We start from the raw sequence: 57,301 nt of genomic DNA on the forward strand, positions 1-57,301 counted from the left end.
GCCAGCCTAGTTTAGCTGGCTTTTTTTATGTCTAAAATTTTCCTTAATTTTTATATTTAAATTTTTTATCTGCTATTTTGAACTTAATTTAAAGTTGGGCGTCTACTATTATGCTTGTTGGTTAATTGCAGTTAACTCAAGCATCATGTTGATTACCCTGATTGGTTACTAAATTTAGTAATGATTGAGCCAGCCCATTTTGAGCTGGCTTTTTTTATGTCTAAAGTAAATGTTTTGAATAGTTTTTTTGTTTACACGGTCTACTGTTATACCTGCTGATAAACAGCAGTAGATTATTTTTCCCTTTGATTACTTAATTATGTAATGTTGAGCCAGCTTACCTCTAGCTGGCTTTTTTATCTAAGTTAAAGCTTTAGTTACTTCCCCTACCCCGCATCAATGTTATTGGTTATGATGGCATGTCTCTAAATTTTATAAGTTTATTTTATGTTTACCCAATTACTCACTCATATTGACTGGTTAAGTCTGGGCGCTGGCGTTACCGCAGGCGCATTGCTTTATAGTCTTGTAGCTGCGCAGCTTCGTAAAAAATTAAATCAACAGATTAGCGAGCAGGAACAGCAACTTTCATTACTACAAAATCAGTTTGATAATAAACAGCAGCAATACAATACCTTACTAGAAGATCACGAACTGCTAGAGCATACTCATCAGGAGCAACGCGACGAAGCACAGCACTTTAAAACCCGCTTTAGCGAGCAAGAAAAACAAAGCGTTCAATACAACTATTTTTGGCGTAAAGCCGAAGGCGAATTAACTGCTCTGCGTGAGCAATTTAATCAGCGCGATGTTGAATATAATAATATGCGTACTACGCTTGAACAAAAACAGCAAAACTTTACCGAGCAGCTCGCGCAAATAGAGCAAAGTAAAAATGTGCTTAAAAAAGAGTTTGAAAATCTCGCTAATAAAATCTTAGAAGAAAAATCGCAAAGCTTTAAAACTCTAAATCAAGAAAGCATTGAGCAACTATTAAAACCAGTACAAGGGGAGCTAAAAGGCTTTAGAGATAAAATGGAATCTATTCACGTTGAAGATTTAAAGCAACGTGCTGCCCTTAAAACTGAGCTACTGCATTTACAAGCGAAAAGCCAAGCTATTACCGAGCAAGCCGATAAGCTCAGTAATGCACTGCAAGGGCAAAAAAAGACGCAAGGTAATTGGGGCGAACTAATGCTCGAAAACGTACTCGACAGCGCAGGCCTGCGTGCAGGTACTGACTACAAACGCGAAGTATCGTTTAACACCGAAGACGGTCGACTGCGCCCCGACGTAGTGGTGTATTTACCACAGGGCCGCCACTTAGTGATTGATGCTAAAACATCGCTAAATGCTTATACCCGTTACGTTAACGCCGAAAATGAGCTAGAGGCTAGCCAAGCAATTAAAGAGCATGTAAATGCCGTTACATCGCGTATTAACGAGCTTGCCAGTAAATCGTACGCTCGACTCCCTGGTATAAATTCGCCTGAAGTAGTTATTATGTTTGTCCCTATTGAGTCTGCCTTTGTAGAGGCGCTTAAATACCAAAGCGATATTTACCAACAAGCTATCGAAAAAAACATTTTAGTTGCTACACCAACTACTCTGCTTACAAGCCTTAATATTGTTAAACAGCTGTGGCGCTTTGAAGAGCAAACCAAATACTCTAAAGAGCTGGCGAATCGTGCAGAGCGCTTTTACAACAAGCTCAATGGCTTTTTAACGAGTATGGAAGGTGTTGGCAAACAACTAGACCGCGCAAAAGAAAGTTACGATAAAGCCTTTTCACAGCTTTACCGTGGTAAAGGCAACTTAATTAAACAAGCTTCAGAATTTAAAGAGCTAGGTGTATCGGTTCAAAAAGAGCTACCAAACGAAAGCGTAGAAAAAGCCCAATTAGAGCTGGATTAAGTTCGATTTATCTCTACTGTTTTATACATTAAAAGGAAGGTTAATGGTTTTTCCCTTACTCAGTTCACAAAGGTTAGCGTTAACCCCTATAAATTATGAGGATAGAGACGCTATTTTTGCTCTTTTTTCAGACCAACAAGTTACTAAATACTATGATCTGGCGCCCTTAACCCAAACCTCCCAAGCTGATAAGTTAATTGATTTATTCAATTATAGATATAAAAATGGTGAAGGGATCCGCTGGGCTATCCGTTTAAAAAATACTGATGAGTTAATAGGTACTTGTGGTTTTAATAGTTGGTCAGTACCAATGAAGCACGCATTTATTGGTTACGACCTTAGTAGCCAGTATTGGGGTAAAGGCTATGCTTTTGAGGCTATTAGTATAATTATAAAAGCTGCCTTTGATGGGTTGCTAAGTTGCGGGGCTTTAAATCGAATTCAAGCCGACACTGTACCAGGAAACAACGCATCAGAAGCACTTTTACTAAAGCTTGGCTTTTGTGAGGAAGGCACAAGGCGACAAAGTGGTTTTTGGAAAGGGCAATTTCACGACCTAAAATGCTTTGGACTATTAAGCGCGGAGTTCAATTGATGAAAACTGATGTTGTAATTTATAACTTATTGAACGAAATCAGCGTTCAATTTCCTGAAGTTAAAGCGTTAATGAGCATCTATGATGAAGATGAAACCACGTTTAAAATGGAGGCATTTTCTAAAGCCACAACACACGCTTTTGCTCTTGGCTATGTGGAGCAAGCCCAGCGTTATTTAAGTTTTATGGCTGAAAAGCTAATAAACGCTGATGCAAAAGTAATTGAATACATAGACGTATATTACGTAGAGACACTATTTTGGTGCGCAAGTTCTCATACTATTGCGGTTGGTTGGCCTCTAGTGCCTGGCAACTTACAAAAGCTTTATATCAATTTTCATGGTACAGCGCCGCAAAACGAATACAACTAAAGCTCACATGAACTAGCTTACGCCTTTAATACTCCACCTCATTCAATAACTCATTTATTTTTTCATCGCCAATACACTCTCCATTAGACCAGCTTGCATTAAGCAGTGTAATTAAATTACCAATACGCTCTGACTTACGCTGTAGCTGCTTTATTAGTGCATTAGCTTCATGTTGTTTTTCACCAAGGCGCGCAATAATGGCGTTGTGATCTAGCTCCTCATTAGGCTTACGCAGGGAGGGGATTTCTTCAAGCGAAAACCCTAAACTTTGTGCAAACTTAATCATTTTAAGCTGCTCTACACTAGCCTTATCGTATTGCCTATACCCGTTGTTATTTCGCGTACCGTGTGGCAGCAGCCCTATACTTTCGTAATACCGTATGGTGCTTGCTGCAATACCCGAGTGCTTAGCTAGTTCACCTATTTTCATTATTGCCTCTACTATAAAAAGCGGGTTGACCTTAAAGCTGACTTTAAGGTTATAGTGCCTGTAATGTCAATTTATGGTTTATATGTATGTTTGAGTTTGAACAATCTGCTGTATTTACGCCCTTTACCCTACCAAGCGGTTTAACGCTTAAAAACCGAGTAGTAAAAGCCGCTATGGAAGAGAACCTCGCAGAGGCTAACCAAACGCCATCGCAAGTGCTTAAAAATGTATACAGTGAATGGGCAAAAGGCGGCTGCGGGTTAATTATTACAGGCAATGTTATGGTTGACCACCTTGCAATGACAGGGCCAGGCGGCCTTGCCCTTGAGCAGAAAACCGATATAGCGCCTTTTGCAGAACTTGCACGCTTGGCGCAGCAGAACGATTGTAAAATTGTTATGCAAATTAATCACCCTGGTCGCCAAGTGTTTAAAAATATGGGCGGAAAAGCCTTTAGTGCCTCAGACATTGCGCTTGATGTGGGTAAACACTCACATTTATTTGCTCAGCCAAAGGCAATGACACAAAGTGACATTAACGATGTAGTTACGCGTTTTACACAAACAGCCTTACAGGCTGAAAAAGCAGGCTTTAATGGCGTACAAATACATGCTGCACATGGCTATTTATTAGCACAGTTTTTATCTCCTCTTACTAATAAACGAGATGATAAATGGGGCGGTAGCCTTGAAAACCGCGCCCGCTTATTACTTGAAATTACCAAAAGCGTTAAAGCACATTGTAGCGAGAGTTTTTCGGTATCCATAAAACTTAACTCAGCTGATTTTCAGCGCGGTGGCTTTGAACCAAGTGACGCGCAAGCGGTTGTTAATATGCTAAGCGCATTAAAGGTTGATTTTGTAGAGCTTTCGGGCGGAAGTTACGAAGCACCGGCTATGCAAGGACAAACAGGCGATGAGCGTACACTTGCACGTGAGGCGTACTTTTTAGAGTTTGCCAAAGCAATTAGCGAGCAATCAAACATACCCATTATGACCACCGGTGGCATTAGCCGATTAGATGTGGCAAATAAAGTAATTAGCTCAGGCGTAGCGCTCGTTGGTATGGCCACGGCATTGGCTTATCAGCCTAATTTAGTTAATTGCTGGCAAACACAGCCAGCGCAAAACCTGCTTATGCCGCGTGTTACGTTTAAAGACAAAACCCTTGCTGGGCTTGCCACTATGGCGCTGGTAAAAAGGCAAATTCGCCGAGTTGGCCAAGGCAAACATGTTAAAGCAAATGCCTCCGCTATTTTTACTTTGATAAGCGATCAAATACGCACAGCTAAGCTTACAAAGCGCTACCGTAAGCGCTACCGTAAGCGCTTTACTAAAGAGCTAAATTAAGCTTTTAGTTTTGCTTGTTTATTTTTTACCGTTTGTTTAGCTATGTATACATTGTAATAAATGTAACCACTTACATATTGTGTTTGTTGGAATTAAAAGGTGCACCAAGGTGGAAGTATACTTTTTTATCAAGCCATTAAAGTGCACCATTTTGTACATGTTTAATTACTGTACTAACAAGCGAAACAATCATTCAGTAATGTTAAATAAAATGCTTGTTCAGTGCCTGTTAATTTAACCCATCCTGTTGATAATGTTGAGCTTTATTGTAACTGCTTTTGTTGTTTTTGCTTGAGTTTTATACTAGCGTATAGAGTAGATATTTAACGTTACTCAAGGAGAAAGGTTACATGGTATCTCGCAGAAGCTTTATAAAAGCAGGAGCCGCTTTAAGTTTGGGTTCTATTTTTAGTGCATCAGCATTGGCTGAGCAGCTAAAAGTAAAAATGTCTCAAGGGCAGCTTATGCCAACTAAGGGCCCAATTGATAAAAGCGCAGCCCTTCCAACTAACGATGTTACGAACGCTAAACATTATCGCCCTGAAGCACGAATGGGGCTAGGTGGTTTAGCGGCTGGTAACGGCTTTAATACTATATCTAGCGATACAGAAATCTTAACAATGCTAAATGCTGCGTGGGATGCAGGCATACGGCATTACGATACTTCTCCGTTTTATGGTTTAAGCCTAAGTGAAAGGCGCTTTGGGGACTTATTACGTAATAAAAAACGCGAAGACTTTGTTTTATCCTCCAAGGTGGGGCGCTTGCTTACTCCCTCTGCTGAGCCTTTAGAAAATAGCTGGCACTGGGCCGACCATTCACCGTTTCATTATAAGTATGATTATTCAGCCTCGGGTACGCGCCGTTCAATAGAAGATACGCTACAAAGAATTGGCGTGGCGTCGCTTGATATTGTTTATATTCACGATTTATCGCCTCAAAATAGCGATATGGGTGATGATTGGCTTAAATACTTTGATCAAGCCGCTAAAGGTGCCATACCTGAGCTCACTAAAATGCGCGACGAGGGTATAATTAAAGGTTGGGGTTTTGGGGTTAATACGCCCCACGCTGTTTATAAAGCGCTTGATATGTCAGATCCCGATATTTGTTTATTAGCGCTGCAATATTCTATTTTAGATCACAAAGAAGCACTTAATAAAACATTCCCAATGCTTGATAAACGTGGGATCTCTGCGGTTATTGGTGCGCCGCTTAATGGCGGTTTTTTAACGGGGCGTAATCGCTTTAATTACTCACCTAAAATACCAGCGCCTATGCAGCAAAAGTATAATGCAATTAGTGAAGTTGCTACTAAGCATGGCATCGACATTAAAACAGCTGCGCTACAATTTGCAGAAGCACCGTCTACTGTGGCCTCAATTGTTCCTGGGGCACGAACGGCTGAGCAAATTAACGCAAATGTAGCATCAATGAAGGTCGCTATTCCTGATGCGTTTTGGAGTGAGTTAAAAGCTAAAAACTTGATTGAACAAAACGCGCCAGTGTAAGTTGCTATTTAGGTGTGCTACTTAAATGCGCCAGTGTAAGCACACCTATTTATAATTAATATTTAATTAAGCCACACTTGAGAGCGTTGATTGATGGGCGTTTGCATATGCCCAGTTAACGCACTCTTGCGCTAAAATAGCGATGGTGTCTAAACAGGTATCTGGCGAGTGTTTAGCTTGTTCATTTAACACAAGTGGTATTTCGGTGCAGCCAAACAGCACGCAATCTGCACCTTGGGCAAGCATTGACTCGTAAGCCTTGCTTAATAAGTTGCGCCCTTTATTTAAATCCCCTGCTTTTACAGCGGTTATACCATCCATAATAGCCATTTGCTGCTGTGTGTTTGGCTCAATAAAATCAATATTGTGCTGCTCAAATGTGTTTTGATAAATACCCATATTTAGTGTGGCTGTAGTGGCTAAAATACCCACTCTTTGCTTATTGGTTGCTTTAACTTGTTTAATAACGCTTTTTACAATACTAATGGTGTGTACATCGGCATTTTGAGTTAATGCGTCGTACCAGTAATGCGCGGTATTACACGGTACAACAATACAGCTTACACCTAAGCTTGTTAGCTCTTTAAAGCCTTTTTTTAGCTCAAACAATGGGTTTTCGTCTTCAATACCCATTAAAAATTTTGTTCGGTCAGGAATTTGCGGGATATTCCTTATAAACATAGGTATGTGCTCTTGATCATTTTTAGCAGGTGATAGCGCAATTACCTGATTCATAAATGAGGCAGTAGCCAAAGGCCCCATTCCTCCTAACACTCCAAGAGTTCTGAGCATGATTGCATTCCGGTTATTGAGTTTATAGGCTTAATTTATAGTGTTTTATTTAGTTTGAATAATGCTATTATTTTACCACCCATGCATAAATTGCATAACTAAGTGGTCGCTATGAATATTGAAAGTAAATGGTTAGAAGATTTTTTAACGCTCTCGCACACAAAAAGCTTTTCGCAAGCGGCAAAGCTTAGGCATATTACGCAACCTGCATTTAGTCGGCGAATAAAAGCCCTTGAAGACGCCCTGGGCGCAGCCCTAATCGACCGAGAAAACTTGCCTATTACTCTTACCCCAAGCGGTAAAATATTTCATATAACGGCGCGTAATTTAGTTAACCAAATGAATACCTCGGTTAGCATGCTTGAGGAGTTGTCGGTGCAGCAAAATTATTCTGTAAAGGTTGCCGCCGCACATTCTTTAGCGAGTTTTTTAACCTTACAACTCGCTAACTTTCAAACACAAGATGAGCGCGACATTGTACTTAATTTAGAGGCTATAGACGTAGACAAAGCCACCGAAGCGCTAGAGCAAGGTGAATGCGACTTACTTATTGCCTTTGATAACGAACGCCTTAAACTGCCGCCGTTTAGTCATCAAAAAATAGGTAATGCTAAGTTATTACCTGTTAGCGCCTGTGACGAGCAAGGCAAAGCCTTATATAACCTAGAAAGCGCAGCGCCTATACCGCATTTAGCCTACAGCCTCGACTCCTACATGGGTCGGCAGTTAGAGCCTATCATATCGGGCGCTAAGCTTAAAAAGGTGTTTGTTTCATCCATGACTGAGCTTTTAAAAGTGCACGCTGTTGCAGGGAATGGTATTGCCTGGCTGCCCGACTACGTTATATCAAACGAGCTTAAAAATAATACCCTAGTAGTTGTAGGGAGTGAGCACCACTGCGTGCCAATAACTTACTATGCGTATAGATATCATGCGGCTTTGCACCCCGGTGGCGAAAGTGTGTGGAATAAATTAACTGAGCTCAATATAAGCTAACTGTAAACCCCCGTTACAGTTAAATAGGTGTTACTAATTTAAAACGATAACAGCTATGTGCAATGGGATTTTAAGTATTTACCTATATTATTATGGAATTTTATTCCCATAATAATTGGGTGTTTTGTCTCTTTTTTAATAGTCTTGATAAAGCCAAAATAGCGTCATCAACACAGAGTATTAACTAGCTAACGAGGCAACTCCCATGAAAGCAATCGGATATCAAAAAAGTTTACCTATCGAAAACGAATTATCATTACAAGACATTGAACTTGAAACGCCAGCAGCACACGGCCACGATATTTTAGTAGAAGTTAAAGCGGTATCGGTTAATCCGGTTGATTTTAAAATTCGCCAAGCAATGCCAGCAGCAGATGGCGAATATAAAGTAATTGGTTGGGATGCAACTGGGGTAGTTAAATCAGTTGGCGAAAACGTTTCGTTATTTAAGCCAGGCGACAAAGTATGGTACGCGGGCGACATTACGCGCTCAGGCAGTAACGCGCAATTTCAATTAGTTGACGAGCGTATTGTTGGCCATATGCCAAGTTCGCTTTCGTATGGCGAAGCCGCAGCATTGCCGCTTACCAGCATTACTGCGTGGGAATTATTGTTTGACCGTTTAAACGTAGCTAAAAATGATGGTTCTAAAAGCATTTTAGTTATTGGAGCCGCCGGTGGTGTGGGTTCAATTATGGTGCAGCTGTTAAAGCAGCGTACTAAATTAAATATTATTGCAAGCGCCTCTCGCCCCGAAACTATATCGTGGTTAGAAGATTTAGGTGCCGATACTATTGTTAATCACCGTAACCCGTTAAGTGAAGAGTTTGCAGCTAAAAACTTAAGCGAAGTAGATTACGTAGTAAGCTTAAACAATACAGAGCAGCACTTACCTGAAATTGAAAAAGTAGTGAAGCCACAAGGTCAATTTGCACTAATTGATGACCCTGAAACGCTTAACATTGTGCCATTTAAAAATAAAAGCGTGTCGGTACATTGGGAGCTTATGTTTACTCGCTCGTTATTTAAAACCGACGACATGCAAGAGCAACACGTTATTTTAAACAACGTAGCCACTATGATTGACCTAGGGCAGATTAAAACCACGGTAGGTGAGCACTTAGGTAAAATTAACGCTGCCAATTTACGCAAAGCGCATCAGCACCTTGAAACCCAAACAGCTAAAGGCAAAGTGGTTTTAGAAGGTTTTTAAGCTATCTCGTGTATAACGTTTTTTTGAGTATACCCAAGCCCCTTACGGGGCTTTTTTGTACCTGTTATTTATAAAGCTGTTTGTAATTAGGAATATGTTTTACCCAAAATGCAGGGCTGCCAATATACTCTTGTACAGTTTTTATAAATTCGCTCACCAGTGGCGTTTGTTTACGGTGAGGATACAGCGCATAAATACCGGTGCCCGATGCGCTGAGCTTATAATTAGCTAATAGCGGCACTAGCCCCATTTCGTCTATGGGTTTTTCTAGGTTAAATAAATCAAGCATCACATACCCTAAACCCGCTTTTGTGGCATCAAGCATGGCGCGTACATCGCTTACTTTATAATTGCCCTTCATTTTGTGGGTTTTGTATTCATCACCATGAGGCTGAGTGCTTAATTTAATTTGATCTAGGCTTACATCGCCATTGCCATAAACTATTGCAGGTAAAGCTAAAAGTTCCTCAGGCGTGTTTGGCATACCATGGCGTGCAATAAAGTCATTAGAGGCAACCAGTGCAAAGTGCATATCAGATATTTTTTTAGCCATTAAGTTTGAGTCGTCAAGTTTGCCAATTCTAAACGCTAAATCGTAATGGTCGCTAATAATATCGTTGCGCTTATCATCAAGCATTAGAGTAATTTTTACCTCTGGGTACTTTTGCATAAATATATTAATAACAGGCTGAATATACTGTTGCCCAAAAAACATGCCCGAGGTAATGCGTAAAATGCCTTTAGGTTTGGCTTGGTACGAGTCGGCAATATTGTGAATATCACTAAGGGTATCTATAAGAATGTGCGCTTGTTGGAGTATTTCATCCCCTGCTGAGGTAAGCGAAAACGAGCGCGTAGAGCGATTAAGTAATTGCACACCTAAGCTGCTTTCAAGCTTTTTAATTTGCTTAGAAAGTGATGAGTTATCCATATCGTTTAATGCGGCGGCTTTAGCAAATGAGCCTTGTTGCACTACATCTACAAATAACGCTAATTGATTGGTTATCGACATGTCATTCTCCTAAATCCCAATATGGCACATCGCCATAATAGCCACTCGTAAAATCAACAAATGCACGCACTTTACTAGGTAAAAACTGCCTGTTTGCGTACACCATGTAGAGCCCCATAGGCTCGGGCTCATAGTTTTGCAAAATACGCACAACTTTACCCAGTGCTAGTGCCTCACCAGCTATAAAGGTAGGTTGCATAGCAATGCCGCCGCCTGCAATGGCTGTATTTAGCAATAAATCGCCGTTGTTAGCTACTAAATTACTTTCAAGTTTAAACTCGCTTTTAAGCTCATTAACCCCTGTAAGCCTTTTAGTTGGCTCAGCGTTGGCGTAGCGTAAATAGTTATGCTGCTGAAGTTCTTGCAGTGTTGTGGGTGTACCGTGCTGCTTTAAATACGCAGGCGAAGCAAATACAGCTAAGCGTATAGGCGCTATTTTTTTAGCAATAAGGGATGAGTTTTTTAACACCCCAATACGCAACGCTATATCAATGCCTTGTTCTACAATATCTACAAATTGGTCAGTGAGTTTTAAATCTAACTTTAAATTTGGATACTGCTTTTGAAACTCAACCAGCAGTGGTGCTAAATGCTTAACCCCAAACGACATAGGCGCACTAATACTCAGCACACCCGATACGTTTTCGCTTAAGTTATTAAGCGAGTTTTCTATATCGTCTATATCGCCAAGTACTTGTAGGCAGCGAGTAAAATAGTGATCCCCTGCTTCTGTGGTGCTTACTTTTCGTGTGGTGCGGTGCAATAAACGGGTAGACAGCCCCTCTTCAAGTGCTGATACATATTTACTCACCAATTGCGGCGATATATCGAGTTTATCGGCGGCTTTAGAAAATGAACCCTCTTGCACTACGCTCACAAAAGTTTTCATGGTGGTTAGCTTGTCCATAATTAACAATACGTTGTTTGTAATTTATAAATAAATAGCACATTTATCACCAAATTAAAAAGCAATAAAATGGCTATATCAAAATAGACTAATTAGGAAATAGCATGGCTCAGCCCGCTTTATTTATTTCACATGGCTCGCCAATAATGGCAATTAAGCAGTCGGCTACCTCTGATTTTTTAACATCGCTTGGTAAAACGCTTAAAACACCGAGCGCTATTATTATTTTTTCGGCCCATTTTGATGTTGCTAACAATGACACAAGCCACAACATAGTAATTACTGCAGGCAAAGCGCCCAAAACCATTCACGATTTTTACAATTTCCCTGCCCATATGTATAACATTAAATATCCCGCACCGGGCGAGCCTTCATTTGCTAACGATATTGCAGCGCGCTTTAAAGACAAAGGTATTGAGGTCGAGCTTAATGCAACCCAAGGTTGGGATCATGGCGTATGGATACCTCTGCGCTTAATGTACCCACAGGCTAATATTCCTATTGTACAAGTGTCTATAAATACTCAATTAGGCGCAAAAGCCATGTATGAATATGGGCAGTTACTTGCCCCACTTCGCGACGATAATATATTGATTATTGGCTCTGGTGGCATTAGCCACAACCTACGAGAAGTGTTTAAAACCCCTGCTACACCTAACCGTGTTCAAATGGTAAAAGCGTTTACCCAATGGGTTGAATATAAGCTTTTAGCGCAAGACACGCCCGCACTTTTAAATTACTTAGCCGATGCACCCCATGTGTTATTTAACCACCCTACCCAAGAGCACTTTTTACCATTATTTGCCGCAATGGGTGCAGGCGGCACGCAGGTTGAAAAGCTCTTTAGTGATACCGAAATGGATATTTTAGCGCTCGATGCGTATAAGTTTTATTAATTTTAATCAGTACAGTGCAAGCACTTAGTAGTTTATTTAATCAAAGTGTAATGGGGGTTTACAAAGCGCATGTTGGGTTAAGAGCTGCAAAGCCCAACATAAATTTATAAAATAGGCTTTAACGCAGTTTTTTAATGTAATTAGATGTGGCGTTATATTTATGTGCGTCACCATAAATAATTGGTGACGGATAGTATTCTGCGTCTAACTGTATGTTTGAGGCTACATCACCACCATAATAATCAGCAATAAAAGCAAGACACATATCCATACCTGCGGAAACACCAGCACAAGACCAAATATTACCATCTTTAACAAAGCGCTCTTCAATAACAGTCACAGTGCTATCTTTTTTAAGATGATCTAAAAAAGCCCAGTGGGTGGTTGTCTTTTTATGCTTAAATAGCCCTGCTTTTTGCATTAAATACATACCAGTACATACAGATAAAATACTGTGGCAGTTTTCAGCTGTTTTTTTAAGATAATTAACAACGTCAGGGTCGTCCATTGCTATACGCGCACCACTGCCGCCGGGTACAATCAACACATCAGGCTGTAATGAGTCAGTAAAGTGATAATCGGCACTAAAACGCATGCCGTGCTCACCTGAGGGAGTCATAGAATTTAGCGATATTAATTTGGGTTTTTCACATAACCCCTTTTCTGCCAGCAGGCCTATTAGTTCCCAAGAACCAACTAAATCCAGCTCTTTAACTTTGTCATAAATTAAAAAATATATTTTCATACTATGTTCCTTAGTCCTTTAATTTTTTTAGCTTTTAAATAATTTGCCTAACAGGGCTTTCACATAACTGAGCAAGCTTTTTTATTTAAGCTATAGAGCCAGAATTTTATGCGTTTATTAAATCATTACTTGGGTCAATTTTATTTTTTGGGCACATTTCTCTTCCTGTTGGGTCTGTGCCTAAAACACTCTCATAAAGGCCACTTAATTCTTTAATCGGCCGGCCTTCATCATCGGTTATAAATAACCCCCAATTTACATATTCGTTATCTTCAACAACTTCGGGGTCATCCATTAGGTAAGTCATACTAAATATCATTTCTGCACCAATACATCGGGCGAACTCTGTAATCGCATTTTTGCTGACGCCTGCATCTATCATTTCTTTGATGGAGTGCATCATTCCGCTGTATGGGCCATTATCAGTTGGATCATAATTTTTTAAGATGTGCTGAATCCATTCATCGTTGTCTGGAACGACATTACTCCACGCACCCTTTAAAAATAAAAACCTAGCCAGCTGAGGGATACCTTCTTCTATTTCGCTCTCTGCCCACTGTTCAGGGTTAGAAGCTTTAAACTTTCGAAAGATTTCGGTTAACTCTTGTTTGTTCATTACGGGTACTCTAATTAGTTGTTAGATGTGGCTTTAAACAATCTACTTTCACTTAATTTGTGATTCCACATAGCTTTAAAAAGTCATGTCGTTGTAGGTACAAGTGATCAATTAATTTTTACCACTGTTTTAGGAACTTTGTATCTAGCCTCTGGTTTATTTGGCTATAAAATAGGGGAGCTAGATGAGTCGTAATTACCTTCGATAGTCGTCACCTGAGTATTTGTAGAGTAATTTACTTTTATAACCAGTTCCTGTGAGAAGGTCTTTTAGAAAGTTATCCAAATATATATTGTCAGATTCTGTACATGATTCTGGGTTTGTCTTTGAAAAAAATAGAGTCCACGCGCAATCTTTTTGCTCAGCAAACCTATAAATACTTCTGAGATCTTTATTAGGCAATATATCAAAATACCACTTGGGAGACTCTTTTATAAATTGCCCATACGTGTACTCGAGTTTCGGATCGCTCGATGGATCATCAATATTTTTGATCCCACCTTTATCCTTCCATTTGTATAATTTTCTGTAGCCCTTTTCAGCTAAATACGCATTAACGTTTTTAACTATATCTTTTTCATCACTACGGTCGCATATTAAACCATACTCAACAGCATCCATTTGAGACTCCATGTGTTTTAAATATTGGCATTTGTATTTATACAAAAGCTAGTTGCTCGAACTTATTGAAGGTCAGCATTTTCGTAACTATCTTATAGTCATAATTTTGGAGTACCAAGCGTTTGTTAAACTTTAAATCCCTAATTAATGCTTGTTGATTTTTACAATAACTCTAATAGTTTTATTATGACTTTATTCCACCGCTAAATTTACAACAATTGCGAACTTTAATTTAAAGGTATTAGTTTTTAGCTCTTAGATTGAGTTAGACCTGCCTTAATTTGTGTCCTCTTACCCAAAATTAATTATGGGTGGCTACTAAAATAATCATCCATATAGATAAAATCCTTTCAATTATTATTATTTTAATGCTCTAACTTTTAAAACAGACAAGCTTTGTTAATTTGAGCAAGTGTTCAAAGTAAGTTAAGCTCAAAGCGACTAATCTACAAGTAATTTAAATTTATTGGGAGTAAACATGGCAACCACACTTGCATTTGACGTATACGGCACGCTTATAAACACTCACGGCGTACTGTCCTTACTTGAAGATATGATTGGCGATAACGCGCAAAACTTTTCAAATACATGGCGCGAAAAACAATTGGAATATTCGTTTAGGCGCGGATTAATGCAAAACTATATTCCGTTTTCGTTATGTACTAAACATGCTCTCGATTACGCGTGTTTATCGCATAAAACGCAGCTTAGTGACGATCAAAAGCAGCAATTGCTTGAGCAATATAAAATTTTACCGGCCTTTGATGATGTTAAAAAAGGACTTGAGCAACTTAAAGCACAAAACTACCGATTGTTTGCGTTTTCTAATGGCGCTGCTGATGCGGTTAATAAATTGCTCGAAACCGCTGGCATTAGTGAGCTTTTTGAAGGTGTTGTAAGCGCCGACGATATGAAAACATTTAAGCCAAATCCAGGTGTTTACAGCCATTTTTTACGCGAGACCAATTCAACGGGCGCAAACACGTGGCTTATTTCGAGTAACCCGTTTGATATAACCGGCGCTATTTCGCATGGTATGCGTGGTGCGTGGATAAAACGCTCAGAAGATTCTATTTTTGATCCGTGGGAAATTCAGCCTAATACGGTTGCCACTGATTTAGTAGATTTGAAAAATAAGCTCGAAGAGATCAATTAAGCTGCATTTTTACTTTTATACCCCTCTTTACCGCTTAAGTTGTAAAGAGGGTTTAGCCCTTATTTTGTTAGTCCGCCTAAAATACCCAAGCTTTAAATTAACCTTTCCCCAATTTTCAAACTAACAAATCTTTACTAATTAGAGTGCACTTTAAATATTTGCATAGCTCGTTTTATATACTCTGTTAGTTTTAAATGTAATTCCTTATAACTAATTACTTTCCCCTGAGTACGATAATAACCTTATATTTAGTCCTTAATCATTATTGATAATGCAAATTGTTACCATTAAGATCCTTGAACCCAAATAAGTACCAAGGACCGAAATATGTCACAATTACAAACCGCACAGCTCAGCTCTGTTCAAAACCAAACTTTATTTGAGCAAAATGGCCTACCGCCGCAATTTAATCTCGACCAGTTTATTAACTATCAAATAGCTTCGCTGCAGGGGCTTTCGGCTGTACAACAAGCTATGGCTAAAGCGCAAAAGCCGTTTTCTGGCGTGGCGGTTAATACGCTTGCCGCTACTGTAAATGATGTAGATTTAGCTAAACCTCTCGCTGATTTCTCGGCGGTATTAAACGAGCTTAAAAGTGTGTATTTAGATCACGCTGTGTATTTTCATCACCCGCGTTATATGGCGCATTTAAATTGCCCCGTCACGTACCCTGCAGTTGTAGCAGAGCACATCATTGGCGCAATCAATACCTCGGTAGATACTTGGGATCAAAGCGCTGGCGCGACCCTTATTGAACAAAAATTAATAGATTGGAGCTGTGAAAAAGCAAAGCTGCCAAGCACTGCCGATGGCGTTTTTACAAGTGGTGGTACGCAATCGAACTTAATGGCGATGCTTGTTGCACGCGAAGTAGCTGTAAGCCGTTATGCAGCAAATCATGAAGTAAAGCTGCAAGGCTTGCCTGATGTAGCCTCTCGTTTTCGTATTTATTGCTCTGAGGTGGCGCATTTTAGTATTCAAAAGGCAGCAGCATTATTGGGCTTAGGTTATAACGCGGTAGTACCTGTGGCTACAAACAATAAAATGCAAATGGATATGGATGCGCTTAACCACGCAATTGCGGATTCTAAAGTCAAGGGCGATTTACCTATCGCCGTGGTTGTTACCGCCGGTACAACCGATTTTGGCTCAATTGACCCAATTGAAGACATAGCAAAACTTGCTAAAAAAGAGCAGCTTTGGTGCCATGTTGATGGCGCATACGGCGGCGGTTTACTGGTAAGCGAGCACCATCGCAGTGCCTTAAACGGTATAGAACAAGTAGATTCAATTACCATTGATTATCATAAATCGTTTATGCAACCGGTTAGCTGCAGTGCGTTTTTATTAAGTGACAAACGCCACTTTAGCCATATTACCCTTTACGCCGACTACCTTAACCCATTAGCTGAGGCCGGCAATGGCACGCCAAATTTAGTTGATAAAAGCTTACAAACCACACGCCGTTTTGATGCCCTAAAGCTTTGGTTAACACTGCGCACCATGGGCGAAGCACCACTTGGGCGAGCGTTTGATAAAGTAATTGGCCTTGCTCGTCAAACCCATATTGTGCTCAACGACCACCCTGATTTTGACGTTATAAATTACCCAGAGCTTAGCGCACTGGTATTTCGCTTTGCGCCAGAGGAGCTAAAACATAACCCCGATTTACTCGACACCCTAAATCTGCACGTACGCCAAACATTTTTAAATACTGGTGAAGCCATGATTGCGCGCACCAAAATTAACGGCCGTCACTACCTTAAATTTACGCTACTTAATGCCCAGTGCCAATTGAGCGATGTGCGAGCTGTTCTTGAACAAATTAGCACTATTGCGTGGCAAACGTATAAGGAGCAAAAATAATGAGTAATCAACCTTATGACTTTATAGCCATTGGCCTTGGCCCGTTTAATTTATCGTTAGCATGTTTAAGTGAGCCACTGGAGGGCGTGAAAAGCTTATTTTTAGAGCAGCGTAGCCAATTTGATTGGCACCCCGGAATGATGCTAGAAGGTGTTACTTTGCAAACGCCGTTTATGTCTGACTTAGTGACCCTTGCAGATCCTACCAGCAAGTACAGTTTTTTAAATTATGCCAAGCTTAATAATCGCTTATACCCTTTTTATATTCGCGAGAGCTTTTTTTTACTGCGTAAAGAATACAACCTCTATTGCCAGTGGGTGTGCTCGCAGCTTAGCAACGTAAGTTTTGAGCAAAGTGTAACTAAGGTTGAGTTTTGCCCGCAAACTCAGTGCTATACCGTTACCTGTAAAACCCCAAATGGGGAGCAGCACTATGTTACGCGCCACTTAGTGCTTGGCACTGGCCCTGCCCCATATATTCCTGATTGCGCAGTGCAAAGTAATTCAAATAACGTACTGCACAGTAGCGATTTTTGCCACCGCCTTGATGAGCTAAAAGCTGCTAAACGCGTTACGGTTGTGGGAGCAGGACAAAGTGCGGCTGAAATTTATCACACCTTATTACAACAAGCCGTGCCAAACGGTTTGCAACTAGATTGGATTGCGCGATCGCCGCGTTATTTTCCGCTGGAATACACTAAACTTACGCTGGAGATGACCTCTCCTGAGTATGTTGATTACTTTTATAATTTAAAAACTGAGCAACGCGATTGGCTTAATCAAAATCAAAAAAACTTATTTAAAGGCATTAATGGCGATTTAATTAATGACATTTTTGACACCCTTTACGCGCAAAGCCTAGATGGGCCCATTTCTACCACATTTAAAACTAACAGCAAGCTTACTAATACACGTAAAAGTGCTGGTCGCTTAGTAACTGAGTTTTATCATCAAGAGCTAAATGAAGCCTTTGAAATAAAAACCGATTACTTAATTTGTGCCACGGGCTTTAAATACAAGCGCCCTGCTTTTTTAAACCCCATTGCACAGCAACTCCCAGAAGATGAACAAGGCCGCTATTTAGTTAGCCGCGAGTATGCGGTAGATAGCGAACAAAAACGTATATTTGTACAAAATGCAGAGCAGCACACCCATGGTTTTGTAACCCCCGATTTAGGCATGGCGTGTTATCGCAACAGTATAATTTTGCGCGAAATACTCGGTTATGCGCCGTATCAGGTTGAGCAAAAAATTGCTTTTCAGTGTTTTGATTTAAGCGATGTAGAAACCCAATCACAGCAAAAGAGTAACGCCGCATGAATTTACGTTTAGCGCTTATTTTGCTTACGGTTATTTCGGTAGTGTGCGACACCTTATTACTGCCGTTTTATCCGCAGTTTTTTGCCAGCGAATTTTCTGTAAGTAACCCCACTCTTATTGGGGTGTTTGTAGCTAACTGTTGTATTACCGTTATGCTCGCGCTGCCACTGTGGGCAAAGGTTGCCAAAAAATACCACGAGCTGGCTCTTTGGCTTGTAACGCAAGTGATTGCCGCCTGCTTTGGTTTGCTTTGTTATTTTGCAACTAACGTGTGGGAATTTTGGTTTTATTATCAGCTTATGTTGGTGCTTAAAGCCAGTTACCTGCTTATTTACCCGTTTGCACTGCGTTTAGAGCAGCAAAGTAAGCATCTTTCTATTATTGGCTTGTTTTCGGTACTTATGCACTTTGGTGCTATTGGCGGCGCATTAGTGGGCGGGTACTTTTTTAGTATAAATGCACCGCGTTATGCATTGTTATTAAGTGCTGCGGGCGATGTAATACAAGTGCTGCTGTGTGCCTATTTAATGGTGAGCTTAAAGTTAGGTATTTATCAGCAAGCGATTGAAAGCGAAAAACCACGTACTCGTACACCGTATTTTATTTGGAAATTTTGTTTTATAAGCGTGGTGGTTTATTTTAGTGCGTTTTTAATTAGGCCGTTTTTTACGACCCATTGGCAAGGAATGAGCGCGCAAAGTAGTGCATTCCAAAGTGCGCTTGTGTACGCCATTCCTGCTTTTTCAGCGCTACTTATGCTGCTGTTTAACCACTTTCGGCAGCACTTACCTCTCCCTACGCTTAGTCGCACCAGCACATTATTGTGTGCACTTATTTTTGGCGCTATTGGGCTTTATTTACAGGCGCAAGAGTCGGTGTGGTTAGTTGTCAGCTCTCGCGTTTTATACGGTATAGCGCTGTTTCAGGTCATGGTTTTATTAGAAGTGATGCTATTTGCTAAAAGCGAGCCTGCTCACTACGGCAGTGATTTTGCCAAAGTGCATGTTGCGCAAAATATTGGCGTTATTTTAGCGTCGTTATTAGTGGGTATGAGCGTGGAATATTTTAATACCACCGTGCCTTTTTACTTTGCTGCCATTGGCTTTGCAAGCCTTGGCGCTATTTTGATGTGGCGCGTTAAATTTGTTGGCCAAGCTGCACACACAGCCACTTAATAATTAAAAAGATTTAGGAGTTTTTATGTATTTTTCATCTTTTGTAACCACGTTACAGAACACCGGTAATGTGACTATGCGGTTACTACAACAAAGCGATATGCCCATAATTTGCCAGTGGCTTACACTACCTTACGCCCATTTTTGGGGTATGAGTAAACACACACCCGATCAAATGTGCAGCGCCTACCAAGATATAATTAACAACCCGCATCATCATGCTTATGTTATTGAGCAAAATAATGAGCTGCTTGCCTTAATTGAGCTTTACAGCCCAAAGCACGACAAACTACTCGCAGCCGCCTATGAGGTAATGCCAAACGATACCGGCATGCATATTTTACTCGCCCCAAATACACAGCCTAAACGCTATTTTAGTTTTGAAATAATGCAGTGCGTATTGCACAGTATTTTTACTCATAATGCCGATGCACGCGTAGTAGTAGAGCCCGATATTGCCAATAGTAAAATTCATACCTTAAATAAGCGTTTAGGCTTTGTGCATACTAAGCAAATAACCCTTGCTGATAAAAACGCCTACCTTGGGTTTTGTAATAAAGCTGCGTTTGAAACGCACGTTAATTTACATCACAAAGCGCAAACGCCAATAAACACCAACTATATAAAGTTTGACCACTGGCAGTGGGCTAACAGGCACTTACAAAGTAAAGCCATTAGCGAGCTGGTACACGAGCGCTTATTGGTTGCAGAGCAAACCCCACAAGGTTTTAAAGTAAATATTGAAGGGGGTTATTTTATATTTAATGGCCGTGCTATGGCGCTTAATCATATAGATATAGACGAGCCAAGCTTATGCTTTTATAACCTTAATAATGAGCAAGCAGAGCTTGATGTACTGCACTTTTTTAGCGTGCAAGGCCCTGCGCTGGGTTTAACTGGCGAGCGTTTAGCCACTTACCTTGAAGAGCTTAACGCCACACTTGCGAGTGCCTGTTATAAACGCGAAAACAACACCCTTAGCGCAGCCGAACTAGCGCAATTAGGGCTACAACAAATAGAGGCCGCAATGAGCGAAGGCCACCCTGCGTTTGTGGCTAATAATGGCCGTATTGGTTTTAGCAAAACCGACTTTTTACACTATGCGCCAGAGGTGGGTAAACCGTTTAAAGTATTGTGGTTAGCGGCGCATAAAACAGTATGTGATTTTGCTTATAGTGAATACTTTAGTGATTACCCAAGCCATATAAGTGGTGAGCTTGATTTAACCACCCGTGATGCGTTTACCAAAGCGCTAAAAGCGCAAAACCTAAACCCTGATGATTACCTATTAATACCAGCGCACCCGTGGCAATACCAACATAAATTAAGTGTGGTGTTTGCCAACGAGTTTGCCAATAACCGTTTAGTGTATTTAGGTGAAGGCGACGATTTATATCAAGCGCAGCAATCTATTCGTACGTTATATAACTGCTCACACCCGCATAAGCCGTATTTAAAAGTGGCGCTGTCTATTTTAAATATGGGTTTTATGCGCGGGCTTTCGCGCGCTTATATGGCGGTAACCCCGGCTATAAATGATTGGGTATTTAATAAAGTAAACTACGACCCCACGCTTAGCGCGTGCAATTTTACTGCACTAAGAGAGTACGCTACCTTAGGGTATGCGCATCATACCTTTGAGCAAAGCGCGTTGGGCGATACACCGTACCGTAAAATGTTTGCCTGTTTATGGCGCGAAAACCCAAACCATAACTTACAAAATAATGAGCAACTCACCACCATGGCCGCATTGCTGCACCTAGATAACAACGGTAAAAGTATGGCAGGTGCATTAATAGATCAAAGCGGTTTAAGCACACATGCTTGGCTGCAACACTATTTTAACGCCTATCTTATCCCGTTAGTGCATTGTTTTTATGCCCATAAATTAGTGTTTATGCCCCACGGCGAAAACCTCATTTTAAAGCTTAAAAATTCAGTGCCTGTGGGCGCTTACATGAAAGACATAGGCGAAGAAGTAGCGCTGCTTAACAGCACTGAACCTCTACCTGATGAGGTTTCGCGTATTCATATTGCTATGCCTAAAGAGCTTGAATTACTAAGTATATTTACCGATGTATTTGACTGCTTTTTTAGATACCTAGTTGCTATTTTAGTAAGAGAAGAGCGCATTACCGAGCACGATTTTTGGCAAGGTGTTGCGCAAAGTGTAAACGCGTATCAACAAGCCAACCCTGCCTTAAATGCGCGTTTTAAAGAGTATGACTTTTTTAGTGATGAATTTGCACACTCTTGCTTAAACCGTTTACAGCTTGGTAATAATAAACAAATGGTTGATTTAACCGACCCAGCAGGCAGTTTACAGTTTGCCGGAAGTTTAAATAACCCGGTATCGGCAAAGCTGTATGGCTAAGCCAGTAACCCTTGCGCACTTTTTATTTTGCCCAGATGAGCCAGCTACTGCGGCTCACCCAAGCTTAAATTTAGTGCGCAAATTAGCGATTCATTGCAAGGCGCATTACCCACATGCGCCTACGCAATTTATTAGCCGGCATTTATATTTGCAGCTTTGTTGGCAAACTATTTATGCCTATTGTTATTGGCATACTTCTAAACACAACGCGCATAACCCCATGCACTTACAATTAAAAATTAGCAGTGCTTACAGTCGGGGGTTTAACCTCACAGGCGCGCCTATATTAAGCAAAACTGAGCAAAATAATGCACTCATTGAGTTTATAAGTTGTGTAGGTAAGTGGATAAATAGTGAGTACGCGCTTAGTAAAAAAGAGCAAGGGCGCTTATTACTCGACACCCTAAATAGCGCATTTGAGCGCGCTCATAGCTTAAATTTAGCAAGTGCTGAGCACATTACACATTGCCATCAACAGCTACATAACTTAATCAGTAATCACTTTAATTTAAACACCCCATTTAAATTAACGGCCGAGCGCTTAACGTGCTGTCGTTATTATTTAGCAGGTTATAACAAATGCCAAACCTGCCCTAAAAAGGATATTAAAACCAATGAACACACGTCTTAAAACGATAGACCTTGCCCGAGGTGCGAGCGTTTTTATTATGATTTTGGTACACACCCTATGGATGTACTCGAGCACAACGCTTCAAAGTGAAAGCCTATTTGGTGCTGTTATTCATATACTTGGCAAAGGCACCGCCTCGTTTTTAGTGGCAATGGGGCTGTCTATGGCGCTTTCGCGCAGGCAAACCCCAATGTTATTAATTAAGCGTGGTATACAGCTTTTACTCCTTGCGTATTTAATGAATGCGGCAAAATTTTGGCTACCCATTGAGGTATTTAATACCATGCCCGAGGCGTTTATAAATGCCTATGGCTGGCAAAGCCCGCTCAGTGCTGGGCAGTTACAATTTATGGTGCTAACGGGTGATATTTTACAACTTGCAGGGGTGAGTTTAGTACTGTTTGGTGCGCTTAATATTGCCCGCTGGAAAACCACATGGATTGCATGTTTAGCTGTGGCTATTGCACTTGTAAGCCAGTTTGTTAGGGGGCAGCAGTTTGCGCTTTCGCCTTACATTAGCGATTTGTTTTTTGCTAATAACTACCAAGTTTATTTTCCGGTATTTCCGTGGGTAAGCGCTATATTAACCGGCTACGTGCTTGGGCGTGTATATATAAATAGCCAACATAATGCAGCGTATTTATTTAATGTGTGTGCAAAGTTAGGGGGTGTATTATTAGTAATTGGTTCAGTGTGGTTATTTATTGATTTTAAAGGCCAGTTTGGCAACTTTTTTCACTTAAATGGAGGCGGTATTATTTATTTAATTGGCTTAAATTTATGTGCATTAGCCTTAATAGAATATGCCATTGCAAATAAATTTAATGGCCCTATTACCCGCGCTCTTTTATATGCGAGCAAACATGTAACGGCCCTTTACATTATTCAATGGGTGCTAATTTGCTGGTTTATGGGCGTATTTGGTTATCATACTCAGTCGCTTTGGCCAACGTTGTGCTTAATGGTACTTATGAGTTTATTAACTTTTGCAGTGCACAAAGTGTATTTGCAAGCTAAGCAAACCATACTCGCTATTAAGCAAAAGCCTAAGCGCACAGCATAAATTGTAAAGGGGCTTTACGGGCGCAGTTACACGCGCCCTAGCCTGCTTTTATTGCTTCAATTACTGTATTCATGCGCTTTGCCATTGGCCTGTTACGATGATGGCACACATAAATATTTTCGCTAATCGGATTAGCTAAATGATGTGTTTTAATAAGCGCAGGTTTATTAAATGCGCTAACAGCATGCGCAGGTAAAACCGTAAAACCGAGCCCTAAACTTACCGGCTCCAGTATTAAACTTATTTGGTTAGAAAACCCCGTGCGCTTAATTTGATCAACATGTTCAAACTCACTGTAGTTTTCGCTTAGTAATAGCTGCGCGTGGTGTTTTGCATCGGGATGGCCAATAAAGCCAAGCTCACATAAAACCTCCCACGTGGGTTTTTTAATATGTGCGGGGGTTACTAATAATAAAGCTTCTTGGCCAATTTTATGGCTGGTAACTTCGCTAAGCGTGGGGGCTTGGGTTAAAAAGCCTATGTCGGCACTGTGGTTTGCCACCGCTTGCTCTACACTGGTATTAGGTGCAAAGCGATAATCAATATTAAGCTCGGTATGCTCAGCCTGTAATGCTAATAATTGGCTATAAAATTGTAGCCCACAACTACCAGGCGATTGTATTTTTACTAGGCCGCTGTAAGGCGAGTCATCTTTTAATTGTTGTTCTAAAAATTGCCATTCTTTTAATAACAAGCTGCCTTGCTGATACAAGTTTTGCCCATGGACGGTAAGGGTAAATTGTTTGCCGTGACGCTCTAATAGCGCACATTTTACTTGCTGCTCTAGCTTTTTAATATGCTGACTTACCCCTGATTGGGTCATAAATAAGCGCTCGGCGGTTTGGGTAAAATGATTTACCTCAACCAACGTACAAAACGTGTTTAACCATGTCGGGTTTATCATTACAAAACGTACTCAAAATGATGATTAATGATAATTTTACTTAATAAGTACATGTTCGTAAACTAACTCCATCAACTTAGATAAGTCACACGTTAAAGAGGAAGCATTATGAGTCATACATATCCACGTAGTTTTTCGCACATTGGTATTTCAGTACCAGATGTTGAAAAAGCCGTAGAGTTTTACACTAAGGTGATGGGTTGGTACACCATAATGGAGCCTACCGTGATCACTGAAGATAACAGCCCCATTGGCGAAATGTGTACCGATGTATTTGGTCCAAATTGGGAAAAATTTAAAATAGCGCACCTTTCAACAGGCGACCGTATTGGTGTAGAAATTTTTGAATTTAAAGACCAAGAAAACCCTAAAGACAACTTTGAATACTGGAAAACCGGTATCTTTCATTTCTGTGTACAAGACCCAGATGTTGAGGGCTTAGCGGATCGTATTGTTGCTGCAGGTGGCAAAAAACGTATGCCAGAGCCTCGTTACTACTACCCTGGCGAAAAGCCATACCGCATGATCTACATGGAAGACCCGTTTGGTAACATCCTTGAGATTTACAGCCACAGCTACGAGCTTATATACAGCGCAGGCGCTTACTAAACTTAGCTCGTTTAAAAAAGTTTGACTATAAACAGAGGCCGCAGTATTTATTACTGCGGCCATATTGTTTATTACACGATTAAATTTTTAAAGGTGCTAATTTTTAGAGCCAAGCGAACTGTGCAGGGCATTTTTATAGGCCTCATACGCGGGTATAGCTGAGGTAATAATAGCGGCAACAGTAATAACGGCGATTACTTTTAAAGTCTCTACATTAAGCATGTTTGCATTTAAAAATAAGCCATAAGTAGCGCCTAGCCAATCACCTAAAAGCCATAAAGTTAAACTTAGTAAAGCAGTTGCAGCTGCGCTTGCTAGTATTACTAAAATTAAAGCCTCTACCAGTACTAAGCTAAAAATAATGCTTGGCCCTGCGCCTAATACACGTAGCACGGCAATTTCGTTTTTACGTTGTGCCATAGAGGCAAGTAACATGGTTGATAAGCCAAATAACGAGGATACCAACACCAAAATACCAATAATGCGTAGCAGGTTTTCAACGGTTGCCATCATTTGCCAAAGCTCGGTCATGGCCACACCAGGTAAAACGGCCATTAACCTATCGGCTTTATAGTTGTTTATATCGCGCTGTAATTTAAAGGTAGAAAACTTAGACTTTAAACCCAGCATTACTGCGGTAATGCTCTCGGGTGTGGTGTTTACCGAGTCTACATTATTAAGTAATTTAGCTTGTTTTGCCGGTGATAAATGTATGGCCTCAATGGCGTTTAAGCTTACATGTATGGTTTTATCAACAGGCGTACCCGTGGGGCTAAGTATACCTTTTATAATAAAGGGAGTGTTGTCGTGATGGGTAAAGCTTGTGTTACCAATACCATGGGCAATGACTACGCTTTGGCCAATTTTATAATTAAGTTTTTTGGCTACATCGGCCCCTATTACCGCTTCAAATAACGTGTTAAATGGATGGCCGCTACTAAAGGTAAGTGGTTGCTTAATGCCGTATTTAAAGTGTTCAAAGTAGCTATTATTAGTGCCCATTACTCTAAAACCACGGTGCGAGTCGCCAAGCGAAATAGGGATTGCCCATTTTACTAATGAGCTGCTCTGTAGGGTTTCATAGCTTTTATAATTAATATTACTGGTGGGGCTACCCATTCTAAATACCGAGTAAAGCAGCAGATTTAACTGCCCACTAGGTGCGCCTACTATCATATCTACATCTGAAATGGTTCTGTTAAAGCTTTCTTTGGCTTGCTGGCGAATATGCTCAACACTTAACAGCACGCTTATACTTATAAGTAATGATAAAAACGTAAGTATGACCGATTTACGCCTACTGGCTAAGCTGCTCCACGCTAACGATACTAGCATTTGTTACTCTCCTCTTTTAAAAGCGAAGTTACATTTACACTGCGCTCAAAAAATTGTTGTAAGTGCATATCGTGGCTTACAAATACAAGCGTTATGCTGTGCTGCTTACATAAATCAATTAGCAGGGTCATAAATGCATCGCGCGATGCGGCGTCTAATGCCGAGGTGGGTTCGTCAACTAATAGCAGTTTAGGTTTATTTATTAAAGCGCGGGCAATGGCCACACGCTGCTGCTGGCCAACACTTAATGTATTTGCTGCTTTTTGCAAAGTGGTCGTCGGTAATTTAAGCGCTAAAAGCAGAGCGCTCGCCTCTTGCTCTATTTGCGTATTGCCTGTTTTTGCAAAGTAGCTAGCTAGTTGAATGTTTTTTAACACACTTAAGTACGGTATTAAATTAAATTGCTGAAACACCACGCCAATGTTCTGGGCTCTAAATTTATCGCGCTTTTTTGACGAAAGCGTCGAAAATGCCTGCTCAAGCAAGGTTACATTGCCACTTTGCGGTGTGAGCACCCCTGCTAATAAATTAAGCAATGTGGTTTTACCTGAGCCAGATTCGCCGTGTAAAAACACCTGTTCCCCCTGCTTTACTTGCCAAGTAGGAATGTAAAATGAGGTTTTATCGGCTTTGTGGTACTTATAGCAAAGTTGGTTAATATGTATGGCTAAGGGAGTAGAGGCCGAAGAAATTGTATTAGGCACGATGAGACTCCTATGGTTTGATAAGTGTTGATATGTTATAACGTTTTTAGTTGAGCAATAAGCTAATTGAGATAAAAATATGTCAAAAAATGTAACTAACATGGTTGCTTGGTTTGTTATAGCCGTGGCTAGTTTAGTATTTACTTGTGAGTCAGCGGCTCAAAGTACAAGTTACGAAGAAATAGAGTGGATTCAGTTGATGCCTAAAGATGATTTAGACGCGCTGCTTAATCCGCCTGAATACTTAGAAGAGATCGTAGATGGCTCAGGCCAAGACACATTAAATAGCCTAGACGCTAAACCGTTTGATAACGAGCAAGATAAACGGTATCAGCAAGCTTTAAGCTCAGTACGAGTGATTGAAAGTTACAACAATAAAAAGCTGCGTATACCTGGCTTTATAGTGCCGCTTGAATCAGAAGAAGGTAAACGTATTAGCGAATTTTTTATTGTGCCTTATTTTGGCGCGTGCCTGCATATGCCACCGCCGCCACCTAACCAAATAATTTACGTTAAGTTTGATCAAGGTGTTGATCTTAAAAGCCTGTATGACGCATTTTGGTTTGAAGGCACACTGACGATAAACACCGTTGAAAACGAACTTGGCACATCGGCTTACCAGCTTAAGTTAGACAATGTATTACCGTACGAGGATTAAAGTGAAAGATATAAATATAAAACGTGGATTGTGCGGTTTAGCTTTTTTGAGTTCTTTAGGCGCTGGTGCGTGTGAGTTTCATGCGGGCGTGGGTTTAAATCAGTTTCATCCTTTTGCTCGGCAACACTTTCAGCCTCCTATTTTACAAAATTTCTCGTTTGAACACGCCAAACAAGCACAGGTAAAAGTGGGTACCCCTAGCACGGCAAGCTTTAGTTACTTAGTGCCTAAACGTTACAGCGCGGTAAGTGTAAAATTTATTGCACCTAAAAATATAAAATTAACTGGGGCTGCTTCTGTACAACTTGCCAGTACCCGGGGTATTCATCGTTTAAAATATGTGGCAAATAAGGCAGGCAATAGTGAAATTGTTATTCAAATTAACGGTATTTTAAATGCAAAGCCCTTCACGCTTGAACAAAAAATAAGCGTGGCGGCCAGTTGATATAACTTACATTTAGGTTAAATACAAAAAGGGCTAACGTAACGCTAGGGCGTGTTGAACTTTGTTGATTGAAATTTGTTCAATCTAGGGACGATTAAATCACGGCGCGAGGTTCGTAACCTAGTGGGCTAAGTAAAAACCGAGCAACAAAGAGTTGATCGTCCCTAGAAAGAACCCAAAGGGCAGCGCATGTTTGGTATTTATGCGGCGTTATCGCCTATTCGTGGGGAATAACCACACTACATAGGCTCTGCCTTGCCTAAAAACCAAACATACTGCTGCAAATTCACCCACGAAAGATCAACACGCCCTAGCCCTTTTTTATACCTAAATTAAAAGTGCATTGCTGCAATTTATGTGTTTTTACCACAACACTTTTTATATTTACGCCCGTTACCACATACACACGGATCGTTTCGCCCTACCTTTGGCGCGTCACGTGTTACAGGGCTTTGCGGTGGTGGGCAGCAGCTTGTGTTAGTGCAGCTTGAGCCTGCTGGGGCTGGTGATTTATCGGTCATATTACTCTTCCTTTTTAAATAACCTGAACTCTGGATAATAAATCTATCTCGAGCAGCTATTTTCAGCGCTAGCTGCGTTGAATTTACTTGCAATAGGCCAGCTATTGACGCGTAAATTCGCCTTGTTTTCACTAAAAATCTCTGGCTAGAGAGAATAAATTTAAATATCAACCTAATTTAAACGTTAGTAAATCTCTTAACCAGAGCTCAGGTTAAATAGTATTTACCACGAACCATACATAGGGTTTGGTAGTAAAAATAATGATTTACCAAGCTTGGGTTGTAGCGTTTTTATATTGGCGGTTTCTTGTGTTACGCCGCTAAAGTCTTCTATGTTATCCCCCACCTGAAACTTAATAACCTGTGGCTGCTGCCAGTTATTATTTTGCCCATTTGATGAAAAACAATCGGCTTTGCCTTGTGTTATTTGCTGGCGGCGCAAGTCTTTATCGTTAATAAATTCGTTGCTATTAACGGCGTTTTTGTCAGCCTCTGAACGGCCCATTAAACAGGTGTTTTCAACTGCTATAGGTAACCCCACTGCTTTTAAATTATTCCACGTGTGCAAATCGTTTTGCTTATTACGGTTAGTAACAAGCGCTATTTTTCCACCGTGTTTATACACTGTTTCTATAAACGATTTAGCACCAGGTACCAGTGTGGCTTTTTCGCTTGCAACCCATGCCTGCCATGATTGTGGTGTATACCCTTTGCCGTTAAGCTCGGTTTGTTTTTGATATGCTGAGTTATCAAGCACAGTTTCATCAACATCCATCACGGCCACCCAATTACGTGCAGTGTTTGGCAATTGCATTACCGCTGCTTTTGCTTGTTCATAGGTTGTAGTTGCTAGTGCTTTATACTCTTTACTGGTTGTTTGCCATAACACTGCCGACGACAGTGAGTGCGCATTAGCAGCAAGCGAAACCGATACCGCGCAGTGGTCACTCAACATGGCTTTGTTATCCATATTTTTGAATTTATGCACCTGAGCCGACGCTTCAATATTTTGCGCATTCATACCGCCAACAATAATGTGATCGATAGGCGCCGGGTAGCGTGCTTGGCACCCTAATAATTGGCTGGTCGTAATACTTGTTGAGCGCTCATCACTTAATAAAGTACGGGTTAGCCTATTGTAAGGCGCTGATATGCGGTGGTTAAAATCACCTAATATTACGTAAGGCGTGCCTGCTGTTTCGTGTTTTTCAACCCAGCTATTAAGCACTGGTGCTTGTTGTGCATAGGTTTTACACGCGGGTGAGTCGCTTTTTAAGTAGTCATCTACAAAACAGCCACTTTTCATGTGTACGTTAAGTATATCGGTTGGCCCTTGCTGTGTATTAACTGTTATTTGTAATCCGTAGCGCAGCCCTGCTCTTGCTAATCCTAATTGGTCTATAGGAGCTGTATTAAGTACAGGTATTGCTTTTTTTACTGCAAAGGCTACTTTTTGCTGGGTTGATAAAGCTCCCGTTTGTCGGCACGTATAGGCTTTGCTGTCTGCTCGGTTAGACATAATTAGTTGCCAGTCGTCTTCAGAGAATATTTGCTGTAACGCCGCTTTAGAAGCCACTTCTTGTAGTGCAATAATATCGGCGTCTAAGTTTTTTGCATACGCTTTCATTGCTGCTATTTCGCTTGGCGTTCTGGCTCTACAACCTGTATCTATTGGGTATGCAAGGTGCTCAACATTCCAAGTCGCTATTTTTAAAGCGGGTTGAGTTTGAGCTTGTAGCTGCGAGGCCGGCTGAGCTGAAAAACTTTCATTAGTATTGTTAGCTTGGTTAGATGTACAGCCAACACTAAGCGCACTGACTAAAGCAATGGTTAATGTATTAAATGTGTTCATGGTTGGTTTTCTCTGTGTTGGTTTTATTATTAATTAAGCAGTTCATGAGTTGTTGCGCCCACATAGAGTTAATTTGTATCGCTATTATTTCTATGCGGCTTTCTTGGCAGTCGTTTAAAGGGGTAACGGTTAAGGTTTGCTCCGCTAAGTTAAAGCCTACAAACCCTTCGTATGTTTTTATAACAGCTTTAATTCGCTCTACTTTTAAATTGCTAAACAAAGCGTGCAGCGCGGTTTTACTAAATATGTGTGCTGCACTAATACGCCAGCCAATACTTTGATAGCCTTGAGCGCTATTTTTAATGCAAAGTATGCCATTTGTGGGTAACGGCGCTTCACGGGTATTAATGCCTGAGTTTGTATGAGCATGCGCAGTGCAAGGCGCAGATTGATTATAGCCGCAATCACCTTGTAACAACTCAGGTGCTATTTCACCTTGTGTAGTAAATACAATTTGCTGTGTTTGGTTTGCGCGGCTTATTACGTAATCAGTTAATGTTTCAGCGTCATTATGAGCGTATAAATCGTGCTTGTTACCTACAATAATATCTGCAATATCAATTTGTTGGTTAAACGTAGCATGGCTTGTATAACGCGAGTCGTTGAGCTTTCTGGCATCAACTAAAGTAATTGTTTTTTGTAAGCTCAGTACATTTTTATAATGCGATGATGAAAGTGTTTGTAATACTTCCTTTGGGTGGCCAAGCCCTGTGGGTTCAATTAAAAGCCTGTCTGGTTTTGCTTGTTTTAGCAGCTGATTAAGTGCAACTTGCATTGGCACGCCGGCGGTACAGCACATACAGCCACCGGGTACTTCGCGAATAAATACACCGCTGTTTGGGCTTTGTTGCCCATTAAGTAGTGCGCCATCAATACCTACTTCGCCAAATTCGTTTACTAATACCGCCCAGCGCTCAGAGCGTGGTTTGGTTTTAAGTAGCGATACAATAGCGCTGGTTTTGCCTGCACCTAAAAACCCACTAATAATATTAGTGGGTATTGCCTTTAGCGTTTGCTTATTAGAGTTCATTAGCCAATTTCTTGTAACCTTTTACCAAATCGTGATTTGCAGACACCACCGATTCAGAAAATGTTGAGTATTCTGGCGGTACTTTGCTTATGCTGTTTAAGTCAAAGCCGGGTTCTATATTGGTCATTGGCGGTACATGAAAATCTTTAGGTAAATCTAATCCATCAACAACGCAGTTATGCCTAACTACACACCCATTTCCCACATGCGATCTAAATACTACCGAATTAAAGCCAATAAATACATCATCCCCTACGCTGCACGGGCCATGAATAATAGAGCGATGCGCTATAGACGTGCGCTCACCAATAGATACCGCAGCACCCGATTTAGAATGAATAACCACGCCATCTTGTATGTTTGAATTTTTTTTAATAATAATTGGCTGCATGTCGCCGGTGTCGTCTACTTCATCGGCGCGAATAACCGCATAAGGGCCAATAAATACATTGTCTTCAATTATTACTTTGCCACATACAATGGCTGTTGGGTCTATAAATGCGCTTTGTGCGACACTTGGCATGTGGCCGTTTGGGTTTTTTCTTAACATTTTTTATCCTACTAAATATGCAAATTAAGGTTTTAAATAACACGCTGCTGCGAAAACTTTTGGTCGTACACAACAGCGTTGTGAGCGTGTAAGCTTTCTTGGTGTTCAACTTTAAAGTGGTAGTCGCAAATGTTGGTTTTTAGCTCTAAGGCCTGTTTAATTCTGCGGGCGGCATCTTCGCAAAAAAGTAAGTTTTCGGCATTGAGCTTGGCAAATGCTTGTTCGTCTTCGCGTTTTACTGCGGTTTGAACGGGCGTACCAATCGCACTTTCTAGTTGTGTAATAAGTGCAGGTAAGTCAGGAAGCTCTTCACCTTTAATACGCATTGTTATATACGCGTATGAGCGCTGGCTGTGTGGTGTAGCAATACTGCCTTGCTCTGATGCTAGCCACTCTAGCAATGCGTTTTTATCAACGTGCTGCTCTGTAAATTGCTCTGCTACGGCATCGCTTAATGCTTTTCGTGAAAGCGCGGCTGAGCACGGGCACGTGCTTGAATAAGCAATAGTAAGGCTAAGCTCGGTATTAATTTCACCGTCTTCAATGGTTTTACATACATTCACCGGATACGCCTGATATCCCGACTGATTTGATAAAAGCGCAGGTTTATTGAGTGTTAGCTCAAAGGCTAAATTTACTTTAGCGCTTAGGCTTAGGCCTTGCTGAGAGTGCAGCATAGTATTTAATAACGTTGTTAAACTTTTGCCCGTTAAAGGCTGGTTTACAAGCCGCTCTTTAAGCAGTAAATACAAACGCGACATATGTATGCCTTTGGCTTCGGCTTTATTTAAACTTACAAATATATCGGCTTTGGCGTGCGTATGGATAGGTTCGCCAGCGAGAGGTAAAACATGCAAAGGCAGCGAAATTCCTTCCATCCCTACCCATTGTAAAGGTTGTGCATTCAAAGAGTTATTCTGCGAAGTAATATCTGGCAAATGGCTTTTAGCATTCATAAATTTAACTATTCCGATTAACGATTAAAAACAAGAGGCATGGCAGGTTTGCTAGGTTTAGAGACCGTTTTGCCATCGTAAAGGCGCTCGCCATTAACCCACGTGCTCACTATTTTTGAAGAAAACTCAACGCCATCAAAAGGCGTCCAACCGCAAAGGTAACGGCAAGAGTTGTGGCTAACTTTTGTGGTTTGCTGTGTACTTACCAGCACTAGGTCGGCGTAGTAACCCTCTTTTATAAAGCCGCGTTTATCTACTTTAAAACGCAGCGCGGGGTTATGTGCGGTTTTTTCTACCACCTGCTCTATGCTTAAGCGGTTGTTTTTAACGTGTTCTAGTAAGCTTAAAAGTGCGTGCTCTACTAAGGGTAAACCTGCTGGCGCGTTAACATAATCAGTTTGCTTTTCTTGCCATGTATGCGGAGCGTGATCGGTGGCAATAATATCTATTTGGTTATTTTTAACTGCGTTTACAAGCGCATCGCGATCGGTATTAGCTTTTATGGCAGGGTTACATTTTATTAAGTTACCTAAGGCTTCGTAATCTTGCTCGCTAAAATATAAATGGTGTACACAGGCTTCTGCGGTAATGCTTTTATTGGCTATATCGCCTTTAGTAAATAAACTCAGCTCTTTTTCGGTGGTTATGTGTAATACATGCAATTGCGCATTGTACTTTTTAGCAAGCGACACCGCATACGACGATGAGGCATAGCAAGCCTGCGCATCACGAATTTTTGGATGGTCGGTAATACTAGGCACAATGCCTTGTTGCTCATAGCGCTGATTGTTTTTGCTAATGGTTTTACCATCTTCGCAGTGGGTAACTATAAGTACAGGGCATTCACGAAATATCCCCTCAAGAGCTTGTGGGTTTTCTACTAATAAATTACCGGTAGATGCCCCCATAAACACCTTTACACCACATACTTTTTTAGGGTCGAGCGCTTTAATGTCATCTAAATTGTGCTCTGTAGCGCCAAGGTAAAAAGAGTAATTAGCATAAGAATGCTGCTCGGCTATGGCGTATTTGGCCTCAAGTGCCGCTTTGTTTGTGGTTGAAGGGTTAACGTTAGGCATTTCCATATAACTTGTAATACCGCCGGCAACTGCTGCGCGCGACTCGGTTAATATAGAGCCTTTATGGGTAAGGCCTGGCTCTCTAAAATGCACTTGGTCATCTATCATGCCCGGCAGTAAGTACGCACCTTGCGCGTCAATAACATCGTCGTTTTCGCTCGCGGCTATATTAGGGGCTATGCGTTCAATAAATTGGTTGGTAATGCGTACATCAGCACGTTGCATTTTACCTTCGTTAACTATTTGGGCATTTTTTATTAGTTGGCTTTTCATGCTTACGGCTCTTATTTAGTCAGCAATTTATGTTTAATGGGTGTGAGTTGGCGGCTAAATATTAGCTTTGCCAGCTTATTACAGGATTACTGCGCGTCACCTCTGTTGAGCCTTGCCCCGTATTACTAATCCATTGCACGTTAAGCGCATTCAGCGAAGGCATTAAGTTAAACAGCGTGACCGAAAAGCCCATAACCGGTGTCTTGCAGTTAAAATTGTAGGTGGCTTCAACATTATGATGATCGTGCTCATCGTGCTCATCGTGCTCTATGTGGCTGTGAGCAAGCGAGTTTTCGGTGCTTTGTAAAATACACTGCCCTTTAATATCAATAGCGTGGCTACTATTTTTTAATTGCTGAGCAAGCACGTTAATGGCATGTTTATCAGATAAGTTAGCAGCTTGGTGTTCAAACCCCAGTGCATCGGCAGCCGGAATAATAAACTGCATTTGCAGCACATTGCCCTCTTGAGCAATAAGTAACTCACCTTCCCCATGAACATGCTTTTGCGCATGAGCTTGGGCACTAATGCCCAACCCTAATAGCAGGGCAACACTCAGGCCTTGAGTAAACACTTTCATAAACTAACCCTTAATTAAAATAGAGCTCAATACAGCAGTTGTTATAATATAACATATTGATAGAATCCTAAAAAGATAATAATTGAGAGTGTTTAACTTATAGGCTGGCAAGGCTTTATCCTATAAAACGATCTAAGGTTTAAGCTGCCATCCTTTTATTGAATAAAGCCATATATTGTTTATAGGTACAGATACTGGTAAGTTCAGGTTAGTTATATAAGTAAGCAATATTAAGGAAAAACATGACACTGTCATTGGAAGACATCACCTCAGATAACTACGAAGCCATATGCGAATTGGATGTTACTAAAACGCAAGAAGAATACGTAGCGTGTAATATGTGGTCGTTAGTTGAGGCTCACTACAATAGCGGGTATACCTGTAAAGCTATTTACCTAAATGCTCTGCCAGTTGGCTTTTTTATGTGGGTACAAGAAACCCTTACAAAGGTTTCTATTTGGCGCTTTATGGTTGATCAAACTCATCAAAATAAAGGCATTGGGCGCAAAGCACTAACTATGGCAATTGAAGAGATTAAAACAACTTCTAAGCTTGAACAAATTGAAATTTGTTATAACCCGAAAAACCCAATAGCTAAAGATTTTTATACAAGTTTTGGGTTTGAAGAAGTTGGCCTCGATGAGGATAACGACGATATGTTAGCGGTTATTAAAATTAGTAGTTAACTCATCATAAGTAGGTCGCTAATTTTAAGGAATAATAGTTGTAAGGAAATATTGTGATCATAAGACAATTTGCAAAGAATGATTTTTTAGCCGTCCAAAACATTTATCAGCAAGGTATTGATACCGGCAACGCGACTTTTCAAACTAAAGCTAAAAATTAGCAGCAATGGAATAGTTCTATGCTTAACTGTTGTCGCCTTGTTGCAGTGCAAAGAGAGCAAGTGCTCGGCTGGGCGGGGTTATCGGCGGTTTCAAACCGTGAGGTATACTTGGGCGTTGCTGAGGTAAGTGTATATGTTGCAAACCAAGCCCAAGGTAAAGGCTTGGGGCAGGCACTGATCAATGCACTCATTAATGAGTCAGAAAAAAGCGGTATATGGATGCTACAAGCCAGTATATTCCCTGAAAATACTAGCAGCATTGCTTTACATGCTCGCAATGGTTTTAGGCAGGTTGGAAATCGAGAGAAACTAGGTAAATTAAATGGTGTGTGGCGCAATGTAGTTTTAATGGAAAAATCCTGCAACTCCTATCTTTGATGAGTATTAAACAAACTGTATTACCGGGTGATTTAGTGGCTGTTACTGCTAAACAAGTGAGCCCAATAATAACTGTTAAAGCAAAATATCTTGCCAATTATTATCAGTATTCTAGGTTATCAAGTGACTGCTGAGTGCCATGAGCGGTCATTGGTGTTTGGTAGTTTGGATAGCAGCTTTGTACGAAAACCAGACCTTAGCGAAATTGTTGCAAGCGGCAGATAAGAGGGAAGACCTTTTTAAAACAGGACGTTCCGTGTTTGAATATTTACAATGAATTCTCTTAATTCAATCTATCTCAGACTAGAGAAGCGTTATGCAATCTCCAGCAACACCACGTTGATAATGAAGCTTAGTGATGTTTGCAACTAAGTACTAAATTGTAAAAAAGAGAAACATTTTAAAACTATCAAGCATTAATTGTGCGTTGGTCAAATTTTACTTTAAAGATGGTGCTGGTCAATTGCAATTGTATTGCCTTGCGGATTTTCTATAGTGAAATTGACCATAAGTTAAGACTCCATTCATGCAGATACAAACTATTTTTGATAGATTTATTATAACAAATTCTCGATGAGTTTTTCTAAAGCAAGTATATTGGCTGCTGATAAAGATGTCGTTAAATTTGCATCAGTGGAAGCGTCAATGGCAGTCGCTCCACGAATGTTGCGTGCTAAAAATTGATTAAACGCATTTATCAGTGCTTGTTTTTGCGTGGTGGTTAAATTTAAATAACAATCCTGATTCGTAATAGATGGACAGGTTTTGGTTAGTGAATTTGCGTGATCCAATGCAAGTTCACTTAAAAAGTCGTTCACATTAGCAATCAAAAGTGCCTTTCTTTTCTTGAGTGCTTCAGGCGCGATCGCTCGCGCCTTTATGTCACTCACATTCGCAACCAGCTTATCAATCGCTTGTAACTCCCCAGAAAATTTTTCAAATAGTGCTTTGTTAAAGAACTTTTTATAACCATTTTGCAACACGATTTTGACTTTACCCGCATCACTGAATGGTTTACTGCCCAACGGTATAATAGTGCTAAGCTGATGAGCTGGGTTGGGATTGACGCTTTCTAGAAACGCATGTAACTCTATTTGAAAGTACTGTACTTGTTCACTTGAAATTAGTGACTCACATTCAGGCGGTAATGGTATATCATCGCATTTTGCCGTATTCATTTTATTTAACTCAATGTCGTACAGTTTGACGAACTTCGATGCCTCGATAGAAAATAAATCAAATTTATCTTTTGTAATATCGCTAACAATTGTCTTTAAGGTATTCAATGATTTTTGCAAGCTCGCTTCTTTGGCGCGGCTACTAAAGGTATTTTCTAAGCTTGAAATCGCTTGTATCGCTTGTGATGCACTTTCATCTGCAGCTTGATTCAAATCATTTAACAGCAACTCAAATGTCTGAATATTATCCAAGGTTTTTTCAACGAAACCAGATTTAATTTGAAAGGTTAAATAGGTATTTTTACGATAGTCTTTGAAATACTTACCGGTATTCAAATCAAGTGTACATGGTATGTAGTCAAACTCATCAAAGGTGCCATCATCATAGTTAACTCTGGTCAATTCCTTATCATCTTTTTCACACTCTTCCACCAAGCGGCCGGAAAGATTATCAAAGTACAATTTGTCCAATAGTTCGGTTTCCAGTGGCCCTTTGTTAGTATTTTTACGGATAAATGCGTAGTTACCTTCAGCAACGATTGGGCTTTGATAATTTTGCGATTGAGAATCGGGAACCAAGGTCATCGAATACCGAAAAAGAATATCATCACTGGAGTTAGATAATATGGCTGAGCCGACAGAATCTAGCACTGTCAGCACGTCACTGGCAGGCGGATATAATTGTTTTCCAGCGGATGCCAGTGATTGCAGTATCGCTTTTTGTTGATCTGAAGGATCATCAAGCTCGACAATGGTCAACTGAATAATTAAAGGACCACTTTCATATTTGATAGGACCATAAACGGGTAAATAAGAAAAATTTAAATACTGAAGGGCTTTTACGCCATTTGAATAAAAAATAACCCGACCATTTTTATCTGCTGAAGGCCCAAATGACATTGAACATCCGGCCTTTCCCTGCTCACACACATTAGCAATGATCACCATCTCCGCGTTGGAGCCTCTTCCTCCAAAGAGCTCAGAAGCATTTCTCCATTCAAATGCAGCACCGTTGAATGCTTGCATCAAATGTACCGAGATTGTGTCTCCGGAAGCAATTTGTGGTACTTTCGTGTATTTGCGGTAAAGAGTTTCATAACACTCACGCGTTACCCCTGCACGAGTATATTGAGATTTGTCATAAAGTGCTTTATCACACTGAGTTATATCCTTGGCGGACAAGGCATTATTTTCAACGGTTCGAACATAATCAACCTCACCTTCTTCAATTATCTGGCAACCAGTAAACAAAAAAAGTGAATAACATAGTAAAAAAATACGTAGTTTCATTGCGAGTCCTCTTTCCTTGAGTTTGGAACAACCTCATTGCGCGACGCGAACAACCTTCAAAAAACAACGTCGCGAACACCCACCTCAAACCCTTAAATTATAAAAATGTGCGTTCTTGCTCTATTGGTGACAAGTTTTATTATCAAATTTAATATTCGATATTACTAAAAGTCTGAATAAAATATATATTTAAAAATACTTGATCTAAGATAGTTTAATATTAAGTAATATGGTAGGGAAAACATACTTTTTGATATCGAAACAGGCTGTATAATTAAGTCTCTATTAGTTCAAATTAAAAGAATAACAATTATTTACGTCTTCTTATCACAGTGGAGAAATTTCACATTAGCTTTAAACGACCGGAAATCGTGCATAGCGCCAATTTAAATAATACTGATAGGCGGTCCGATAACGGCACACAAAAATCGGTCAAACTATCAGAAATAGATTCATTTCAACGACCGCTTAATGCTCTGAGCGAGTCAGAATTTTTAAAATCTGATGGATTTTATCAGTTACGAAAACTAGATTGTTTGAAAAATTTTAGAGTCCGCCTACTGCCTTTCAGCATCTTTTAAGAATTAAAACTTGAAGGTCGGTTCCTTGTCTGTAGCGGACTACTCCAGGCTAACTATCAGATGTCCGCTTCTCGCTCATAACTGTCTATCAATTGCACTCTCCAATGCGTTATTTAGTCTTCTTTGCTTATTTATTTTTACTGTTTTTGGCTGGCTTAATAGGTATTATAAATATATGATATTGATAATTATTTTCATTAACAGGTTTTGAAAAATGTGTATGAAAAAGTCTATGTTTACTTTGGCATTAGTTGCTGGTTTGAGCGGTTGTAGCACAGCCACTGTGCTGCCCGATAAAAGTTCATCATTATATTACTCAGCACTTTACAATGCACAAGCAAAGCCTGTTAGCTCTGTATTATTAGAGCCAACCCTGTTAAATGCCGATGTGGTTTTAGTGGGTGAATGGCATACACACCCGGGCGTGCATTTATTTCAGGCGGAGTTATTTGAGCAGTTAAGCACAGGCAATAAACGCACAGCCTTGTCGCTTGAGCAATTTAGCCGCGCCGATCAGTTTACTTTAAACCAGTATGTTAAGGGTGAAATTGGCGAGCAATACTTAATTGATAACACCCAAGCGTGGCCTAATTACAAAAGCGATTACCGTGCGCTTATAGAGCTGGCAAAAGCGAACAATAGCGATGTAATAGCTGCAAATGCGCCTAAAAATATAGTCACCTGTATTGGCAGGCAAGGGGTAAGTTATTTAAATAAACTTGATGAAACACGGCAGAGCTATATTGCAGCCGCTATTGATACATCCCCCAGTGATTATAAACAACGTTTTATGGCATCAATGCACCATGGTTCGCCCAGTCAAAACGAAAACTATTATGCTGCGCAAGTTACCTGGGATGAAACTATGGCTGAGTCTATTGTTAACTATTTAAATAATCATAAATATGCGCAGGTAGTGCATATAGCGGGCGATTTTCATGTGAAAAATGGCGAAGGTATAGCGCGTGTTATCAAGCGTTTAGCGCCAGAGTTAAATGTTGTCTGGATATCGCCGGTAACAAGTGTGCAAGCTAATCAAAGTGGATATCAGTTGCAGGTTAACCCTTTGCCACCCCGTTATGTACAAAAAGAACATCAGCAAGCCGCTTTTAAAGCTTTAGCTAAACGAGGCGAGCAAACATCTTGCTTATAAAATAGCGACATAGTTAGTAAATCTCTTAACCAGAGCTCAGGTTAACTATGTCGTCATTTATTTAGTTTAGTTACTTCGAGCTTGATTGGTTAGCTCAACCAGCGCTTTACGAACCTCTAGCGGGCTGTTGCACTGGGTTTTAAAATTGATAAAGTAATTACGCTTTTTACTTTGTATATAAAAGCCTGTGGGTAATAAGCCGCTCATTATTGGTGTTTTATCAGCAACGTTATAGTGCTGCATTAATATGAGCGACATAGCATCTTGATGATCTTCATTCATATGACTTATCATGCTTTGCTGTTGGCCTTCGTCCCAGTTTTTTGCCTCGTTTTGCCATTCGTTTTGCTCAAGCCAAAATATTTTGCCAAAGCCACCAATGTAACGCACACGAATTACGTCTAATTGCCATAATTGAAAGTCGTGCGCGTTGCGATAGCTAGCAGCTTCGGGATATAGGGCAATATAGTTATTAAGTAAGGTGTGTGCTTGCTCGCTTGGCACAACAGAGCCGTCGCCTACAAGCGTTACTCGCCCGTGCTCGTTCTGATCGCCGTAGTCGGCGGCGTCAAATACGGTAAGGCTCATACGAGAGTCGTGCTTTAGGTTTTTAGTGTGCTGGGCTATATCGCTAATAAAAAAGTAAACACGGCCTTGTTCGTCGCACATATAAGGGGTTACTGAGCCAAACGGGTAGCCGCGTAAATTATTAGAAATAGTCGACATAACACCGGCATTGGTTTTGTAAACCAAGGTGCGTGCATCGTTTAATGCTTGCTCTCTCATAAAAACTCCTGACGTTGAGAAAAAACCATGGGTGCATCGTGATAAGGGTGAGGATTTACGTGCAGTTTCATGGCGTACATTTGTTGTAAGTTTTGCTCAGTTAATACGGTGTTTATAGGCCCACTTTGCAACACTTTTTTGTTGTGCAGCAAAATAGCGTCGGTTGCATAAAGGCTGGCCAAATTTAGATCGTGTATTGCAATAATGGCGCTGTTACCCTGTCCTACAAACGCTTTAACGCAGCTGAGCAAAGCATGTTGATGGCGCATATCAAGTGCTGATGTAGGCTCGTCGAGCAGCATTAGTTTTGGCTCGGCCGATTGTGTAAAGGCATTTAGCTGCGCTAAAGTTCGAGCCATATGCACGCGTTGTTGCTCCCCGCCCGAAAGCGCACTTACGCGACGATTTAAATAATTACTTAAATCCATAATTGCGGCGTATTTATGTACTTTTTCGCTTTGCATTTTTAATGACTCTACATACGGGTAGCGGCCCATTGCAATAAGCTCAAATACTGTAAAATCAAACCCTACGTGGTTTGCTTGCATCATAACTGCGCGCTGTGTGGCTAGGTTTTTTTTAGCGTGAGCGGCCAGCGGCTTGTTATTAAAAAGTACACTACCGGTAAAGGGGTGCATACCCGCTAAGGTATGCAGCAAAGTAGACTTACCTGCGCCATTTTCACCAAGTAGTGCAACAAGCTGCCCTTGTTTAGCGCTGCCATTAATAGCGTTTAAAACGGTATGGTTGCCAAAGCCAACGCTTAAATCATCAAACGTGATCATGACCAACCTCGCTTATTTTTAACGATTAAATAAATAAACAATGGTGCACCCAATAGCGCGGTAATAATGCCAATGGGTAGCTCGGCGGGCATTATTATAATGCGTGCTAACCAGTCAGAAAGTAGCAATACCACTACGCCAATTAGCATACAAAGCGGCAGCATATTACGTAAATGCGGCCCCACCATTAAGCGGGCAATATGCGGGACTACCAAGCCAACAAACCCTATCAAACCAGTAAGCGCTACAACCGCACCTACCCCTAATGCAACAAGTATAATTACATATAATTTAAGCTTATTAGTGTCTACTCCTAGGTACTGAGCTTGGGATTCGCCAATAAGGAGTAAGTTCATGGGCTCTTTTAACCGCCACAGGCCAACAAGGCTAATAAAAAGTAAAGGTGCTGCTTGAATTATCGTACTCCAGCTTGCCCCGCCTAATGAGCCCATGGTCCAGTAATTTATTAATCGCAATGCACTGTCGTCAGCAAAAAAGCTCAGTAGCCCAATAACCGCAAATGCTAACGCGTTAATAGCAACCCCGACTAATATAAGTGTGGTGATATTAATTTGCCCTTGCTGCTTGGCAATTAAATATACCAGCGAGGTAACACCAAGCGCCCCTAAAAACGACGCATAAGGTAAATACAACTGCGCGTTAAAATTAAACTGCGCGCTAAGTGCAATAAATGCTACTGCAACCATGGCCGCACCCGCACTAATGCCAATAATAGATGGGTCGGCTAATGGGTTGCGGCACAGTGCTTGCGTTGAAGCGCCTGTTTGGGCAAGCACCAACCCTACAAGCACTGCAAGCACAAAGCGTGGCAAACGTATTTGCATTACGACATTTATTTGCAGCGCATCAAACTGATTAAAGCGCTCGGGTGCAAGCCAAGCAATGGCTAAACGCCAATCCCACCCTGCTGGCCCATACCCTATGCTAAGTAGCGCCAAAGCAAAAATACACACAGAGGCTAATAGCATCCATTTATGGGTTTGGCTATGTGTTACAGGGTTAAAACGGCTCAATGTTAGGGTGTTCATAAGCGGGTTTTATACTCGTTAAGCTCATTAATTGCTGTGGCAATACGTGGCGACATGCCAAGCGAAAGTAGGCTATCCATTACAAGTAAGTTACAGGTTTGCGCCGCTTTTAATAAGTGTAGTGTAGGTTGCTCACAAAAAGCCTGCTTACCGCCAAGGCTTTGTACAACATGGGCTGGGGCTACTAAAAAGTTGGGCTGATTTACAGCCAGTACTTCACTATCTATTGCTTTAAAGCCTGAATGCGTAGCTCCTATATTGGTAATGCCTGCATAGCTAAATAATAAATTAGGGACGGTTTCTTGCCCGGCGGCAACAAGCCCGCGCTCATTAGCTGAGAGTAAAAATAGCGCGCTGTGTGTTTGCGCTTTTGCTTTTTCAGGTAACGATTTTGTAATGTGTGTAATAAGTGTTTGTGCTTTTTGCTTGGCGTTTAAATCGTCACCTAAGCGTTTTATTAGCTCAAGTAGCTCGTTAACTGAGGTCGGCTTTTTATAATGAATGAGCTTAACCCCAGTTGCCTCAATTTGCTTAAGTGCTTGGCTTCGCCCTGCGCCTTCAAGCGCTAACAAGGTGGTTGGACGCATTGAAAGTACGCCTTCTGCAGCTAAATCGCGATAATAGCCCACTTGCGGTAATTGCGTGGCTTGGTGCGGGTACATGCTCGATTGATCAACAGCTACAAGGGTATTTTGTTTGCCTAGCGCATAAATTATTTCAGTAAGGGTGCCGCCAGCGCTAATAACGCGCTCTTGTGCAAGTGCAGATTGGGCCATTAAAGCAAACAATATAAATAGGTATTTCATTACACACTCCGGTTTTATTTTTTGGCTATTATAACTAGTTAAATCTAAATGAAAATGATTATCATAATTAATTGATCTTAATTTGACTTAGTTGTAACATCTTCGCCATAAATAATAACTATTATCATTTGGAGTTAAAATGAATCCCTCTGCGTTTAGATTTACTGCTATTGCAACCTTACTACTCGGCTCGGGCACTGCCATTGCCGAAAACATAATTGACGATCATATTGTTGTAAGTGGCTCGCGCTTTGAGCAAAAGCTTAAAGATGTTACAGGCTCAGTTACTGTTATTACCGAGCAAGACATAGAGCGTCAGCTAGCTGTAGATTTACAAACTATGTTTAAGTACGACCCAAGCATTGCAACGACAGGCAGTGGCGCAGGCGCGCAAACACTTACAGTACGTGGTGTTGGTGGTAACCGGGTTGTATTTATAAAAGATGGCCGACGCACCAACGATGGTTATGCAGGTGGAGGGGGCTATTTAGTTGGCCGTAATTATTTTGACGTAGCAGGTGTAAAACAAGTAGAAGTAGCCAAAGGTGCTGCATCGTCATTATATGGCTCTGATGCACTTGGTGGCATTGTGGTTATAACCACTAAAGATCCTAGTGATTATTTAAAAAATAACAGCAGCTTTATAAAAATGGCGCTTGGGTATCAAGGTCAAAGTAATCAAGTAGCCGCCGATATTACTGCGGCAAAAGACTTAGGCGACTTTGCAGTAAGCGCCGTGTATAGCCACCGCGACAGCGAAGAAGTACAAAACTATGACGAAAATTTACCCGGTTATGATGCTAAGTCGGATGCTTTATTAGTTAAATTTGAGCAACAGCTTGATGAAAAGCGCACACTTAAATACACCCTTGATTACTTTAATCAAACAACTGAGCAAGTAATAACCCCCGCTGTTCAAGAAACCGAAGAAGACGACACGAGTTGGTCACTGGCGCTTGATTACCATTCAGAAGTAGCAACCGCCGCGTTTGATAAATGGTATGGGCAAGTGTCTTACAGCAGTTACGAGCAACAAAGCGATCAAATTAGTGGCACAAGCACCTACACCGATTATAACGACTATCGTTTTGAGCAAAATATTTTAGGTTTAAAAGCGGTATTTAATAAAGGGTTTAACGCAGAGAGTGCCGATCATGAAGTGGTATACGGGATTGATATAGACTTATACGACACCACCCGCCCACGTTTTAAAACCCGTATTTTAGCCGATGGCACTGTTGATTTTACAGATCAAAAACAAAAAGCATTTCCGGGGGCTGATACCTCTTTAATTGGCGCTTATGTACAAGATAGTATTTCGTTTAATAATAGCGCGTGGTCAGTTATTGCGGGTGTGCGATATGATTACTACACCCTAGAGGCTAAAAATGATGAGCTATACGCCGATGCGCAGCTTGGTGATATTACCGAATCTGCTTTTTCGCCTAAGCTAGGTGCTATATACCAAGTGGATGATAACTTGTCGTTGTACGGGCAATACGTACGAGGCTTTAAAATACCACCACACGACCAAGCCTATCAAAGCCACGGCGTTGAGCCGTTTTATCAAATATTACCAAACGCCGATTTAGACCCTGAAAGCAGTGATTCGTTTGAGCTTGGGCTAAGATACGCCAGCAGCGATATTAGTGTAAATTTAAGTGCTTTTTATGCAGCATACGATGACTTTATAGAAACCGCCGTAGTGGGTGTTGAGCCAACGTACATTCCTGGCGTAAACAAAACGCTGTATCAGTATCAAAATATTAGCGAAACACAAATAAGCGGTGTTGAAGCAGGAATTGCCATGTATGTAGCTGAAAATATACTACTAGAGGCAAACGTGGCTTACGTTGATGGTGAAAATAAAGAAACCGATCAACCTCTTACCAGCATTAGCCCGTTAAATGGCTCAGTATTGTTAACCACAGAGCTTGGTGACATTAACTGGACTGCTGCATGGCGTTTAGCTAAATCGCAATCGGATGTAGTACTTGATACAAACGGTAATAAAACTACGCAAGGACATGGCTACGGCGTAGTTGATTTATACGCAAGCTACGAATGGCAAGCGTGGCAGCTAAATGTAGGTGTACTTAACTTGCTCGATAAAGAATATGTACCTTTTGAGTTGATTGCAGGTCAATCACAAGGTGCTGATTTTAGCCAATACAGTCAACCAGGGCGTAACTTTTCAGCAAGAGTTAGCTACCAGTTTTAATTAACGCTTAATAAATACAGCAAACGCTGCATGGGAATGCAGCGTTTACTTGTCACATATTTACTCAAGTTAAGTTTAAATTACTTAATGGCAAGTATGTTTAAGCAAATTTGTACACACTTAATGCGAAGTAACACTTTATAAAACCAGTGCTTTTTAAGCTAAAGCGCTGCTAGAATTTTTTAATTAGCTGCAAAATCGCGAGTTTCTAAATAGCTTGGTACGCTTTTAAAACAGGGTTTCAGCTTACTTGCAAGCGCTGTGGTTACTGGCGCATCACATTTTAACTTGCCATTATATTTTCCATTAGTTAGTGCTACTAAACTGAGTGAGTCATAACTTGGTTTACTTTGTATTTTATGAATTACCACCCCTTGCCCTGCTGAAACCTTTATTAAATCAAACTCTTCTTTTGCAGGTTGTGTTATAGCGAGCTTTTTTACATATAACGGACTTTTAAAGGTCAGCTTTGTCGAAAACAAAGCCGTACCTCCGCGCTCAAAATGGCCATTAAACACAGTGGTATTTAATGTGGGTGTCAGCTTATTTATTAATAAATTTAAATCAAATTTGGTTGGTAAAATGGTGATCTGACTTTGTTTTTTTAGTGACTCGTTTAGTGCTTTTTTAATTATTTTAAGATGGGTGTCATTGGTAGTTACTTCGTACACTATTTGGTAGTTGTGTGGGGGGGCATATAAAGGCATGTGGCTAGCTAGTACTTTATCGCCAGCCAATATTAGCGCCATGCCATGAAAGCCCACATAGCTGTGGGCTTTATGCGTTTTGTGTGAATTGTGTTGAGGTGTATTTGAGTGCGCTGCACTCGATAATAAAATAAAAAATAGCAGTATGTGTTTCATGTTAGTGCTCAAAAAATATATATAGCGCCACTATAAGCTGATTTTGATATACAAATAATCGATAATAAGTAATTAGTTGTTTCCTTTTAATCAATACGGTTTGGCGCTATGCATTTAGATGACATTGAAAAAGTAATTCATATGGCGAGTTCGCAAAACCTGCACACAACCGCTAAGCATTTTAATATTACCCCAGGGGCGCTGTCTAAAACGCTAAAAAAGGTTGAGGCAAACTTAGCCACGGAGCTGTTTAATCGTGTGGGCAAAACCTTAGTACTTAATGATAAAGGCAAAGAGTTTGTTAAGCACAGTAGCGATTTAATTCATAATTACCAGCAGCTTACTAGCCGTTTTAAAAGCGATAATCATAAATTTAATGCAGTTATTGCAGGCCCTGCCATTTTACTTAAAAGTGGCTTAAAAAGTTACTTACCCCCCTTAGCAACCTGCCCTGTTCGGTACGTATTAATAATGTGTTTGAAGGTGAAGCCATAAGCCAAGTTGCATCAGGCGCTGCGCATATTACGCTAGTAACTCGCGAGGCACTAAATAATAGCTCACATACTAATTTAGTGGCGGTTGATGTATTTAATACTGGGTTTAGTGTGGCTGGATCCGCTGGGCATCAGCTAGTAAAAACTGGCTCTTTTACGCTTAATAAAAACCAATTACTAGAGCTTGCTTTTGCATGCCCTTTGTTTTCCCCCCTGTGCGGCCTTGAGCAAGGAATAGGCTCCGACGGCTGGCAAGATCACATTGCACCGCGTAATATTGTATTTAGATGTAGCGATTACAGTGCATTAATAGAGGTGGTTCAAAGTGGCTTGGCGTTGGCGTATTTACCTAACTTTGTGATTGATGATTTAGGGCTTACAAAATTAACTGTAAAGGGGGTTAACAGTCACTACAGTGAAAACATTGTAATGATATACAAACCTTCAAAGGCCGATGGTTGGCTTAATAAACTTATGCACACTTTATAAATGGGCTTTAAAATATAAAGCGCCTTAACCACTACATTAAGACGCTTTAGGATGAAAACTTTAATTTGCTAGCTATTAAAAATTATACGCTAACGACATTTTAAATTGAGTTGGCGCACCAGGATAAACCCATAAAGCGTTGTAGCTGCTTTCGGCGTAATCTTCATCAAAAATGTTATTAAAACTTATGTTAAGCTCGGTTTGCTCGGTTAAGTTAACGTTGCCAAACACGCCCACTAATTGGTAGCTTGGTAGCCTAAAACTTAAGTCGGCGGCATCACCTAAACGGCTGCTGGTGTATTGGTAGCTTGCACCAAACTCAAGCTCTTTACCCATTAACGCTGTTTGGTGGCTAAGCGTAAGGTTTAAGTTATTTTTTGGTACATTAACCAGCGGGCTGCCTTTTTCAATTGGCACGCCCCAATCGGCATTAATAATGTCGTTTGCTGTGGTGGCGTCTATGTAGGCGTACGATAAGTTAAACGCCGTTGCATCAGTAATATAGGTGTTTAAATCAAGCTCAAACCCTTTACTATCGGCTTTACCAATAGGCGCTGAAAATCCAACGTTTACAGGGTCTGCCACTAACATATTACTTTTAGAGGCATCAAAAAATGCCACAGTACCGTTTATGCCGAAGTATTCAAACTTAGCGCCAACCTCAAACGAGTCACTGTATTCAAAGCCAAAGGGGTCGCCGCTTGCATCAGTGCCACTCAGTGGTAAAAAGCCTTCTGAGTAACTGCTGTAAAAAGTGATTGCGTTATTTAGCTCGTACACTACGCCAACACGCGGGCTTACTTGGCTTTCAGAGCTGGTCGAAAACACGCCGCTGTTGGTTTCTAAAATATCTTGGTCTACGCTGTCAAACCTCAGGCCCACTAATAGCTTAAATTTGTCGGTAATATCCATTTGATCTTGAACATAAATACCGTACGCCTTTTGCTCTTCGTCGTTTTCGTAAAGCAGGCTTACTGCTGGGCGTTCAACATCGTAATTTGGCTCAAAAATATCAACGGTATAAGTGCCGTTACCGCCTCGATAGCGAGAAAGCGCAGTGCGTAAATCGTACTTGTATGCATCGGCACCTATTAATAAATGATGCGTAATGCCTGCTGTATCTAAACTGCCGCTTAGCTCAAACTTTACACTTAAATCTTCTACTTCGTAGTCGCGATAACGCTGCTGGCGAGTAAGTGTGCGGCCATCATCAAATAACGATTGGCGCGATGGCGAAAGCTCAGCATCCGACGAAAACCCCGTTAATGTAGAGCTGCGGTAGTTTGCACCAGCCACTAACGACCATTCATCGTTAATATCGTGATTTAACGTAATTTGATGACCACGAGAATAAACCTGCGTGTCGCCATCGTTTGGGTTACCTAAATAACGTGAGCTTGGTACTGTGTCAAAATCGTTATCAAGTACGACAACACCACGGTCAAATAACTGGGCTAAATCTACGTATTCAAACTCATAAGTCACACTGGTTGATGCGTTTATTTGATGATAAATAGACGGCGTAATTACCTTTTTATTGGTGTACACCTCATCGCGGTAGCTGTCGCTATCTTGCCATGCGCCATTTATTCTAAACGCGGTGGTGTCGTTAATGCCGTTTGTGTAATCGCCTTCAACACGGTTAAAGCTGTCGCTGCCTAAGCTTAGTTTTAACTCACCTCGCGGCTCAAACTGTGGCTTTTTAGTCACAATATTTACTGTACCGCCGGGCTCCGAGCGCCCATAAAGTGCTGAACCTGGGCCTTTTAATACTTCGATGTATTCAATGTTTGAAACATCGCGCGGGCCGCTAAAACCACGCCCACCGCTAAAGCCGTTAATTAAATAGCCCGATGGCATGTTTTCGTTACCCGAAAGGCCACGAATAGAAAAGCTATCCCATAATGCGCCACTGTTATTTTTGCGCGAAATACTCGCCGAAAAATCAAGCGCGTCTTGTAATTCGGTAATGCCTTTTTGATCAAGTGTAGCGCTGCTAACACTTACAATAGACTGCGGCATTTGCTTTTGAGGAATGTCGCCACGGTAAGCTTGTTTATAAGTAACCGATATTTTTTCAATTTCGTCGGTTTGCTCTTGCGCAAGTGTTTGCGCACTAATGCCTAAACAGGCTAAATAAATTAAAGAGTACTTCATGATGATTAGGGAAATAAACAAATGTTATATTATAACGAAAAGTTTACCATGTGTTACTTTGTAACAAAACTACTTTTTAAAAATTAAACTCAGGCTAGCAGCTTTGTATACATCACGTTAGTATGGTGATCTCTTTAGGTTACATAACGATAATTACATGAGTATAAAAACAAACGCGTTAATTTACTTTTTAGCCTTTTGCAGTGGCTTTTGCATTATGGGAATTGAGCTTTTAGGAGGGCGAATTTTAGCACCTTTTTTTGGTAGTAGCGTACATATTTGGGGCAGTATAATTACTGTATTTATGCTTAGCCTTTCTTTTGGTTATTTACTCGGTGGCAAGCTCAGTACTAAAAATGCATCGCTTACTAAATATGGACTAATATTTTTAGTTGCGAGTATTATGGTGGTGCCTATTGCGCTGTTTTCTCAGCCAATAATGGAATTTATTTTTACCCACATTGAAGATAGCCGTTATGGCTCTTTGCTTGCCTCTACGGCTTTGTTTTTTATTCCCACTATAATTTTAGGCATGATTTCGCCTTACTCTGTTCGCTTATTAGTAACCGACAGCGAAAAAAGCGGCCAAGTTGCGGGTATTTTATATTTTGTAAGCACGCTTGGTAGTGCCCTTGGTACTATTATTACCTCGTTTTACTTTGTACTGGCGTTTGACGTAAACACTATAATTAGCGCATTTGCTTCTACGCTTGGCTTACTTGGCGTGCTTGCTATTGTTATTAATAGCCTAGCAGGTAATAAGGAGTTGGCTCATGCTTAAATATTTACTTTTGGCCTTAAGTGTATTTTCAGGTGCAGCAATGAGCGAGGTCATTCATGAAGAACGCTCGCTTTATCGCAATATTATTGTTGATGAAACTCGTGACCTACGTTGCCTAAAATTTAATACTAAAAGTAGCCAAACAAGCCAAAGTTGTATGTATAAAAACGACCCCGACAAACTCGTTTTTAATTATACCAAGCTTACGTTTGCCAGCCTTCTAGTAACCGATAACCCTAAAAACGTGCTAGTTATAGGCTTAGGTGGCGGAACGCTTTCTAATGTAATTCATGAGCTTTACCCTGCTGCTAAAATTCATAATGTTGAAATAGACCCGGCAGTGTTAAAAGTAGCCCGCGATTATTTTAACTTTATAGAAACCGATAACGTTACATCAAGCGTGCAAGATGGGCGTATATTTATAAAACGCGCCGCTATTAAAAAGCAAAAGTACGACTGGATTATTCTTGATGCATTTAATGGCGACTACATTCCTGAGCATTTACTTACTAAAGAGTTTTTTGAAGAAGTACAAAGCGTATTGGCTGATGGCGGTGTTATTGCTGCTAATACGTTTTCGAGCAGTAAATTATACGAGCATGAGTCGGCAACGTACCACGCCGTGTTTGGCGATTTTATTAACGTAAGCCGTGCTAATCGAAGTAATCGTATTATTTTAGCGGGCATTAAAACTATACCAACGCAGGCGCAACTTAACGAGCGTATTAGCGCCCTTGCTCCACGTTTAAAAAAATACGATGTAGATATAAAAGCAATTAGTACCTACATGCAAAGCACCAAAAACAACCGAGACTGGCCTGCAGATACAAAAGTACTTACCGACCAATACTCCCCCGCTAACCTTCTTAACTTTTGAAACTAGTAGTGTGAACTATTTACATGCTTAAATTTACTTTCGGTTATTAGTACAATCATTGGTAACTTTATAATATTATTATAAAAATTAAACTTAGTTGTTCGTAATGAACTTTATAAGTGACTTACAGCAAAATGCTGTTTATAAATTATGGGTATTAACATGTTGGAAGTTATAGGCATCATTGCCTCTGTATTAGGAATACTCGCTTTTTTTGCTGTCGCACCAAAAGATTTACTCACTAACTTTAAAAGTTGGTTTGTAGAACCTGTTAGCTCTATTAGTAAGTACAAACATAAATTAGATATAAAAGAATTATTTGATTTACTTAACGTAGAAGATATACGTCCTGAAAACCTTTTCGTTAAAACGCCCTTAAAAAGTAGTAGCTTTGATTCGGAGTTACTTGATTACAATACAAAGCTTCCTGATGAATTAGAAATACTAAAACAAAAAGAAATAGCCGATAAAAAAGCACATTCAGAATTAAACGGCCTAACGTTGGATAATAATGGATCTTTTGGTCTTAGGCGTATTGATGTAAGTAGACCTGAGGGTACAAATGGTAAACGTAATAATATTTACAAACTTATACTAGAACCAACAGATTACTTTAGTTTTGTGTTTCCAAATTTATGCCTAGAAAAACCCTATTACAGCGATGCGACTCAAGAAAACCATACTTTAAGAGATATGCTTTCGTTAGATAAAAAAGTATTGTCTATATCAACAATGAGGAACTTTCCGCAGGTACAGTTTAAAGTTGGTACTGGTACGTTAGTCGTCACTAAAGATGGTTATGTGATTTGCTCTGTTAGATCCATGAACCAGTTTATTGCAGGTAAGCAAAGTAATGATGAAATATCAGTGCATTTGTCTGCTGCTGAAGGTATGTACCGTTCCGTAAACAATCCACTATGTAGCGATATTGACGACCAAAATAAACCTTCACCTTTTGCTACGAGCGCACGTTCGCTTAAAGACGAACTTAATTTATCTGATGAACACTTCGACACTAAAAATATAAGTTGTATAGGATATTTTACCGACTTAAAAAGAGCGCAGCCATTTTTTCTGTTTTACTTACAGCTTAATCTAACAATTGATGAGTTTTTCTCTATTTATTCTAATACAAGCGCTGATATACATGAAAACGAAGCTATTTTTGCTTTACCAAAAAATTTCAAAAATCTAAATAAGTTATTCTCGGGTGTATCTTTTAGCGAGCTAGATACTAAATATCCTGCGATATACACTGATTTTTTTACAACTAACAGTGGTACAAAAGTGAGAATTGCTTCAAACCATGCAAAAGCAGGTTTTGCTTCTTATGCCTTCAAAGATCTTGGACCCATCACTCAAAACATGATTTAACATTTATTACTTCTCTAAAAAAACAGTGGCTTTTAAATAACCTTAAAGATTAATACTATTTAAAAACCACTATTACATTCCCGATTTTAAATTTTAAAATATCTACATTTTGATACATCACCATACATTTACTTAGCACGCTAACGAATGTTAAAATACTTAGCATGCTAACTAATTTGGGGTGGTTATGACTACTCAAAAACCTTTTCACGAAACGCTCGATTTAACCATTATCGGTAATATGGGCCGCGTCCATAGGTTATGCCGTGAAGCCGTTACGATAGCTGTTGAGCCTTTAGGGCTTACGCAATCACGTTGGACAGCCCTAATGCACATAGATATGCGCGGCGAAGGGTTAACTCAACTTGAGCTTGCTAACAGCTTAGGTATAGAAATGCCTTCACTCACTCGCACTTTAAAACAATTAGAGGATCAGCTTTTAATCACCCGCAAAATAGATGAGCACGATAAGCGCAGTAAAAAGATTTATTTTACTGAGCAAGGCGGCACTATTTTGCATTCTTTATTGGAGACAGTCAGCGACATAAAAAATCAGTTATACAGCGATTTATCTACTGAGGAGCTAGATGCCATGGCATTGTGTTTACTCAAAATGGAACAAAACGCACTTAAATGTATTGAAGTTAATAAGTAAGGTTAAAAATGACACCCGATCAAAAATTTGCACGCTATGTAAGGTTTTCTCTCATAGGGTTTATTTTAGTATTTGTTTATTATTTAGTGGCAGATATGGTTTTACCTGTTACGCCGCAAGCGCGTGTTTATCATCCTGTTGTGCAAATATCTCCACAAATTAGTGGTCGAGTTACTAGTGTAAAAGTAAGTAATAACCAAGCTGTTAAAGCTGGCGATGTTTTATTTAGTATCGACCAAGACCCATATATTTTAGCCAAAGAGCAAGCGCAATTAGCACTGGACGACGCAAAGCTGCAAAACAAGCGTTTAGATACAAATGTAAAAGCGCTTGAAGCACAAATAAGCGCAGCCAAGGCAAAGCAACACGAACAAAAGTTACTTAAAAACCGAGGCGAAAAGCTCTATACGCAAAAGTCTATATCGGAACAAGCGCTTGAAAGCATTCGTGCCAATTTTCAAGCTAGCAAGTCAAGCGTTGCAGCCCTTGAAGCGCAATTAGCCGAGGCTATTTTGGCGCGTGGTGAAAGTGGCTCGCAAAATTTAGCAATGCGCCATGGCGCTAACCAATTAGCGCAAGCTGAACTTAATTTATCGTACACACAGGTGCGCGCTTTAAGCGATGGCACCGTTGCTAATTTGCAGCTGCTCGATGGTGCTTACGCTGTTGCTGGGCAACCTTTATTGGCTATTGTGGCTAAAAAAGCTGATCTGGTTGCCGACTTTAGAGAAAAGTCACTTTCTAATATGAAACCGGGCTCTCAAGCTCGAGTTGTGTTTGATAGCCGCCCTGGTGAAGTTTACGAGGCCGTACTTGATACTTTTGAAGCGGGTGTAAGTAGCGGACAGCTAAGTGCTAATGGTTTATTAAGTACCACCGAAACCAGTAACCGCTGGGTTCGCGATGCACAGCGTCAACGTATTCATTTAAAGCTTACAAACCATCAAGATTTAATAGCCAATATGCCAAGTGGTTCTCGTGCAACGGTGCAATTATTGCCGCAGTCGAGTATTGGACAATGGTTTGGCTCAATACAAATTAGATTTATTAGCTGGTTACATTACATTTATTAAAGGAGGCCTTATGAGCAAAGTTGTTAGCCAAGGCCCACAATTAGATTCCAATGGCCTGCGCCAAGCACTGCGTATTGCAGGCGGGTGCACAATTGGTTTTACAATTAGTAAATTAATGAACTGGCCAAACGGTATATTTTTTACCGTTTACCCTATGTTGTTATTAGGTATGGTGCCTACATTTAGTCGCGCTGTTATAACGCAATTTATTGCCTCGGCTGCGTTTAGCGCCTTTGTAGTGCTGATTATGCAAGGGCTATTTTCTCATTTGCCTGTAGTAATGACCTTGTTAGTTTTTGCTGTTTTTTGCATTTTGTTTTATCAAATGAGCTCAGGCGCCGCCTTTTTATTTGGTGCTTTAGGTGTGGTGAGTTTATCTATTCAGTTGCACTTTTCAAGTTATGTAGATCAAGGAAGTAGTATTTATCCGCTTATTTTAAGTAATGGTTTAGCTATTTTTTTAACCGCGATTATTGCTGCTATAATGCATGGCATATTCCCTGATGTAACTGCCCGGCCAGGGCGAGCAATGCCTACTAAAGCAAAAGAAAGTATTCGTCATGAAGTACTGCTTTGTGCAAGTGTGGCTACACTTTCTTTTGTTGTTTTTCAGGTACTTGATTTAAACGACTCTATTTCGGCGCAAGCAGCATCGGTACTTATTTTATTTTCATTATGCTGGAAAGCCGCAGGAATGGCTGCATGGCAACGTGCTATAGGCACACTTATTGGCTGTAATGCTGCACTTTTATCGCAATTGCTTTTATATAGCCACTCAGACTTTTTACTTTTCCCAATTATTACTTTATGGATACTGTCGTTTATATTTGCGCGTTTTCATATTTTAGGTGGCGGTATACCGGGCATTGGCTTTGGCGTACTAACAACCTTTGGTATTTTGTTTGGTAACTATTTAGGCCCTGGGCAAGACCTAGTTTACAGCGCGCTATATAGATTTAGTTCGGTATCTGTGGCTATTATTTTAAGTTTGTGTGCGGTGTATGTAATGCACCATATACTTAATCGCTTTAGTGTTACTCGCCATCATACTTTTGATTAGCACATTAATTTATAAACATTAAAAAAGGCTGCAGTTGCAGCCTTTTAATTTAAGATGTGGGCTTACTTTTAAACTTTAACCCTGCAATTAATAACAGTGGGCCTATAAACATGGCAAGGCCATATACGCCGCCTGTTACTGCATATTCGGGCTTATTTAAAAAGCTTATAGCAATTAAAATAGCCAGCGATGCGTTTTGAATGCCTACCTCAATCCCAAGTGTTAACGAATCAGTTAAAGATAGTTTTGAAAGCTTTGCTATGAGCAACCCAATGATCATTGAACCAATATTAAGCGCTATACACGCCCAAAATACATCGTTAAACGAGCTTATGAGTAAGGCGCGTTCTTTTATTACTAGCGCGGCTATCATGGCGAGCATAAAAAATAACGAAAAACGCCTAAAAAACGGCTCGCTTTTAATCGCAAATTCGCTTTTAAAATGACGCAGGCTTATACCTATTGCTACCGGTACTAAGGTGATTACAAATAGCCCAAGTGATGTAGTTAATATAGAAAAGCTGGCATCGTCCTGTGGTGCAAATTGGTGCATGGCAAAGCCAATAATAAAGGGGGTGGTAATAATGCTAATAGCAGTTGAGGCGGCGGTTAAGCTTACCGAAAGCGCTAAATTAGCCTTTGCGAGCTGGCTCACTACGTTTGACATAGTACCGCCTGGGCACGCGGCTAAAATCATTAACCCTATTGCAATTGGTGTGGGTAAGTTAAGTAAATAGCATAAACCTAAAGCCAGTAGCGGCATAGCAATAATTTGCCCTACCAAACCCAAAGCAATTGCTACGGGCTTTTTAAAAAGTCGCGAAAAGTCGCCAAGTGTAAGCCCAAGCCCCATTCCAAACATTATAAGTGCAAGGGCAAGTGGGAGTATGATTTCTGTTAAAAATGATGCGTTCAAATTAGCCGGCCTTTGTTGTTTTTGATGCCAATAATACTTAGTCGTTAAATGAGTATAGGATTAGCTGCGTAGTTGTTGCTACGCGTTTAACTTATCTTCATTTACTAAATTATGGCTTTTATGCTTAACTTTTATCAGTAAACACATATGTTTGCACGGCTTTGTTGTTTTAGCTTACGTTATTAGTTGTGTTAAAAGTTGTGCACCACATAACAGTGGTAAGATTTATGTAATTGGCAATGGCTGTAAAGCCCCTTTACGTTTTAACAACGTTGCTATTTATTTAAGATGTTAGCCACACGCTCACTTAATTCTGGTAATACTGTTTGCTCAAACCATGGGTTCTTTTTAAGCCAAATATTATTGCGTGGGCTTGGGTGCGGTAATACTAAATATTGTGGCCAATACTCACGCCACGATTTTACTAACTCGGTTAAAGG

Annotated in this window: 56 protein-coding genes (1 of these 56 cut by a window edge); 30 read left to right on the top strand and 26 right to left on the bottom strand. The window is 40.5% G+C overall.

Annotation, left to right across the window (positions count from 1 at the left end; all coding sequences use genetic code 11):
* The first annotated feature begins 447 nt into the window (after positions 1-447).
* The 3 genes from rmuC to ATS74_RS18690 are packed head-to-tail and all read left to right on the top strand — an operon-like array spanning position 448 to position 2,880.
* Positions 448-1,914, top strand: coding sequence for a DNA recombination protein RmuC (gene rmuC, locus ATS74_RS18680; protein WP_058550373.1), 1,467 nt, complete (start codon positions 448-450; stop codon positions 1,912-1,914).
* A 43-nt stretch (positions 1,915-1,957) separates the two neighbouring features.
* A complete protein-coding gene (locus ATS74_RS18685) occupies positions 1,958-2,509 on the top strand; it encodes a GNAT family N-acetyltransferase (protein WP_058550374.1) in 552 nt (183 codons plus the stop codon).
* On the top strand, positions 2,509-2,880 hold the full coding sequence (locus ATS74_RS18690) for a DUF7674 family protein (protein WP_058550375.1): 372 nt from the start codon (positions 2,509-2,511) through the stop codon (positions 2,878-2,880). The genes ATS74_RS18685 and ATS74_RS18690 overlap by 1 nt, the downstream gene beginning before the upstream one ends.
* Before the next feature lie 25 nt (positions 2,881-2,905).
* Here the strand turns inward: ATS74_RS18690 and ATS74_RS18695 are convergent, their stop codons facing one another.
* Complete coding sequence (locus ATS74_RS18695) at positions 2,906-3,310, bottom strand: MerR family transcriptional regulator (RefSeq protein WP_058550376.1); 405 nt, start codon at positions 3,308-3,310, stop codon at positions 2,906-2,908.
* Between the two features lie 86 nt (positions 3,311-3,396).
* On the opposite strand from ATS74_RS18695, the gene ATS74_RS18700 reads away from it, so the two are divergent.
* Together ATS74_RS18700 and ATS74_RS18705 are read left to right on the top strand one after the other, a co-directional pair.
* Positions 3,397-4,659 carry an NADH:flavin oxidoreductase/NADH oxidase family protein gene (locus tag ATS74_RS18700; protein ID WP_058550377.1) on the top strand — a complete coding sequence of 421 codons (1,263 nt, stop codon included), beginning with the start codon at positions 3,397-3,399 and terminating at the stop codon, positions 4,657-4,659.
* Between the two features lie 350 nt (positions 4,660-5,009).
* A complete protein-coding gene (locus ATS74_RS18705) occupies positions 5,010-6,170 on the top strand; it encodes an aldo/keto reductase (protein ID WP_058550378.1) in 1,161 nt (386 codons plus the stop codon).
* 66 nt (positions 6,171-6,236) lie between these two features.
* Here the strand turns inward: ATS74_RS18705 and ATS74_RS18710 are convergent, their stop codons facing one another.
* Positions 6,237-6,962, bottom strand: a complete 726-nt coding sequence (locus ATS74_RS18710; protein WP_058550379.1) for an aspartate/glutamate racemase family protein — start codon at positions 6,960-6,962, stop codon at positions 6,237-6,239.
* A 111-nt stretch (positions 6,963-7,073) separates the two neighbouring features.
* Between ATS74_RS18710 and ATS74_RS18715 the strand changes: the two genes are divergently transcribed.
* Together ATS74_RS18715 and ATS74_RS18720 are read left to right on the top strand one after the other, a co-directional pair.
* Positions 7,074-7,958, top strand: a complete 885-nt coding sequence (locus tag ATS74_RS18715) for a LysR family transcriptional regulator (protein WP_058550380.1) — start codon at positions 7,074-7,076, stop codon at positions 7,956-7,958.
* A 205-nt stretch (positions 7,959-8,163) separates the two neighbouring features.
* Positions 8,164-9,171, top strand: a complete 1,008-nt coding sequence (locus tag ATS74_RS18720) for a zinc-binding alcohol dehydrogenase family protein (protein WP_058550381.1) — start codon at positions 8,164-8,166, stop codon at positions 9,169-9,171.
* 64 nt (positions 9,172-9,235) lie between these two features.
* On the opposite strand, the gene ATS74_RS18725 is transcribed toward ATS74_RS18720, so the two are convergent.
* Together ATS74_RS18725 and ATS74_RS18730 are read right to left on the bottom strand one after the other, a co-directional pair.
* Complete coding sequence (locus ATS74_RS18725) at positions 9,236-10,183, bottom strand: LysR family transcriptional regulator (RefSeq protein ID WP_058550382.1); 948 nt, start codon at positions 10,181-10,183, stop codon at positions 9,236-9,238.
* Position 10,184: 1 nt separating this feature from the next.
* Positions 10,185-11,090, bottom strand: coding sequence for a LysR family transcriptional regulator (locus tag ATS74_RS18730; RefSeq protein WP_058550383.1), 906 nt, complete (start codon positions 11,088-11,090; stop codon positions 10,185-10,187).
* Between the two features lie 104 nt (positions 11,091-11,194).
* On the opposite strand from ATS74_RS18730, the gene ATS74_RS18735 reads away from it, so the two are divergent.
* Positions 11,195-11,986, top strand: a complete 792-nt coding sequence (locus ATS74_RS18735) for a DODA-type extradiol aromatic ring-opening family dioxygenase (protein ID WP_058550384.1) — start codon at positions 11,195-11,197, stop codon at positions 11,984-11,986.
* A gap of 118 nt (positions 11,987-12,104) precedes the next feature.
* Here ATS74_RS18735 and ATS74_RS18740 read toward each other — a convergent pair whose 3' ends face one another.
* The 3 genes from ATS74_RS18740 to ATS74_RS18750 all read right to left on the bottom strand — a co-directional run bounded on the left by ATS74_RS18740 (position 12,105) and on the right by ATS74_RS18750 (position 13,968).
* Entirely contained in the window at positions 12,105-12,731 is a 627-nt protein-coding gene (locus ATS74_RS18740) for a DJ-1/PfpI family protein (RefSeq protein ID WP_058550385.1), read from the bottom strand.
* 106 nt (positions 12,732-12,837) lie between these two features.
* A complete protein-coding gene (locus ATS74_RS18745) occupies positions 12,838-13,347 on the bottom strand; it encodes a hypothetical protein (RefSeq protein ID WP_058550386.1) in 510 nt (169 codons plus the stop codon).
* A 195-nt stretch (positions 13,348-13,542) separates the two neighbouring features.
* Positions 13,543-13,968: a hypothetical protein gene (locus ATS74_RS18750; protein WP_058550387.1), complete on the bottom strand. Its 426-nt coding sequence runs from the start codon at positions 13,966-13,968 to the stop codon at positions 13,543-13,545.
* A gap of 478 nt (positions 13,969-14,446) precedes the next feature.
* Here ATS74_RS18750 and ATS74_RS18755 point away from each other — a divergent pair, with 478 nt between their 5' ends.
* From ATS74_RS18755 to ATS74_RS18785, 7 genes are all read left to right on the top strand, one after another.
* Positions 14,447-15,124: a haloacid dehalogenase type II gene (locus ATS74_RS18755; RefSeq protein ID WP_058550388.1), complete on the top strand. Its 678-nt coding sequence runs from the start codon at positions 14,447-14,449 to the stop codon at positions 15,122-15,124.
* 327 nt (positions 15,125-15,451) lie between these two features.
* Positions 15,452-16,990, top strand: a complete 1,539-nt coding sequence (locus ATS74_RS18760; RefSeq protein WP_058550389.1) for a pyridoxal phosphate-dependent decarboxylase family protein — start codon at positions 15,452-15,454, stop codon at positions 16,988-16,990.
* Complete coding sequence (locus ATS74_RS18765) at positions 16,990-18,309, top strand: lysine N(6)-hydroxylase/L-ornithine N(5)-oxygenase family protein (RefSeq protein ID WP_058550390.1); 1,320 nt, start codon at positions 16,990-16,992, stop codon at positions 18,307-18,309. The genes ATS74_RS18760 and ATS74_RS18765 overlap by 1 nt, the downstream gene beginning before the upstream one ends.
* Complete coding sequence (locus ATS74_RS18770; RefSeq protein WP_058550391.1) at positions 18,306-19,484, top strand: MFS transporter; 1,179 nt, start codon at positions 18,306-18,308, stop codon at positions 19,482-19,484. Before ATS74_RS18765 ends, ATS74_RS18770 begins: the two co-directional genes overlap by 4 nt.
* 25 nt (positions 19,485-19,509) lie before the next feature.
* Positions 19,510-21,858 (top strand): GNAT family N-acetyltransferase, encoded by a 2,349-nt coding sequence (locus ATS74_RS18775; protein ID WP_058550392.1) that lies wholly within the window; start codon positions 19,510-19,512, stop codon positions 21,856-21,858.
* Entirely contained in the window at positions 21,851-22,489 is a 639-nt protein-coding gene (locus ATS74_RS18780; RefSeq protein ID WP_058550393.1) for a hypothetical protein, read from the top strand. The genes ATS74_RS18775 and ATS74_RS18780 overlap by 8 nt, the downstream gene beginning before the upstream one ends.
* The gene (locus ATS74_RS18785; RefSeq protein ID WP_058550394.1) at positions 22,473-23,552 is read left to right on the top strand and encodes a heparan-alpha-glucosaminide N-acetyltransferase domain-containing protein; all 1,080 of its coding nucleotides are present in this window, start codon (positions 22,473-22,475) and stop codon (positions 23,550-23,552) included. The genes ATS74_RS18780 and ATS74_RS18785 overlap by 17 nt, the downstream gene beginning before the upstream one ends.
* A gap of 37 nt (positions 23,553-23,589) precedes the next feature.
* Here ATS74_RS18785 and ATS74_RS18790 read toward each other — a convergent pair whose 3' ends face one another.
* Entirely contained in the window at positions 23,590-24,456 is an 867-nt protein-coding gene (locus ATS74_RS18790) for a LysR family transcriptional regulator (RefSeq protein ID WP_058550395.1), read from the bottom strand.
* Between the two features lie 108 nt (positions 24,457-24,564).
* On the opposite strand from ATS74_RS18790, the gene ATS74_RS18795 reads away from it, so the two are divergent.
* Complete coding sequence (locus tag ATS74_RS18795; protein WP_008130525.1) at positions 24,565-25,065, top strand: lactoylglutathione lyase family protein; 501 nt, start codon at positions 24,565-24,567, stop codon at positions 25,063-25,065.
* 96 nt (positions 25,066-25,161) lie between these two features.
* On the opposite strand, the gene ATS74_RS18800 is transcribed toward ATS74_RS18795, so the two are convergent.
* Positions 25,162-26,400 carry an ABC transporter permease gene (locus ATS74_RS18800; RefSeq protein ID WP_058550396.1) on the bottom strand — a complete coding sequence of 413 codons (1,239 nt, stop codon included), beginning with the start codon at positions 26,398-26,400 and terminating at the stop codon, positions 25,162-25,164.
* Entirely contained in the window at positions 26,394-27,104 is a 711-nt protein-coding gene (locus tag ATS74_RS18805; protein ID WP_235592034.1) for an ABC transporter ATP-binding protein, read from the bottom strand. The genes ATS74_RS18800 and ATS74_RS18805 overlap by 7 nt, the downstream gene beginning before the upstream one ends.
* Positions 27,105-27,183: 79 nt before the next feature.
* Here ATS74_RS18805 and ATS74_RS18810 point away from each other — a divergent pair, with 79 nt between their 5' ends.
* Both ATS74_RS18810 and ATS74_RS18815 read left to right on the top strand, forming a co-directional pair.
* Positions 27,184-27,762: a DUF3299 domain-containing protein gene (locus ATS74_RS18810; RefSeq protein WP_058550397.1), complete on the top strand. Its 579-nt coding sequence runs from the start codon at positions 27,184-27,186 to the stop codon at positions 27,760-27,762.
* A gap of 1 nt (position 27,763) precedes the next feature.
* Positions 27,764-28,207: a hypothetical protein gene (locus tag ATS74_RS18815; protein ID WP_058550398.1), complete on the top strand. Its 444-nt coding sequence runs from the start codon at positions 27,764-27,766 to the stop codon at positions 28,205-28,207.
* A 353-nt stretch (positions 28,208-28,560) separates the two neighbouring features.
* Here the strand turns inward: ATS74_RS18815 and ATS74_RS18820 are convergent, their stop codons facing one another.
* From ATS74_RS18820 to ATS74_RS18850, 7 genes are all read right to left on the bottom strand, one after another.
* Complete coding sequence (locus ATS74_RS18820) at positions 28,561-28,728, bottom strand: SEC-C metal-binding domain-containing protein (RefSeq protein WP_058550399.1); 168 nt, start codon at positions 28,726-28,728, stop codon at positions 28,561-28,563.
* A 223-nt stretch (positions 28,729-28,951) separates the two neighbouring features.
* Positions 28,952-30,580: an HAD family acid phosphatase gene (locus ATS74_RS18825; protein WP_058550400.1), complete on the bottom strand. Its 1,629-nt coding sequence runs from the start codon at positions 30,578-30,580 to the stop codon at positions 28,952-28,954.
* A complete protein-coding gene (locus ATS74_RS18830; protein ID WP_058550401.1) occupies positions 30,567-31,610 on the bottom strand; it encodes a CobW family GTP-binding protein in 1,044 nt (347 codons plus the stop codon). The genes ATS74_RS18825 and ATS74_RS18830 overlap by 14 nt, the downstream gene beginning before the upstream one ends.
* Complete coding sequence (locus ATS74_RS18835; RefSeq protein WP_058550402.1) at positions 31,600-32,160, bottom strand: DapH/DapD/GlmU-related protein; 561 nt, start codon at positions 32,158-32,160, stop codon at positions 31,600-31,602. Before ATS74_RS18835 ends, ATS74_RS18830 begins: the two co-directional genes overlap by 11 nt.
* Before the next feature lie 32 nt (positions 32,161-32,192).
* Positions 32,193-33,116 (bottom strand): GTP cyclohydrolase FolE2, encoded by a 924-nt coding sequence (folE2, locus tag ATS74_RS18840; protein WP_058550403.1) that lies wholly within the window; start codon positions 33,114-33,116, stop codon positions 32,193-32,195.
* Positions 33,117-33,133: 17 nt separating this feature from the next.
* The gene (locus tag ATS74_RS18845) at positions 33,134-34,468 is read right to left on the bottom strand and encodes a dihydroorotase (protein WP_058550404.1); all 1,335 of its coding nucleotides are present in this window, start codon (positions 34,466-34,468) and stop codon (positions 33,134-33,136) included.
* 61 nt (positions 34,469-34,529) lie between these two features.
* On the bottom strand, positions 34,530-35,048 hold the full coding sequence (locus tag ATS74_RS18850) for a ZrgA family zinc uptake protein (protein WP_058550405.1): 519 nt from the start codon (positions 35,046-35,048) through the stop codon (positions 34,530-34,532).
* A 242-nt stretch (positions 35,049-35,290) separates the two neighbouring features.
* Between ATS74_RS18850 and ATS74_RS18855 the strand changes: the two genes are divergently transcribed.
* Positions 35,291-35,734: a GNAT family N-acetyltransferase gene (locus ATS74_RS18855; protein ID WP_058550406.1), complete on the top strand. Its 444-nt coding sequence runs from the start codon at positions 35,291-35,293 to the stop codon at positions 35,732-35,734.
* A 179-nt stretch (positions 35,735-35,913) separates the two neighbouring features.
* Complete coding sequence (locus ATS74_RS18860; RefSeq protein ID WP_235592035.1) at positions 35,914-36,273, top strand: GNAT family N-acetyltransferase; 360 nt, start codon at positions 35,914-35,916, stop codon at positions 36,271-36,273.
* A 557-nt stretch (positions 36,274-36,830) separates the two neighbouring features.
* Here the strand turns inward: ATS74_RS18860 and ATS74_RS18865 are convergent.
* Complete coding sequence (locus tag ATS74_RS18865; protein WP_058550407.1) at positions 36,831-38,741, bottom strand: hypothetical protein; 1,911 nt, start codon at positions 38,739-38,741, stop codon at positions 36,831-36,833.
* A gap of 801 nt (positions 38,742-39,542) precedes the next feature.
* Here ATS74_RS18865 and ATS74_RS18870 point away from each other — a divergent pair.
* Positions 39,543-40,475, top strand: coding sequence for a ChaN family lipoprotein (locus ATS74_RS18870; RefSeq protein ID WP_058550537.1), 933 nt, complete (start codon positions 39,543-39,545; stop codon positions 40,473-40,475).
* Between the two features lie 66 nt (positions 40,476-40,541).
* Here the strand turns inward: ATS74_RS18870 and ATS74_RS18875 are convergent, their stop codons facing one another.
* The 4 genes from ATS74_RS18875 to ATS74_RS18890 are packed head-to-tail and all read right to left on the bottom strand — an operon-like array spanning position 40,542 to position 43,901.
* Positions 40,542-41,261 (bottom strand): HugZ family pyridoxamine 5'-phosphate oxidase, encoded by a 720-nt coding sequence (locus ATS74_RS18875; protein ID WP_058550408.1) that lies wholly within the window; start codon positions 41,259-41,261, stop codon positions 40,542-40,544.
* Positions 41,258-42,046: a heme ABC transporter ATP-binding protein gene (locus ATS74_RS18880; protein ID WP_058550409.1), complete on the bottom strand. Its 789-nt coding sequence runs from the start codon at positions 42,044-42,046 to the stop codon at positions 41,258-41,260. Before ATS74_RS18880 ends, ATS74_RS18875 begins: the two co-directional genes overlap by 4 nt.
* Complete coding sequence (locus ATS74_RS18885; RefSeq protein ID WP_058550410.1) at positions 42,043-43,095, bottom strand: FecCD family ABC transporter permease; 1,053 nt, start codon at positions 43,093-43,095, stop codon at positions 42,043-42,045. Before ATS74_RS18885 ends, ATS74_RS18880 begins: the two co-directional genes overlap by 4 nt.
* Positions 43,092-43,901, bottom strand: a complete 810-nt coding sequence (locus ATS74_RS18890) for a heme/hemin ABC transporter substrate-binding protein (RefSeq protein WP_058550411.1) — start codon at positions 43,899-43,901, stop codon at positions 43,092-43,094. The genes ATS74_RS18885 and ATS74_RS18890 overlap by 4 nt, the downstream gene beginning before the upstream one ends.
* A 139-nt stretch (positions 43,902-44,040) precedes the next feature.
* On the opposite strand from ATS74_RS18890, the gene ATS74_RS18895 reads away from it, so the two are divergent.
* The gene (locus tag ATS74_RS18895; protein ID WP_058550412.1) at positions 44,041-46,122 is read left to right on the top strand and encodes a TonB-dependent hemoglobin/transferrin/lactoferrin family receptor; all 2,082 of its coding nucleotides are present in this window, start codon (positions 44,041-44,043) and stop codon (positions 46,120-46,122) included.
* A 182-nt stretch (positions 46,123-46,304) separates the two neighbouring features.
* On the opposite strand, the gene ATS74_RS18900 is transcribed toward ATS74_RS18895, so the two are convergent.
* On the bottom strand, positions 46,305-46,985 hold the full coding sequence (locus ATS74_RS18900) for a hypothetical protein (RefSeq protein WP_058550413.1): 681 nt from the start codon (positions 46,983-46,985) through the stop codon (positions 46,305-46,307).
* A gap of 108 nt (positions 46,986-47,093) precedes the next feature.
* On the opposite strand from ATS74_RS18900, the gene ATS74_RS20150 reads away from it, so the two are divergent.
* Both ATS74_RS20150 and ATS74_RS20155 read left to right on the top strand, forming a co-directional pair.
* Positions 47,094-47,480, top strand: coding sequence for a LysR family transcriptional regulator (locus tag ATS74_RS20150; protein ID WP_235592036.1), 387 nt, complete (start codon positions 47,094-47,096; stop codon positions 47,478-47,480).
* Positions 47,459-47,968: a LysR substrate-binding domain-containing protein gene (locus ATS74_RS20155; protein WP_235592037.1), complete on the top strand. Its 510-nt coding sequence runs from the start codon at positions 47,459-47,461 to the stop codon at positions 47,966-47,968. The genes ATS74_RS20150 and ATS74_RS20155 overlap by 22 nt, the downstream gene beginning before the upstream one ends.
* A gap of 75 nt (positions 47,969-48,043) precedes the next feature.
* On the opposite strand, the gene ATS74_RS18910 is transcribed toward ATS74_RS20155, so the two are convergent.
* A complete protein-coding gene (locus ATS74_RS18910; RefSeq protein WP_058550414.1) occupies positions 48,044-50,125 on the bottom strand; it encodes a TonB-dependent siderophore receptor in 2,082 nt (693 codons plus the stop codon).
* Positions 50,126-50,282: 157 nt separating this feature from the next.
* Here ATS74_RS18910 and ATS74_RS18915 point away from each other — a divergent pair, with 157 nt between their 5' ends.
* From ATS74_RS18915 to ATS74_RS18940, 6 genes are all read left to right on the top strand, one after another.
* Positions 50,283-50,906, top strand: coding sequence for a fused MFS/spermidine synthase (locus ATS74_RS18915; protein WP_058550415.1), 624 nt, complete (start codon positions 50,283-50,285; stop codon positions 50,904-50,906).
* Positions 50,899-51,783, top strand: coding sequence for a spermidine synthase (locus ATS74_RS18920; protein WP_058550416.1), 885 nt, complete (start codon positions 50,899-50,901; stop codon positions 51,781-51,783). Before ATS74_RS18915 ends, ATS74_RS18920 begins: the two co-directional genes overlap by 8 nt.
* 162 nt (positions 51,784-51,945) lie before the next feature.
* Positions 51,946-53,157: a hypothetical protein gene (locus ATS74_RS18925; protein WP_058550417.1), complete on the top strand. Its 1,212-nt coding sequence runs from the start codon at positions 51,946-51,948 to the stop codon at positions 53,155-53,157.
* A 187-nt stretch (positions 53,158-53,344) separates the two neighbouring features.
* Positions 53,345-53,812 (top strand): MarR family transcriptional regulator, encoded by a 468-nt coding sequence (locus ATS74_RS18930; RefSeq protein WP_058550418.1) that lies wholly within the window; start codon positions 53,345-53,347, stop codon positions 53,810-53,812.
* A gap of 8 nt (positions 53,813-53,820) precedes the next feature.
* The gene (locus tag ATS74_RS18935; protein ID WP_058550419.1) at positions 53,821-54,885 is read left to right on the top strand and encodes an HlyD family secretion protein; all 1,065 of its coding nucleotides are present in this window, start codon (positions 53,821-53,823) and stop codon (positions 54,883-54,885) included.
* A gap of 10 nt (positions 54,886-54,895) precedes the next feature.
* Positions 54,896-55,945, top strand: coding sequence for a DUF2955 domain-containing protein (locus ATS74_RS18940; protein ID WP_058550538.1), 1,050 nt, complete (start codon positions 54,896-54,898; stop codon positions 55,943-55,945).
* 49 nt (positions 55,946-55,994) lie between these two features.
* Here ATS74_RS18940 and ATS74_RS18945 read toward each other — a convergent pair whose 3' ends face one another.
* Both ATS74_RS18945 and ATS74_RS18950 read right to left on the bottom strand, forming a co-directional pair.
* Positions 55,995-56,861: a bile acid:sodium symporter family protein gene (locus ATS74_RS18945; protein WP_058550420.1), complete on the bottom strand. Its 867-nt coding sequence runs from the start codon at positions 56,859-56,861 to the stop codon at positions 55,995-55,997.
* Between the two features lie 275 nt (positions 56,862-57,136).
* Positions 57,137-57,301 carry the final stretch of a uracil-DNA glycosylase family protein gene (locus ATS74_RS18950; protein ID WP_058550421.1) on the bottom strand. Its footprint extends 417 nt past the window's final position, so 165 of the gene's 582 nt are visible here — the last part of the coding sequence; the start codon falls outside the window, past its right edge; its stop codon occupies positions 57,137-57,139.

It is taken from the genome of Pseudoalteromonas sp. H103 (genome assembly GCF_001469205.1).
GTDB classification, from domain to species: domain Bacteria; phylum Pseudomonadota; class Gammaproteobacteria; order Enterobacterales; family Alteromonadaceae; genus Pseudoalteromonas; species Pseudoalteromonas carrageenovora.

Excerpts from the sequence above, each read along its gene's own strand:
- ATS74_RS18760 (WP_058550389.1), top strand. The coding sequence starts at position 15,452 with ATGTCACAATTACAAACCGCACAGCTCAGCTCTGTTCAAAACCAAACT.
- ATS74_RS20150 (WP_235592036.1), top strand. The coding sequence starts at position 47,094 with ATGCATTTAGATGACATTGAAAAAGTAATTCATATGGCGAGTTCGCAA.
- folE2 (WP_058550403.1), bottom strand. The coding sequence starts at position 33,116 with ATGAATGCTAAAAGCCATTTGCCAGATATTACTTCGCAGAATAACTCT.
- ATS74_RS18750 (WP_058550387.1), bottom strand. The coding sequence starts at position 13,968 with ATGGATGCTGTTGAGTATGGTTTAATATGCGACCGTAGTGATGAAAAA.
- ATS74_RS18700 (WP_058550377.1), top strand. The coding sequence starts at position 3,397 with ATGTTTGAGTTTGAACAATCTGCTGTATTTACGCCCTTTACCCTACCA.
- ATS74_RS18885 (WP_058550410.1), bottom strand. The coding sequence starts at position 43,095 with ATGAACACCCTAACATTGAGCCGTTTTAACCCTGTAACACATAGCCAA.
- ATS74_RS18875 (WP_058550408.1), bottom strand. The coding sequence starts at position 41,261 with ATGAGAGAGCAAGCATTAAACGATGCACGCACCTTGGTTTACAAAACC.
- ATS74_RS18820 (WP_058550399.1), bottom strand. The coding sequence starts at position 28,728 with ATGACCGATAAATCACCAGCCCCAGCAGGCTCAAGCTGCACTAACACA.
- ATS74_RS18725 (WP_058550382.1), bottom strand. The coding sequence starts at position 10,183 with ATGTCGATAACCAATCAATTAGCGTTATTTGTAGATGTAGTGCAACAA.
- ATS74_RS18910 (WP_058550414.1), bottom strand. The coding sequence starts at position 50,125 with ATGAAGTACTCTTTAATTTATTTAGCCTGTTTAGGCATTAGTGCGCAA.
- ATS74_RS18785 (WP_058550394.1), top strand. The coding sequence starts at position 22,473 with ATGAACACACGTCTTAAAACGATAGACCTTGCCCGAGGTGCGAGCGTT.
- ATS74_RS18730 (WP_058550383.1), bottom strand. The coding sequence starts at position 11,090 with ATGGACAAGCTAACCACCATGAAAACTTTTGTGAGCGTAGTGCAAGAG.
- ATS74_RS18930 (WP_058550418.1), top strand. The coding sequence starts at position 53,345 with ATGACTACTCAAAAACCTTTTCACGAAACGCTCGATTTAACCATTATC.
- ATS74_RS18915 (WP_058550415.1), top strand. The coding sequence starts at position 50,283 with ATGAGTATAAAAACAAACGCGTTAATTTACTTTTTAGCCTTTTGCAGT.
- ATS74_RS18850 (WP_058550405.1), bottom strand. The coding sequence starts at position 35,048 with ATGAAAGTGTTTACTCAAGGCCTGAGTGTTGCCCTGCTATTAGGGTTG.
- ATS74_RS18775 (WP_058550392.1), top strand. The coding sequence starts at position 19,510 with ATGTATTTTTCATCTTTTGTAACCACGTTACAGAACACCGGTAATGTG.
- ATS74_RS18800 (WP_058550396.1), bottom strand. The coding sequence starts at position 26,400 with ATGCTAGTATCGTTAGCGTGGAGCAGCTTAGCCAGTAGGCGTAAATCG.
- rmuC (WP_058550373.1), top strand. The coding sequence starts at position 448 with ATGTTTACCCAATTACTCACTCATATTGACTGGTTAAGTCTGGGCGCT.
- ATS74_RS18935 (WP_058550419.1), top strand. The coding sequence starts at position 53,821 with ATGACACCCGATCAAAAATTTGCACGCTATGTAAGGTTTTCTCTCATA.
- ATS74_RS18755 (WP_058550388.1), top strand. The coding sequence starts at position 14,447 with ATGGCAACCACACTTGCATTTGACGTATACGGCACGCTTATAAACACT.
- ATS74_RS18835 (WP_058550402.1), bottom strand. The coding sequence starts at position 32,160 with ATGTTAAGAAAAAACCCAAACGGCCACATGCCAAGTGTCGCACAAAGC.
- ATS74_RS18900 (WP_058550413.1), bottom strand. The coding sequence starts at position 46,985 with ATGAAACACATACTGCTATTTTTTATTTTATTATCGAGTGCAGCGCAC.
- ATS74_RS18920 (WP_058550416.1), top strand. The coding sequence starts at position 50,899 with ATGCTTAAATATTTACTTTTGGCCTTAAGTGTATTTTCAGGTGCAGCA.
- ATS74_RS18825 (WP_058550400.1), bottom strand. The coding sequence starts at position 30,580 with ATGAACACATTTAATACATTAACCATTGCTTTAGTCAGTGCGCTTAGT.
- ATS74_RS18780 (WP_058550393.1), top strand. The coding sequence starts at position 21,851 with ATGGCTAAGCCAGTAACCCTTGCGCACTTTTTATTTTGCCCAGATGAG.
- ATS74_RS18740 (WP_058550385.1), bottom strand. The coding sequence starts at position 12,731 with ATGAAAATATATTTTTTAATTTATGACAAAGTTAAAGAGCTGGATTTA.
- ATS74_RS18940 (WP_058550538.1), top strand. The coding sequence starts at position 54,896 with ATGAGCAAAGTTGTTAGCCAAGGCCCACAATTAGATTCCAATGGCCTG.
- ATS74_RS18790 (WP_058550395.1), bottom strand. The coding sequence starts at position 24,456 with ATGATAAACCCGACATGGTTAAACACGTTTTGTACGTTGGTTGAGGTA.
- ATS74_RS18810 (WP_058550397.1), top strand. The coding sequence starts at position 27,184 with ATGTCAAAAAATGTAACTAACATGGTTGCTTGGTTTGTTATAGCCGTG.
- ATS74_RS18720 (WP_058550381.1), top strand. The coding sequence starts at position 8,164 with ATGAAAGCAATCGGATATCAAAAAAGTTTACCTATCGAAAACGAATTA.
- ATS74_RS18925 (WP_058550417.1), top strand. The coding sequence starts at position 51,946 with ATGTTGGAAGTTATAGGCATCATTGCCTCTGTATTAGGAATACTCGCT.
- ATS74_RS18795 (WP_008130525.1), top strand. The coding sequence starts at position 24,565 with ATGAGTCATACATATCCACGTAGTTTTTCGCACATTGGTATTTCAGTA.
- ATS74_RS18685 (WP_058550374.1), top strand. The coding sequence starts at position 1,958 with ATGGTTTTTCCCTTACTCAGTTCACAAAGGTTAGCGTTAACCCCTATA.
- ATS74_RS18715 (WP_058550380.1), top strand. The coding sequence starts at position 7,074 with ATGAATATTGAAAGTAAATGGTTAGAAGATTTTTTAACGCTCTCGCAC.
- ATS74_RS18710 (WP_058550379.1), bottom strand. The coding sequence starts at position 6,962 with ATGCTCAGAACTCTTGGAGTGTTAGGAGGAATGGGGCCTTTGGCTACT.
- ATS74_RS18765 (WP_058550390.1), top strand. The coding sequence starts at position 16,990 with ATGAGTAATCAACCTTATGACTTTATAGCCATTGGCCTTGGCCCGTTT.
- ATS74_RS18745 (WP_058550386.1), bottom strand. The coding sequence starts at position 13,347 with ATGAACAAACAAGAGTTAACCGAAATCTTTCGAAAGTTTAAAGCTTCT.
- ATS74_RS18845 (WP_058550404.1), bottom strand. The coding sequence starts at position 34,468 with ATGAAAAGCCAACTAATAAAAAATGCCCAAATAGTTAACGAAGGTAAA.
- ATS74_RS18705 (WP_058550378.1), top strand. The coding sequence starts at position 5,010 with ATGGTATCTCGCAGAAGCTTTATAAAAGCAGGAGCCGCTTTAAGTTTG.
- ATS74_RS18860 (WP_235592035.1), top strand. The coding sequence starts at position 35,914 with ATGCTTAACTGTTGTCGCCTTGTTGCAGTGCAAAGAGAGCAAGTGCTC.
- ATS74_RS18880 (WP_058550409.1), bottom strand. The coding sequence starts at position 42,046 with ATGATCACGTTTGATGATTTAAGCGTTGGCTTTGGCAACCATACCGTT.
- ATS74_RS18830 (WP_058550401.1), bottom strand. The coding sequence starts at position 31,610 with ATGAACTCTAATAAGCAAACGCTAAAGGCAATACCCACTAATATTATT.
- ATS74_RS18890 (WP_058550411.1), bottom strand. The coding sequence starts at position 43,901 with ATGAAATACCTATTTATATTGTTTGCTTTAATGGCCCAATCTGCACTT.
- ATS74_RS18865 (WP_058550407.1), bottom strand. The coding sequence starts at position 38,741 with ATGAAACTACGTATTTTTTTACTATGTTATTCACTTTTTTTGTTTACT.
- ATS74_RS18770 (WP_058550391.1), top strand. The coding sequence starts at position 18,306 with ATGAATTTACGTTTAGCGCTTATTTTGCTTACGGTTATTTCGGTAGTG.
- ATS74_RS18695 (WP_058550376.1), bottom strand. The coding sequence starts at position 3,310 with ATGAAAATAGGTGAACTAGCTAAGCACTCGGGTATTGCAGCAAGCACC.
- ATS74_RS18855 (WP_058550406.1), top strand. The coding sequence starts at position 35,291 with ATGACACTGTCATTGGAAGACATCACCTCAGATAACTACGAAGCCATA.
- ATS74_RS18690 (WP_058550375.1), top strand. The coding sequence starts at position 2,509 with ATGAAAACTGATGTTGTAATTTATAACTTATTGAACGAAATCAGCGTT.
- ATS74_RS18895 (WP_058550412.1), top strand. The coding sequence starts at position 44,041 with ATGAATCCCTCTGCGTTTAGATTTACTGCTATTGCAACCTTACTACTC.
- ATS74_RS18735 (WP_058550384.1), top strand. The coding sequence starts at position 11,195 with ATGGCTCAGCCCGCTTTATTTATTTCACATGGCTCGCCAATAATGGCA.
- ATS74_RS18870 (WP_058550537.1), top strand. The coding sequence starts at position 39,543 with ATGAAAAAGTCTATGTTTACTTTGGCATTAGTTGCTGGTTTGAGCGGT.